The sequence below is a fragment of the Phormidium sp. FACHB-592 genome (assembly GCF_014695795.1).
GTDB lineage: Bacteria > Cyanobacteriota > Cyanobacteriia > Leptolyngbyales > Leptolyngbyaceae > Stenomitos.
In genome coordinates this window covers 173,015-230,685 of record NZ_JACJOZ010000075.1, presented here as the reverse complement: position 1 = coordinate 230,685, position 57,671 = coordinate 173,015, and the positions used below count along the sequence as shown (strand labels likewise).

46 protein-coding genes (1 of these 46 cut by a window edge) are annotated in these 57,671 nt (G+C 50.3%); 19 read left to right on the top strand and 27 right to left on the bottom strand.

The annotated features are described in order from the left end of the window. Nucleotides 1-24: 24 nt before the first annotated feature. The 3 genes from H6F86_RS22520 to H6F86_RS22510 form a co-directional block, all read right to left on the bottom strand. A complete protein-coding gene (locus H6F86_RS22520; RefSeq protein ID WP_190451440.1) occupies nucleotides 25-402 on the bottom strand; it encodes a hypothetical protein in 378 nt (125 codons plus the stop codon). A 91-nt stretch (nucleotides 403-493) separates the two neighbouring features. Next, nucleotides 494-1,903 carry an argininosuccinate lyase gene (gene argH / locus H6F86_RS22515; RefSeq protein ID WP_199305441.1) on the bottom strand — a complete coding sequence of 470 codons (1,410 nt, stop codon included), beginning with the start codon at nucleotides 1,901-1,903 and terminating at the stop codon, nucleotides 494-496. Between the two features lie 298 nt (nucleotides 1,904-2,201). Beyond that, on the bottom strand, nucleotides 2,202-2,483 hold the full coding sequence (locus tag H6F86_RS22510) for a hypothetical protein (protein ID WP_199305421.1): 282 nt from the start codon (nucleotides 2,481-2,483) through the stop codon (nucleotides 2,202-2,204). A gap of 35 nt (nucleotides 2,484-2,518) precedes the next feature. Here H6F86_RS22510 and H6F86_RS22505 point away from each other — a divergent pair, with 35 nt between their 5' ends. Both H6F86_RS22505 and codB read left to right on the top strand, forming a co-directional pair. Further along, a complete protein-coding gene (locus H6F86_RS22505) occupies nucleotides 2,519-2,656 on the top strand; it encodes a hypothetical protein (protein ID WP_190451435.1) in 138 nt (45 codons plus the stop codon). Between the two features lie 199 nt (nucleotides 2,657-2,855). Beyond that, nucleotides 2,856-4,190 carry a cytosine permease gene (codB, locus tag H6F86_RS22500; RefSeq protein WP_190451433.1) on the top strand — a complete coding sequence of 445 codons (1,335 nt, stop codon included), beginning with the start codon at nucleotides 2,856-2,858 and terminating at the stop codon, nucleotides 4,188-4,190. Nucleotides 4,191-4,466: 276 nt separating this feature from the next. Here the strand turns inward: codB and H6F86_RS22495 are convergent, their stop codons facing one another. The 4 genes from H6F86_RS22495 to H6F86_RS22480 all read right to left on the bottom strand — a co-directional run bounded on the left by H6F86_RS22495 (nucleotide 4,467) and on the right by H6F86_RS22480 (nucleotide 10,619). Continuing rightward, nucleotides 4,467-5,897, bottom strand: coding sequence for a PP2C family protein-serine/threonine phosphatase (locus H6F86_RS22495; protein WP_206756079.1), 1,431 nt, complete (start codon nucleotides 5,895-5,897; stop codon nucleotides 4,467-4,469). Nucleotides 5,898-6,163: 266 nt separating this feature from the next. Next, complete coding sequence (locus H6F86_RS22490) at nucleotides 6,164-6,580, bottom strand: hypothetical protein (RefSeq protein ID WP_190451429.1); 417 nt, start codon at nucleotides 6,578-6,580, stop codon at nucleotides 6,164-6,166. A gap of 547 nt (nucleotides 6,581-7,127) precedes the next feature. Further along, nucleotides 7,128-7,457, bottom strand: coding sequence for a heavy metal-binding domain-containing protein (locus H6F86_RS22485; RefSeq protein WP_190451428.1), 330 nt, complete (start codon nucleotides 7,455-7,457; stop codon nucleotides 7,128-7,130). Between the two features lie 153 nt (nucleotides 7,458-7,610). Then, nucleotides 7,611-10,619 (bottom strand): ATP-binding protein, encoded by a 3,009-nt coding sequence (locus H6F86_RS22480; RefSeq protein WP_190451426.1) that lies wholly within the window; start codon nucleotides 10,617-10,619, stop codon nucleotides 7,611-7,613. 422 nt (nucleotides 10,620-11,041) lie between these two features. Between H6F86_RS22480 and H6F86_RS22475 the strand changes: the two genes are divergently transcribed. After that, entirely contained in the window at nucleotides 11,042-12,151 is a 1,110-nt protein-coding gene (locus H6F86_RS22475) for a response regulator (protein WP_190451424.1), read from the top strand. A gap of 77 nt (nucleotides 12,152-12,228) precedes the next feature. Continuing rightward, a complete protein-coding gene (locus tag H6F86_RS22470; protein ID WP_347240914.1) occupies nucleotides 12,229-12,924 on the top strand; it encodes a response regulator transcription factor in 696 nt (231 codons plus the stop codon). A 131-nt stretch (nucleotides 12,925-13,055) separates the two neighbouring features. On the opposite strand, the gene H6F86_RS22465 is transcribed toward H6F86_RS22470, so the two are convergent. After that, entirely contained in the window at nucleotides 13,056-15,626 is a 2,571-nt protein-coding gene (locus H6F86_RS22465; RefSeq protein ID WP_190451423.1) for a DNA topoisomerase (ATP-hydrolyzing), read from the bottom strand. A gap of 162 nt (nucleotides 15,627-15,788) precedes the next feature. Between H6F86_RS22465 and H6F86_RS22460 the strand changes: the two genes are divergently transcribed. Together H6F86_RS22460 and H6F86_RS22455 are read left to right on the top strand one after the other, a co-directional pair. After that, nucleotides 15,789-16,187 (top strand): response regulator, encoded by a 399-nt coding sequence (locus H6F86_RS22460; RefSeq protein ID WP_190451421.1) that lies wholly within the window; start codon nucleotides 15,789-15,791, stop codon nucleotides 16,185-16,187. A gap of 6 nt (nucleotides 16,188-16,193) precedes the next feature. After that, nucleotides 16,194-16,601 (top strand): response regulator, encoded by a 408-nt coding sequence (locus tag H6F86_RS22455; RefSeq protein ID WP_190451419.1) that lies wholly within the window; start codon nucleotides 16,194-16,196, stop codon nucleotides 16,599-16,601. A 349-nt stretch (nucleotides 16,602-16,950) separates the two neighbouring features. On the opposite strand, the gene H6F86_RS22450 is transcribed toward H6F86_RS22455, so the two are convergent. After that, nucleotides 16,951-18,639 carry a hypothetical protein gene (locus tag H6F86_RS22450; protein WP_190451417.1) on the bottom strand — a complete coding sequence of 563 codons (1,689 nt, stop codon included), beginning with the start codon at nucleotides 18,637-18,639 and terminating at the stop codon, nucleotides 16,951-16,953. A 449-nt stretch (nucleotides 18,640-19,088) separates the two neighbouring features. Here H6F86_RS22450 and H6F86_RS22445 point away from each other — a divergent pair, with 449 nt between their 5' ends. The 6 genes from H6F86_RS22445 to H6F86_RS22420 all read left to right on the top strand — a co-directional run bounded on the left by H6F86_RS22445 (nucleotide 19,089) and on the right by H6F86_RS22420 (nucleotide 27,532). Then, the gene (locus tag H6F86_RS22445; protein WP_190451415.1) at nucleotides 19,089-19,343 is read left to right on the top strand and encodes a hypothetical protein; all 255 of its coding nucleotides are present in this window, start codon (nucleotides 19,089-19,091) and stop codon (nucleotides 19,341-19,343) included. Then, the gene (gene psaA, locus H6F86_RS22440) at nucleotides 19,340-21,595 is read left to right on the top strand and encodes a photosystem I core protein PsaA (RefSeq protein WP_190451413.1); all 2,256 of its coding nucleotides are present in this window, start codon (nucleotides 19,340-19,342) and stop codon (nucleotides 21,593-21,595) included. Before H6F86_RS22445 ends, psaA begins: the two co-directional genes overlap by 4 nt. A 24-nt stretch (nucleotides 21,596-21,619) precedes the next feature. Beyond that, the gene (psaB, locus tag H6F86_RS22435) at nucleotides 21,620-23,848 is read left to right on the top strand and encodes a photosystem I core protein PsaB (RefSeq protein ID WP_190451411.1); all 2,229 of its coding nucleotides are present in this window, start codon (nucleotides 21,620-21,622) and stop codon (nucleotides 23,846-23,848) included. 139 nt (nucleotides 23,849-23,987) lie between these two features. Next, a complete protein-coding gene (locus H6F86_RS22430) occupies nucleotides 23,988-24,404 on the top strand; it encodes a secondary thiamine-phosphate synthase enzyme YjbQ (protein WP_190451409.1) in 417 nt (138 codons plus the stop codon). 204 nt (nucleotides 24,405-24,608) lie between these two features. Then, nucleotides 24,609-27,191, top strand: a complete 2,583-nt coding sequence (locus H6F86_RS32385) for a hypothetical protein (RefSeq protein ID WP_242033632.1) — start codon at nucleotides 24,609-24,611, stop codon at nucleotides 27,189-27,191. Nucleotides 27,192-27,403: 212 nt separating this feature from the next. Then, on the top strand, nucleotides 27,404-27,532 hold the full coding sequence (locus H6F86_RS22420) for a photosystem I reaction center subunit VIII (protein WP_190451407.1): 129 nt from the start codon (nucleotides 27,404-27,406) through the stop codon (nucleotides 27,530-27,532). A 275-nt stretch (nucleotides 27,533-27,807) separates the two neighbouring features. Here H6F86_RS22420 and H6F86_RS22415 read toward each other — a convergent pair whose 3' ends face one another. The 6 genes from H6F86_RS22415 to H6F86_RS22390 form a co-directional block, all read right to left on the bottom strand. After that, nucleotides 27,808-27,927 (bottom strand): photosystem II reaction center protein J, encoded by a 120-nt coding sequence (locus H6F86_RS22415; protein WP_190451404.1) that lies wholly within the window; start codon nucleotides 27,925-27,927, stop codon nucleotides 27,808-27,810. Nucleotides 27,928-27,994: 67 nt separating this feature from the next. After that, nucleotides 27,995-28,114, bottom strand: a complete 120-nt coding sequence (locus H6F86_RS22410) for a photosystem II reaction center protein L (protein WP_347240956.1) — start codon at nucleotides 28,112-28,114, stop codon at nucleotides 27,995-27,997. A gap of 26 nt (nucleotides 28,115-28,140) precedes the next feature. Then, nucleotides 28,141-28,272, bottom strand: coding sequence for a cytochrome b559 subunit beta (psbF, locus tag H6F86_RS22405; RefSeq protein WP_190451400.1), 132 nt, complete (start codon nucleotides 28,270-28,272; stop codon nucleotides 28,141-28,143). 20 nt (nucleotides 28,273-28,292) lie between these two features. Next, nucleotides 28,293-28,541, bottom strand: coding sequence for a cytochrome b559 subunit alpha (psbE, locus tag H6F86_RS22400; RefSeq protein ID WP_190451398.1), 249 nt, complete (start codon nucleotides 28,539-28,541; stop codon nucleotides 28,293-28,295). 175 nt (nucleotides 28,542-28,716) lie between these two features. After that, nucleotides 28,717-29,751, bottom strand: coding sequence for a photosynthesis system II assembly factor Ycf48 (locus H6F86_RS22395; RefSeq protein ID WP_190451396.1), 1,035 nt, complete (start codon nucleotides 29,749-29,751; stop codon nucleotides 28,717-28,719). A gap of 103 nt (nucleotides 29,752-29,854) precedes the next feature. Further along, on the bottom strand, nucleotides 29,855-30,190 hold the full coding sequence (locus tag H6F86_RS22390) for a rubredoxin (RefSeq protein WP_190451394.1): 336 nt from the start codon (nucleotides 30,188-30,190) through the stop codon (nucleotides 29,855-29,857). A 289-nt stretch (nucleotides 30,191-30,479) separates the two neighbouring features. Between H6F86_RS22390 and ndhC the strand changes: the two genes are divergently transcribed. The 3 genes from ndhC to H6F86_RS22375 are packed head-to-tail and all read left to right on the top strand — an operon-like array spanning nucleotide 30,480 to nucleotide 32,141. After that, the gene (gene ndhC, locus H6F86_RS22385; protein ID WP_106259002.1) at nucleotides 30,480-30,842 is read left to right on the top strand and encodes a photosynthetic/respiratory NAD(P)H-quinone oxidoreductase subunit C; all 363 of its coding nucleotides are present in this window, start codon (nucleotides 30,480-30,482) and stop codon (nucleotides 30,840-30,842) included. A gap of 50 nt (nucleotides 30,843-30,892) precedes the next feature. Continuing rightward, entirely contained in the window at nucleotides 30,893-31,579 is a 687-nt protein-coding gene (ndhK, locus tag H6F86_RS22380; protein ID WP_206756078.1) for a photosynthetic/respiratory NAD(P)H-quinone oxidoreductase subunit K, read from the top strand. A gap of 55 nt (nucleotides 31,580-31,634) precedes the next feature. Then, entirely contained in the window at nucleotides 31,635-32,141 is a 507-nt protein-coding gene (locus H6F86_RS22375) for an NAD(P)H-quinone oxidoreductase subunit J (RefSeq protein ID WP_190451688.1), read from the top strand. Between the two features lie 64 nt (nucleotides 32,142-32,205). Here H6F86_RS22375 and H6F86_RS22370 read toward each other — a convergent pair whose 3' ends face one another. The 5 genes from H6F86_RS22370 to H6F86_RS22350 all read right to left on the bottom strand — a co-directional run bounded on the left by H6F86_RS22370 (nucleotide 32,206) and on the right by H6F86_RS22350 (nucleotide 39,553). Then, nucleotides 32,206-33,555, bottom strand: a complete 1,350-nt coding sequence (locus H6F86_RS22370) for an LCP family protein (RefSeq protein ID WP_242033631.1) — start codon at nucleotides 33,553-33,555, stop codon at nucleotides 32,206-32,208. Between the two features lie 616 nt (nucleotides 33,556-34,171). Continuing rightward, the gene (locus tag H6F86_RS22365; RefSeq protein ID WP_190451385.1) at nucleotides 34,172-34,573 is read right to left on the bottom strand and encodes a fasciclin domain-containing protein; all 402 of its coding nucleotides are present in this window, start codon (nucleotides 34,571-34,573) and stop codon (nucleotides 34,172-34,174) included. A 134-nt stretch (nucleotides 34,574-34,707) separates the two neighbouring features. Next, nucleotides 34,708-36,000 carry a CO2 hydration protein gene (locus H6F86_RS22360; protein ID WP_190451383.1) on the bottom strand — a complete coding sequence of 431 codons (1,293 nt, stop codon included), beginning with the start codon at nucleotides 35,998-36,000 and terminating at the stop codon, nucleotides 34,708-34,710. Between the two features lie 121 nt (nucleotides 36,001-36,121). Then, nucleotides 36,122-37,627: an NADH-quinone oxidoreductase subunit M gene (locus H6F86_RS22355; protein WP_190451382.1), complete on the bottom strand. Its 1,506-nt coding sequence runs from the start codon at nucleotides 37,625-37,627 to the stop codon at nucleotides 36,122-36,124. Between the two features lie 93 nt (nucleotides 37,628-37,720). Next, nucleotides 37,721-39,553 carry an NAD(P)H-quinone oxidoreductase subunit F gene (locus H6F86_RS22350; protein WP_190451380.1) on the bottom strand — a complete coding sequence of 611 codons (1,833 nt, stop codon included), beginning with the start codon at nucleotides 39,551-39,553 and terminating at the stop codon, nucleotides 37,721-37,723. A 610-nt stretch (nucleotides 39,554-40,163) separates the two neighbouring features. Between H6F86_RS22350 and H6F86_RS22345 the strand changes: the two genes are divergently transcribed. Then, the gene (locus H6F86_RS22345) at nucleotides 40,164-41,693 is read left to right on the top strand and encodes a glycosyltransferase family 39 protein (RefSeq protein WP_190451377.1); all 1,530 of its coding nucleotides are present in this window, start codon (nucleotides 40,164-40,166) and stop codon (nucleotides 41,691-41,693) included. 25 nt (nucleotides 41,694-41,718) lie between these two features. Here the strand turns inward: H6F86_RS22345 and H6F86_RS22340 are convergent, their stop codons facing one another. From H6F86_RS22340 to alaS, 5 genes are all read right to left on the bottom strand, one after another. Further along, nucleotides 41,719-43,641: a DMT family transporter gene (locus tag H6F86_RS22340; RefSeq protein WP_199305420.1), complete on the bottom strand. Its 1,923-nt coding sequence runs from the start codon at nucleotides 43,639-43,641 to the stop codon at nucleotides 41,719-41,721. Between the two features lie 476 nt (nucleotides 43,642-44,117). Continuing rightward, on the bottom strand, nucleotides 44,118-45,473 hold the full coding sequence (locus H6F86_RS22335) for an inorganic phosphate transporter (protein WP_190451375.1): 1,356 nt from the start codon (nucleotides 45,471-45,473) through the stop codon (nucleotides 44,118-44,120). Between the two features lie 108 nt (nucleotides 45,474-45,581). Beyond that, nucleotides 45,582-45,722, bottom strand: a complete 141-nt coding sequence (locus H6F86_RS22330; protein WP_242033630.1) for an AAA family ATPase — start codon at nucleotides 45,720-45,722, stop codon at nucleotides 45,582-45,584. A 24-nt stretch (nucleotides 45,723-45,746) separates the two neighbouring features. After that, nucleotides 45,747-46,346, bottom strand: a complete 600-nt coding sequence (locus tag H6F86_RS22325; protein ID WP_190451373.1) for a Uma2 family endonuclease — start codon at nucleotides 46,344-46,346, stop codon at nucleotides 45,747-45,749. Between the two features lie 41 nt (nucleotides 46,347-46,387). Beyond that, complete coding sequence (alaS, locus tag H6F86_RS22320; protein WP_190451371.1) at nucleotides 46,388-49,015, bottom strand: alanine--tRNA ligase; 2,628 nt, start codon at nucleotides 49,013-49,015, stop codon at nucleotides 46,388-46,390. Nucleotides 49,016-49,843: 828 nt separating this feature from the next. On the opposite strand from alaS, the gene H6F86_RS22315 reads away from it, so the two are divergent. Next, nucleotides 49,844-51,565 carry a TPM domain-containing protein gene (locus tag H6F86_RS22315; RefSeq protein ID WP_199305419.1) on the top strand — a complete coding sequence of 574 codons (1,722 nt, stop codon included), beginning with the start codon at nucleotides 49,844-49,846 and terminating at the stop codon, nucleotides 51,563-51,565. Between the two features lie 532 nt (nucleotides 51,566-52,097). Next, nucleotides 52,098-53,036, top strand: coding sequence for a hypothetical protein (locus H6F86_RS22310; RefSeq protein WP_190451367.1), 939 nt, complete (start codon nucleotides 52,098-52,100; stop codon nucleotides 53,034-53,036). A gap of 235 nt (nucleotides 53,037-53,271) precedes the next feature. Here H6F86_RS22310 and cphA read toward each other — a convergent pair whose 3' ends face one another. Continuing rightward, nucleotides 53,272-55,995, bottom strand: coding sequence for a cyanophycin synthetase (gene cphA, locus H6F86_RS22305; RefSeq protein WP_190451365.1), 2,724 nt, complete (start codon nucleotides 55,993-55,995; stop codon nucleotides 53,272-53,274). Nucleotides 55,996-56,303: 308 nt separating this feature from the next. Further along, complete coding sequence (locus H6F86_RS22300) at nucleotides 56,304-57,134, bottom strand: cyanophycinase (protein WP_190451682.1); 831 nt, start codon at nucleotides 57,132-57,134, stop codon at nucleotides 56,304-56,306. 445 nt (nucleotides 57,135-57,579) lie between these two features. On the opposite strand from H6F86_RS22300, the gene trmD reads away from it, so the two are divergent. Further along, nucleotides 57,580-57,671 carry the start of a tRNA (guanosine(37)-N1)-methyltransferase TrmD gene (gene trmD, locus H6F86_RS22295; protein ID WP_190451363.1) on the top strand. The gene runs 613 nt beyond the window's last position, so only the first 92 of its 705 coding nucleotides appear in the window; its start codon is at nucleotides 57,580-57,582; the stop codon falls past the right edge of the window.

Sequence of the window (57,671 nt, the reverse complement as noted above, 5' to 3'; positions counted from 1 at the left end):
CGATTTACGCCTCGCTCCTCGCTTTCACTCAACACTCAACACGATCTCCGTCTGGCTTCTGGTTCCTACACTTCCATTTTGCTGCTCTGGTCGATCGCTATGCCACCAGTTTTTCGTCGCTTCCGGTAAATTGACAGCATAGAGGGTTATGACAAGCGGCTCTTGCAAGCCCTGTCCGAGAATTTCGACGCTGTAGGACGGATGTTTTTTGGTCGATAGATCCACAATGAAGCGTTTACCAATGCGTCGCCAGCTTGGTTCTTTGCCACGCCACTGAAGACGACAGCAGGGATAGGGCAACTGTTCGCGATCGAACAAGCGACAGCAGGGACCAATCACACGGTAACTAAAGTGACAACCGGGGCTAAAAAAGACCTGCCCATGCTGAAGCGGATGAGCCATAACGATTAGCAAGCAATCGGTTGTGTTTCCAAACGGTTGTTTTCGTCAGTAGGGACGTTAGAGCTAACGTCCCTACACCATGTCACCTTTTCTACGAGAGGGCTGCTTTGGCGTTTTGCAGTGCGTGCCGAACCTGAGCAAAGCCAGTGCCCCCATAGCTATTACGGGCAGAGACAACCTGGGCAGGCTCGATCGCAGCGTAGATATCAGACTCAAACGCCGGATGGAGCGTTTTCCATTCGTCTAAGGTCAGATCTTTTAAGAGCTTGCCTTGAGCCAGGGACATTTTCACCACTTTGCCGACCAGGTTATACGCTTCTCGAAACGGCACGCCTTTGCCTGCGAGATAGTCTGCTACATCCGTCGCGTTGGAAAAGTCTTCGTTGACGGCTGCTTGTAGACGAGCTACGCGAAACTCTAGCCCTTCTTGCAGCAAAATAGTCATTGCTTCCAGGCAGCCTCGCACCGTCACAACCGCATCAAAGAGGGCTTCTTTGTCTTCCTGCAAATCTTTGTTGTAGGCGAGGGGCAAGCCCTTCATCAGCACCAGTAGACCCTGAAGATGCCCAAAAACGCGCCCCGTTTTGCCTCGCACTAGTTCGGGTACGTCAGGGTTTTTCTTCTGCGGCATGATGCTGGAACCCGTAGAGCAACTGTCTTTGAGGGTGACAAAGCCAAATTCTTCAGATGCCCATAGAATGACTTCTTCAGCAAGGCGGCTAAGATGCACCATGATGAGGCTTGCTGCACACAGAAACTCAATGGCAAAGTCACGATCGCTCACCCCATCTAAACTGTTGGCATACACGCCGCCAAAGTTAAGCAATTCAGCCGTGTAGTGGCGATCGATGGGAAAGGTCGTGCCTGCCAGCGCACCGGAACCCAGTGGTGAAATATTGACCCGCTGATAAATTTCGCCTAACCGCTCCCAGTCGCGCTGGCTCATTTCAAAGTAGGCAAGCAGATGATGAGCAAGACTAAGCGGCTGTGCACGTTGCAGATGCGTATAGCCAGGGATCAGCGTCTCGACGTGCTGCTCTGCCAGCGTAAGTAAAATTGACTGAAACGAGCGCACCCGTTGGCGAATCTGCTGGATCTGGTCGCGTAAGTAAAGGCGCGTGTCGGTGCCCACCTGATCATTGCGCGATCGTGCCGTGTGGAGTTTTTTGCCCACATCACCCACAATCTCGGTCAGGCGGCGCTCAACTGCAAAGTGTACATCCTCTGCCTCAACGCCAGGAACAAACAGCCCTTGCCGATACTCCTGCCGGATTTGCTCTAAACCATCGACCAGTTGCTCTCCCTCGGCAGCCGCAATAATGCCTGTATGAGCCAACATGCGTGCATGAGCTTGTGAGCCAATCAAATCGTACTCAATGAGTTGGATATCAAAACCAATACTGGCGTTGAACTGGGCGATCGCAGGATGGAGCGCCGACTCAAAGCGTTGGCTCCAGGTGGAGGGCTGGCTTACCGATGGTTGAGAGAGGTCTTGATTCAAAGCAGTTCTCACTAGGTTAGAGAGTTTAGATTTCTGGCTAGAGTTACAGAGTTTTTAGCTCAACGTCCGTAAACTCTGAAGGCAACTAAAATCTACTTCACTCAATATCACAAAAAGCATTCCCGAACTGTTATCAGTAGGGTTGATCCCAACGCATAACTACAAAAGCTGGGCTTGCCAAGGGCGAAGGTTTTGCAAAAATAAGCTCATGCTTAAGAAAGTGGTTAACCGTCAAGCATCAACCGTTGATCGACAGCGGCGAATCTTTTACACATCCCTGATCGTTAATGTTTAACCTTTAGCCGAAGGATGTAAACGTCTTCACAAAATAGCCAAAAATGATGCCAATGAGAAATGCCCAAACCTGACCTGTTTTGACAAAGTTGTTGAATGCTTTCTGCACATCGCCGCCCAGGTCAACTTTAATTTCCTTGTCGCCGATAGCTGCTAGGTCGATCGGCAAGTGCCAGTGAGATGGTTGTAACAGGTCAAGCAAAGACGTATGAACCCAAGCTGTATCGAGTAAATGCGTTGGATCAATAAGCCCAGTTACTACATCCGGTATCACGCAAAGAACCATTGCCGCTCTCTCCTCTTTTGAATGAATGCAAACTAATGCACACGTTTATCTTACAGACTGCAAGGATACCAGAAAAGTATTTGAGCGATCGCCCGACTCAAGCACATAAAGGCTTGCTGCAAAGCGGTTTAAAACCGAAGACAGTTGGCAATCGCCTCCAATTAGCGCACTAGAACTGCCTAACCTACAGCCCAACAGTCAAGAAGAATACTGGCGATTGCATGAAGGGATATATAAAAACGTCTTTCCTTGTCGAACGACCTGCTTATGGTTATCAAGCTGTCTTCTTTAGAAATCTGTTGTCTACTATACGACGACACTTAGCATTTCCTAGTAAGTACGTAGAATAGCGTTACGGTTTCGTAAAACCTGATGAAGACGACATCTGAGACGGGTGCAGATATAGTGGCGGTAGCAGGCGGAGCCTCAGAAGATTACCCGTTAGCGGCAGTGCCGTTGACTGCTCGTAAATCCCTGGCATCGTTAGGTCCGCTACTTATGGGTTTCACCCTTTATTCTGGCACTCTCTTTGCTGGCGGATTGGTGGGTCCTGCGTTTAAGTTTTTTCCCGATTTAGTTGTGCTAATCGTCATTGGCAACTTGATTTTGGGAACGTATGCCGCTGCACTCGGCTACATTGCTGCCAAAACGGGTCTCAGTACGGTGTTAATGGCACGCTTTAGTTTTGGCAGTGTTGGTTCTCGGTGGGTTGACTTTATCTTAGGCTTTACGCAAATCGGTTGGTATGCGTGGGGAACGGCGCTGATTGCTGATTTGTTGAACAAGCTAGCTGGGGTGCCAACGTCCTGGAATTGGCTCACTATTCTATTTTTCACCTATTTCTTCTGTTCCACTGCCTACGTCGGTTACAAGGCAATGGATTGGTTGAGCCGTATTGCAGTGCCAGCCATGCTAATTTTGATGGTTTGGTGTCTCGCGATCGCCTCTGGTCAAATCGGCGGCTGGGAAGGATTACAGGCAATTCAGCCGACTAAGGAAATGACGATCGGTGCGGCTTTGACAATTATTGTTGGCACCTTTGTTTCGGGTGGCACTCAGGCAACTAACTGGAGCCGCTTTGCTAAGAACGGCAAGGTCGCTACGATCGCTACGCTGCTTGCCTTTTTCTTTGCTAATGGCTTTCTCATTTTTAGCGGTGCGTTTTGTTCTCTGGTGTATGCTAACGTCCCTGCTATTGCTGATAGTTCCGATATTGTGCAAGTCATGGCGTATCAGGGGCTAGTGGGCTGGGGGTTGTTGCTGTTGTTCTTAAATATGTGGACGACCCAGGACAACACGATCTATGCCTTTTCAGTAGCAGGTGCCCATATGTTTCGCACCAATAAACGGACGCTGTTTGTGCTGGGTGGTGCGACGATCGCCCTCGTTTTAGCATGGGGCGGCATTTACAAAATGTTGGTAGACTACCTGATTTTACTGGGCACGTTTATTCCACCGATCGGTGGAGTGATTATGGCTGATTTTTGGTTGCAGCGCCGTAGTGAATTTCCAGCGCTTGATACTCCGCAGCCTGCCTTTAATTGGGCAGGGGTGATTGCTTATGTAGTGGCATCGGCGATCGCCTACTTCACCGGCAAAGCTAGTCTTGGCATTGCACCCATTAATGGCATCATTGCGGCAGTCATTCTATATGTGGTTTTAAGCAGGGTTCTACCGCAGCAAAACGCTCGCAGTACGGTGAGCTAGTTGGTGTTGCTTCAATGAGAGTGATCGCTTTTATAGCAAAAGGACGAGGGATGAATCGAAGCTCTTGCTCAAAGGAGGTTTCAAAGTTTAGGTCTGTCTAAGCGCTCTCTTTGACTGCTATAGCGTGCGATCGCTCTTTGAAGCAATTAAGTGGCTCTGGGAACTCAATATCAGGCGCATTCTGTTCTCTAGGCGCCAGAATAAGGTCGCTGCTGTGGAAATTTATCGTTCAGTGCAGCAACGCTAGATTGCCTAGCCCTTATCAAGCAGGCGACTTTATGGCTCGGAAGCTTTTACTTGCATGACAATTAGCGTCATATCATCAGCGTTGCGGTTCGCTGTGCCAGTAAAGATCTGCACTTCATTGAACAAGTACTCCAGAATCGCCTGGGGATGATCACAGTGTTGGCAAGCCCATTGCAGCGATCGAGTCAAATTGTCTTCATCAAACCGTTCACCACTTTGATTGGCTGCATCAGTAAAGCCATCAGTGTAATAAATCAGCGTATCGCCTGGCTGAAGCTGTACCTGGGCATCCTGATAAAGTGTATCGGCATCTAGCCCAATCAGCATTCCCAGTGTATCGAGCCGTCGAATTGTTTTGCTTGCGGCTTGCCAGAGCAAGGGCGGGTTGTGAGCCGCATTGCTGTAAGAGAGTAGCCGCGTCTGGGGATCGTACTCAGAATAGAAGAGCGTAACGAAACGATTGGAGTTTTCTAGATCGGCATACATGACGCGGTTGAGATGCTGCAAAATGCGGGCTGGCGAGTGACCATTCAGCACTTCTGCCCGTAACATACCGCGCGTCATGGTCATAATCAGCCCCGCAGGCACGCCTTTGCCCATCACATCGCCGATCGCCAAACTCCAGCGTCCCCACTCGCTGCTGCCGTCTTTTTTCGAGCGGATTTGGTCGTAGCTGGCAGGAATAAAGTCGTAAAAATCGCCGCCCACTCGATTGGCTGACTGACAGCGTGCCGCTAGCTCGATGCCTTTAATCTTGGGGCACGATCGCGGCAAGAGGCGCAGTTGAATCTCGGCTCCAATCTCAAGCTCTCGATCGAGTCGTTCCTTTTTGCGAAGTTCGACAGTCAGTTCATCGTTTTCGATTGCAACCGCGGTCTGGTCAGCAATCAGACGCACTAGCTTTTGACGGGTTTCGGTCCAGCCATACTGCGGGTCGCGGCTAAAAATGTAAAGCCGCCCACGTTCTGTATTTTTTACCAGAATAGCAGTGCCAAAAAGCTGGACATTGGCACCTAAGTAATGGCTCACTTGATGATCCAGCGAGGCGATCGCACCAGGCGTAAGGGCGATCGCTTGACCAGCAGTTGGATTTAGTGACGATGCCATCTGACGGGTCGCTGTCTCCAGAGCCTTGCGAATATCCTGACCCCAGCGGCTGTCCTGGCAATGGAGCCGCTCCAGACGTACCTGCCCGTTGGGTTTAAACAGCAGCAGCGCCCCACCATCGCTGTCTGTCACCCGACTTGCCATCAGCGGAATGAGTTCTAAAAACTGATTGAGATTGTTGAAACTCCGCAGCGCAAAGCCGAGTGAACTCAGCAAGTCTTGAATTTTGTGCTGTTCTCGATTCAGTCGTGCGACCAGTTCCTTTAAGGCAAAGACTGGCGTGATCTCAGGCGCAGCACCATCTGTCGCACCGTTAGAAGGACGTGCTGTACGACGATCGCGACGGATCTCCATAGACGGAGATGTCGCTGAAGGGGTCGGCGCATCAGTCTCAGCGTCCGATCTTGACGATGGCTGTCGAGGAAGGGGCACAGCAGTCATTAAGAGCAAGGTAAACGAAGGATTACCACGAGAAGTAGGCTGTCGCTTTGTGCAACTGATTCTAGCGACTATGTCCCCAGAATCGCCTTTGATGCCGCTAACTTTATAGGATTCATACCTAAACGCGGCTATAGTCTACCAACGTTAGCAGATAAGCTCTTAATTGATGCAGTTAACCTTTAACCTTTAGATGGCGTGGTCAGGAGCGTGACAACATCCGCATGTGCTAGCACAACATCAGGGTTTTGCTGTAAGGCTGCATCGTACTTTGTCGCAAAGTCATCACCTGACTCAGAAGGGGTAAGCAGCGTACGCACGTCAACCAGGAACGTAGCGATCGTTTCTAAAGAAATGGGCTCGTCCGCTTGCTGTAGCTCATCAATTTGCACGATGATTTGCGACAGCCGATGTAACCAGGCAAATTGATCGTGAGAGATCACTAATTGCAGTAGTTCTCCTCTAGAGACCTGTCCTTGTACTTGTTCGTAAGCAACGCGCTCTGCTTCTAGTAAAAGCTTGTGTAGGCGCAGTAATTTTAGCCGTAGTTCGCTCAACCGCTGATATTGATTGATGCGTTGTTGTAAGGGGTCAACCATTGATACGTCCTATGCTTTCGTTGCAGTGAGCCTTCTTGTGCAGTCAGCGGCGATCGCTGGCACAGGTTTGGCTTCGGTACTGATGCCGGTACTGAGAAACACAGATTAAATAGAGTCAAGTTTTTATGTAGAGGCATGGCAAGACTTTGCCTCTACTTCTGTGCCTACTACAGATTGCTAGGATGACAAGCTATTTAAGGCTCAATTCTTAGCATCCGGTACTCATCTTAAGATGATCGTAGCGAACCGTTGCCGGATTGGGGGTATCACTGCCTTCCGATTGGCTGCCCATTCATTGCAGCCGCATACTAATTGTTAGCTGGAGCCGCTATGTGCAGAACGCCATCTGGTCAACGTTGCTCCTGCTGTCAACATTAGTGTCTGCTGTGTTTACCACAGGACTGTGTTTACTTAGGGGATATGCTTACGTCTAGAGAACTGCGCGATCGACGGCTGAGATTGCAACCGCATGGGCAACGGCATCCACCTGACGATCATCCATTTGATGATCAGCCACACTGTTATCTAAGCCGCAGTACTCTACGGGTTATTGAATGTATTTAACGGCGGTACCACTTGCCACAACGATGACTAGATGCTCATCATCACTCACGCGGATGGTTTTGTAATCAACATCTACGCCAATCACGGCATTGGCACCACGTTCGCCAGCTGCTTGCGTCATTTGCCCAATCGCGGTTTCTCTTGCTTGGTCGAGCGACTGCGAGTAGTTAGTCAAGCGAACGCCAGGTAGATCCAAAATACCGGCAATCACTGCTCGAAAAAGATGAGCTTCAAGAACGGCTTCTCCACTGACTAAGCCGCGGTATTCCCCAATCACTTCCCCTTCAATGGCGGGAGTTGTGGTCACAATCATGGATGATTCCTGTGGATAAATCGGTCAGCTGTAGTTCCGTTGTCCTACTTCAGTCACCACATTATCGAATCAATGTCATCATCCGCACGTAATAAATGTCACGCCCTAAATATGACAAATGTCACGATCAAGCACTTCAGTAGGAACCTTTGCTTACTGGGTCAAGTCAACGATCGCCTCAATGCAGAAATCATCAACTAGTTGAGTGAGTGCTTGAGCAAGTTGGGCATGCGGCTCTGGAATTTGCTCAATGAGATTTAGTACCAACTTTGCATTCATCTTGACGGCTGCCTGATGAAGTTGCTCTACCCACTCATCGGGCATAACAGAAACACTCTCGGCGGTCAGCATAAAGCTTTCAGCCTGTGCTGCTAGCTGCGAACTGACGGCTGACGACTGTTGGCTATCGGCATAGATGTAACGTACGCCCAAATAGTCTGCCATTTTCTCAAACAGGATCTCAGCTCGGAACGGTTTACGTACAAAGTCGTTACACCCGTTAGCGAGGGCAACTTTGCGGTCTTCTTCAAAGACGCTACCAGTCAGGGCAATGATGATGGGAGGCACAACGTCTGCTGCTTTGCAGGCGGCAGCAATTTGCTTCGTTGCCTCGTAGCCATCGACCACGGGCATCCGAATATCCATCCAGATTAAGTGGGGTTGCCAATCTCGCCAGCGATCGATCGCCTCCTGCCCATTACTTGCTTCCTGCGCCTCAAAGCCGACCGAGGTTAGCAACTCCATCAGCAAGGCACGATTTTCGGGTCTGTCATCCACAGCCAGAATGCGATACGACGGCTGCCCTGCCGCTAAACCAATCACCTCTTGACGGCTGATCAGAGGCATTTGTCCTGCTGCTTCCGCTGTATCTGTCTGGATGGAAAAGCTAAAAATACTCCCGCTGCCCCAGGTACTACGAACCCTGATTTCGCCGCCCATAAGCTGCACAAACTTCTGGCTGATTGCTAAGCCTAATCCTGTACCTTCTTGCGATCGTCGCCCTGTTTCTGTTTGCACAAAGGGGTCAAACAAATGCTCTAAATCGTTGGACGTAATACCAGGTCCTGTGTCTTCGATCTCAAAGATGAGGGCTGAGGGCTGAGGGCTGAAAGCTGTAGCTTGCTTCCGCTCTGCGGTGGGCTGAAGGCTAAGAAGTGCTGGTTTAAGGTCGCTAACGTCTCCCCCTGCTTCCTTCATTCCTTCCCTCTCTTTCCCCTCTCCCCTCTCTCCTCTCTCCTCTCCCCTCTTCACCCGCAACGCAACGCCGCCATGCTCTGTAAACTTCACTGCATTGCCTAGCAGGTTGACGAGTACCTGACGCAGTTTGCTTTCATCTGCGCGAATGTATTGAGGCAGATCGCTGGCTAATTCAATGATGAGTTGCAGCTTCTTAGACTGGGCTTTAAGCTGAAACATTTGCTGGAGCCAGTTGAGCAAGCCGTGGAGGTCAAAATCGGTTTGATTAAGAGTTACCCTGCCTGCTTCGATTTTCGACATTTCCAGCACGTCGTTGATCAGGGTCAGTAGATGTTCGCCGCTACGGTTGATGGTATCTAGTTGTTCTGTTTGTTTGGGGTTGAGGGCACCTCCACGCATCAACAATTGAGTAAAGCCCAAGATGGCATTAAGGGGTGTGCGGAGTTCGTGGCTCATGTTGGCCAAAAAGACGCTCTTGGCACGATTGGCAGTTTCAGCCGCTTCAACGCTTCGCTGTAGGGCTTCTTCGCCACGTTTGCGGGCGGTGATATCGCGCACCATTGCCATGACTTCATGCTCCTGGCATGGAACAATGCGAACTTCTTCATGCTTCAGTTCGTCGTCTACAACCAACTCTTGCTCGTAGATTTGCAGTTCTCCAGTATTGAGGGCTTGATGCACATAATGCATTCGCTGTTCTGCCAGTGCTGGCGGTAAGGAGTTATTGACAGTTGTACCGATCGCAAGTTGGTCGGGATTGATTACCCTAAAGTGTTTACTGCGCTGGATATTCAGGTATGTTCCGTCTTGCTGAATGCGAAACAGCAGATCGGGAATGGCATTAATCAGCGCGCGATTAGTAGCTTCACTTTCGTACAGGGCTTCTTCTGCCTGCTTACGAGCGGTAATGTTACGGACAACCCACACCACAGAGTTGTTAGAAATGGGCGCAACGCTAGCAGAGAACCACATCGGCTGGGCAGCAACATCTAAGCTATATTCCACAGTGAGGTTGCTTTGGGTTTCTAAGGCTTCCGAGATATAGCGTTGATAAAGCTCTGCAAGCTTAGGAGGCAGGTTTTCGTAGATGGTGCGATCGACCTGTTCCTCGATCGGTTTAACGAGCCAACTGTGGTTGGTGGAAAAAAGTTTGAGGCAACGCCCTTCACGGTTGTAGACAAGGATGATATCGGGCATGGCGGCGAGCAGTCCTTGCAGCTCGGCTTCAGCACGCTTAGTCTGGCTAATGTCTACCAGTACGCCATCTAGAGAACTAGAGGCTTGATCAAGCTGGCAGGAAAATAGTCCCCAGAATACCGACCCGTCCTGGCGACGAAATTGGGCTTCAAAGCTGTGGATGCCGCCATGAAGGGAGATTTGTGCCAGTGCCTGCTGTTGCTCGATCGGGTCAAGATAGAAATCAGTTGAGTGCTTCTGCCCAATGATGATGGCGGCTGAGTTGTACCCTAGCATGGTAGCAAAACACTGATTGGCATCCAGAATCAGCCCGTCTTCTAACCGCACTCGAAAAATACCAACCAGGGAGTTCTCAAACAGGTTCTGAAGCTTTGCTTTGCTTTGCTGGTGAGCGATCGCTGCCTGCTGCCGTAACTGCTCTGCTTGGTCTAGCTCGGTCAACAGGATATTGATATAAGCTGGCAGGTCGGTTAATTCATCCTGTCCGTTAGCGACCTGCTTGAACTGCTTATAGTGGTTGCTGTGAGGCACCGCTCGGCTAAGGGCTGCGAGTCGTGACAGCACCAGTCGATCGACGAGCAGCAGGGTAATGACCGAGAAGAGCAGACCCACGCCAAATGTTGACCAAGCTAAAAACTGAGCGGGCTGCCCTTGCTTATAGTCAGTGCTTGGCATACTGGCTAGCAGCGTAGCAGCAATGCCATACAGAATGGCAGTAAGTGCTAGTAGGGTAATGCCGATGGTCAGTAGTATTTGTCTTCGCATCATGAACGCTTGTTACCCTCTTGCCACAAGTAAACAGCGACTTCATCTGGATATGAACGATCGCGTGGAAATGTCTGCTGGCAGACTACTCGATCACGAATCTAATTGAAGGAAAGAAATTCTTTTATTATGACTACCTGCCACAGCTTCTGGCGAGAGTTCCTGTAATGGCGATCGCGCTACCCCATGGAACTTCTACCCTTTTATTTTTGCGGCTTATGAACGTAGGGGCGATCGTGCGGACCCTTTCCAGCTAATGAAATGCTCCTAGATGCATAGCAATGGTTATAAAGACGGGCATTATGGCAAGTAGCCAGGGTTAGGGTTTTTGGGCAATAGCAGAAGTAAAGTTTGGAGCCAGACATCCCTAGCTAAAATCTGAGCAAGAGCCACGCGTCATCATTTCATCACTCCTAGTCTGAACTATGCACCCTAGCCAATCCTCAAAAGGCGACCTCCTTATTGTTGACGACACACCGGATAACCTGCGCCTACTGTCAGCAATGTTGACTGAGCAAGCCTACGATGTGCGGAGTGTTCGCAATGGTGCGGCAGCGTTAATGGGCGTGCAGGGGCAGCCGCCTGACCTGATTTTGCTCGACATCAATATGCCTGAAATGAACGGCTATGAGGTTTGTCAACGCTTAAAGGCAAATCCCAACACGCGGGATATTCCTGTCATTTTTATCAGTGCAAACAATGAAGTGTTTGATAAGGTGCAAGCCTTCTCTGTTGGCGGTGTGGACTACATCAGCAAGCCGTTTCAAGTCGAAGAAGTGCTGGTACGGGTTGAAAATCAACTGGCACTGCGTCAACTACAAGTGCAACTCCAGCAGCGCAATTACCAGTTGGAAGCGGTTGAGGCAGACCTACGCCGCGCTTTAGAGCAAGAGCAGGCACTCAACCAGCGCATCGAAGAACTGGCAACCCTGGAGGAACGCAACCGTATTGCCCGTGACATTCACGATTCGTTGGGTCATGCGCTCGTTGCCCTCAATATCCAAATGGAAACGGCGTTAGCACTGTGGCAGCAAGACCCAGACCGAGCGTTCACAACCTTAGTTGAGGCGAAGCAACTGGGTTCGGATGCGTTGCGGGCAACGCGCCAATCGGTTTCTGACATTCGTGCCGATCCATTGCAGGGGCAGTTGTTGGAAGAGGCGATCGCCGCCCTCACACAAGATTTTCAGCGCACAACTGGCGTGCAGCCAGCTTGCGAGATTGATGTCACCCAGCCCCTGTCTCATTCAGTGAGCACTGCGGTCTATCGACTGGTGCAGGAAGGGTTGACTAATATTTGCAAGCACGCCAATGCCACAGTCGTGACCATTCAACTGCAATTGATGGAGGGTGGTTTAGTAATTAGCCTGCAAGATAATGGCAAGGGCTTTCAAGCCGATGCGGCTGTTTCTGGCTTTGGTCTTCAGGGTATGCGAGAGCGTCTTCAAGCGCTAGGTGGCACATTGGAGATTACCAGTGAACCGGGAGCAGGTTGCCGTTTAACGGCTTTGCTACCGTCAAAAATTAAAAATTAACAACTAAAACCAAAAAGTTGGCAAATAGCGAGATAGTGGGAAGCAGGCTATGTTCCGACCTCTCCTTCCAGTGACCCATGTCGATGATCCGCGTCCTGTTAGTTGAAGATCAAGAAATTGTCCGCCGCGGTTTGAAGACCTTGCTTGAGATCAAACCCGATTTGCAGGTCGCTGGTGAAGCGGGCAATGGGCAACAGGCGATCGCACAACTTGCAGTGTTGCACGCTCAGGAGCAGATGCCCGATGTTATCCTAATGGATTTGCATATGCCGGTGATGGATGGCGTAACAGCAACCCGGATCATCTGCCAGCAATATTCCGGCGCGAAAATCCTGGTTTTTACGACCTTTGACGATGTGAAATATGTCGCTGAGGCGCTGCGTTGGGGAGCAAAAGGCTATCTGTTGAAAGATACACCGTCTGAGGAACTGGCAGAGGTGATCCGCTCGATCCATCGAGGCTACACACAGTTTGGACCCGGCATTCTAGAGAAAATGATTGCTGCCGGACCCACTATTGCAGTGGATCAGCAGTTGGACATCCCGCCCGGTTTAACCAATCTGACGCTTAGAGAGCGCCAAGTCTTACGTATGGTTGCGGTCGGTGCCAGCAACCGCGAAATTGCTCAAGCCCTCTTTCTCTCAGAAGGAACGGTACGCAACCACATTTCCCATATTTTGACGCGGCTGGGTTTGCGCGATCGTACGCAGGCAGCGATCGTGGCGAATGCCTTTCTTCATTGGCTAGATGTCCCCGACTCACCTAAAAGCTAACTGTAACGATCGATCTGGTACTCTAGCGGCTTTTACCCAGACCAACTCTACCTGGCACCTGCTAGCCCACACTCCACTCTAAATACAAGATGCGCTTGGAACGGCAATCGTGTCCTCAAGCTGATGGCTCATTACAGTTCTGTAATGTCTTCCTCTAGCGCTGAGAGGGGTAGTTTGGGGAGCGTCAGGCTAATAATGCGCTCGTCTGAGTCGAGTTGCAAGAGGCGATCGCCCGGGTCATCGCGCCCCTTTAATGGCACCTCACTACCAACTAGCCGTGCCATACGATGAGTGCTGGTTAGTAGCGTAGCGGCAGTATCGGGGGTCACTGCTACCATGCCAGCGAGTGCATCAGTCTTGTTAGTAAAGCGAACGGATTGTGTACCCAGATCGCCAACAGTGGAGAGACGGAGTGTGCCGATCGCCAGTCGCTTGGCGTAGCCCTGCTCGGACAGCAGCAGCAGATCGTCACCTTGATAAATGAGCGTGTAACCGACTAGCTTTTCTTGCTTCCGCAGGCGAATAGCAAGATTGCCCTGCGCGACTCGGCTCAGTAAAGGTAGTTGCTCATCATTGACGACCAACCGCAGTAACCGCCCACCTGCCGTTGCCAGCACGAGCTGATCACCGACCTCTGTCAAATTGATGTAGGCTAGCTGGTCGTCTGGCTTTAGCTTCAGCACGGTGAGTCCTCGTCCTGTTAACTCACCCAATTCTGCTAAAGGCAACCGTTTGATGCGTCCTTGCTGCGTTACTAGCAAGAGCGCTGTGTCTTCTAGCGTCTCGGGCAGCACAAAACAGCCAATAACAGAGGCAGGATCACTCTGCGCCGAGGGTGGAAGCAATGTGACTAAGGGTACTCCCCGTGACTTGCCTGCTACTTGCGGTACATCACTGATGCTGAGAGGATACGCCTTGCCGCTGCGAGTCAGTACTACTAACGTTTGTCCGGTGATCGCAAACTCCGTTTGGGCAACAAAATCATCGCTTTCGTCTAATACCTGCGTTGGTTTGTCTACTGCTTTTTGCTGGCTACGCTGAAAGACCTTAGGGGTAATGCGGCGAATGTAACCACGCTGGGTAAGTTCAACGACTGTTTCTTCAACTTCGGCTTCATGGGGGGGCGCATCAGTATCGAGGGGGGGGCTGTCGATCGTCAGTTGCTCACCCAACTCTAACTGTTGACTCTTACCTCCCGACTCCCGATTCCCGACTCCCGATTCCTGACTCCCGTTGGCAATAATCCTGGTGCGTCGTGGATCAGCATATTTCTTCTTCAACGAGCGCAGATCTTTTTTCAGCACCTTGAGTAGTTCGCGCCGATCGCCCAGTAAGCGTTGGAGTTCTCGCATCCGGGCAGTCAACTCGTCAAATTCGGTTTGCAGGCTTTGCCGCTCGGTGCCAATTAACCGTCGCAGCGGCATCGAGAGAATGGCATCGGCTTGGCGATCGCTCAGGTCAAGCTGTTCTCGAAACTGCATTTTGGCAGTGCTGCCATCAGGTGCGTTTCGCAGAATGTCGATCACCGTATCCAGATTGGTCAGTGCTAGCAAAAGTCCTTCCACAATGTGGAGGCGCGTTTCTGCCTGAGTCAATTCATGACGATAACGACGGGTGAGCGTCTCTTCTCGAAAGCCCAAAAACTGTTGGAGTAGTTCCCGCAGTGGCATCTGGCGAGGTTGCCCATCGGCAAGTGCCAGCATAATGGTGCCAAAGTTTGACTGTAAGGCGGTCTGACGGTAGAGATTGTTGAGAATTTTTTGGGGACTCACATCCCGCCGTAGCTCAATGACAACCCGAATGCCTTCGCGATCGCTCTCGTCGCGCAGATCCGCAATGCCTTCCAACCGTCCCTGATTGACTAGCTCTGCCATCTTTTCAATCCAGGCAGCTTTGTTTACCTGGTACGGCAGTTCGGTGACAATCAATGCCGTGCGTCGGTGTCGTCCGCGCCCAATCTGGAGTTCTTCCACCTGTGCCACACCCCGTACGGGAATGCTACCTTTGCCTGTGGCATATGCCTCCTGAATACCTTCAGTGCCAATAATTTCGCCGCCTGTCGGGAAGTCGGGTCCAGGGATCAGTTCGAAGAGCTTTGCATTTGGTAGATCGGGGTGATCAATTAGTGCCACCAACCCATCCACGATTTCTCCCAAGTTGTGGGGCGGAATGTTGGTCGCCATACCAACCGCAATGCCCGAACTACCGTTGAGCAACAGGATCGGCAGTTGGGCAGGTAGAACGGTTGGTTCCTGTTGGGAATTGTCAAAGTTGCCAACAAAATCAACAGTTGCCTCGCCAATTTCTGTCAGTAAGGCTTCGTTGCCGATCGGCGCCAGTCGGGTTTCGGTATACCGCATGGCTGCAGGAGGATCGTTGTCTACTGAGCCAAAATTGCCATGCCCACCTAAGAGCGGGTAGCGGCTCGAAAAATCCTGTACTAGACGCACCAAGGCATCGTACACTGCCTGATCGCCATGAGGATGGTACTTACCGAGTACATCCCCTACAACGCGGGCGCATTTACGATAGGGACGATCGGGGGTCAAGCCCAATTCGTGCATGGCATACAAAATCCGTCGATGCACTGGCTTTAAGCCATCGCGTACATCGGGCAGCGCGCGTCCCACAATGACGCTCATGGCATATTCCAGATAGGACTGCTGCATCTCTGTGTGCAGGGCAGTGGTAATTACAGCCATGAGCGTCGTTCCTTCAGCGTTAATTTCATAAATTTTTCTGGTGTTTGCAGCAAGCGACGCTTACGATGGGGTCACGCCCCAACGCCCCTGTGTCCATTTCACAGTAAAATCGACGCGAATTACAAAGCTGCTTCATCTGGGTCACGTTCCGAGGCAAATATAATGAGAACCGTTCTGATTGTCGAAGACGATCTGATTAACGCACGGGTATTTTCTAAGATTTTGACGAAGCGCGGCGGTTTGACTGTCAAACACACTGAGAATGTGGAAGAAGTCATGCAAATCGCCCATGCCCACGAAGCCGATATTATTTTGATGGATGTCTCGCTGTCGCGCAGTGTTTACCTGGGCAAAGCGGTGGATGGCATTAAGATTACTCAAATGCTGAAAGCTGATCCTACGACTGCGAAGTTGCCTATTATTCTGGTGACAGCACATGCGATGGAGGGCGATCGCGAAAGCTTTTTGAAGCAAAGTGGTGCCGATGCCTACATTTCTAAGCCCGTTGTGGATCATCAGGCGTTTGTCGATCAGATTGTGGCGCTGTTGCCTACCGAGTAGGAACCAATGACAAAAACTGTTTTGCTGGTTGAAGATGATATGGGCAATGTGCGTGTATTTTCGCGCTATTTGACCAAGCTGGGCGGTCTGGCAGTGACGCATACCGAAGATGCGGATGAGGTGGTAGAGATTGTCAAAGCGGGGCAGGCTGACCTGGTGCTGATGGATGTGTCGCTGTCGCATAGCTTGTATCAGGGGCGAGCTGTGGATGGCATTAGGCTGACTCAACTGCTGAAAAGCGACCCTAGCACTGCTTCTGTACCGATCATCTTGGTGACGGCGCACGCCATGATTGGCGACAGAGAGAACTCGCTTCAACAAAGCGGCGCCGATGGCTATATTTCTAAACCCGTGGTGGATTACCGAGCCTTTATCGACCAGGTGATGGCGCTGCTGCAAAAGAGTGAGGAGTAGCTGAGACAAGCCCTTGACCTTAGAAAATTGATTGTGAAGCGATGCTCTGCGTTTGCTCTATTAAGAACGGCATCCCAAGTGCTTATCTCTGATCGATCGCCCAGGGTTTGCACGATCGTTCATCACGCGATCGTCTCTTGCATCATCAAGTTGCAAACAGACGCACCAAACAAGCTCAGTGCCTCCAATTCACAGCAGCCTTGACTTTCAGACTACCGCAAATCATTTCATCTGTGCATACGCCAAAAGGTAGCGTGCGAATAGAGTCTACCTGTTTACTGCCTACTTAACAAGTACGTTGGTACTATTTTAGCAAAGATGGTGCGGGTGCGATCGTATTGGGTACGTCTCATGGATTCGCGTCAATAATTTCTGGCAGAGTCGGTGCTAAGGGATCTGGGACAGCAACACTGGGCATTGAGTTTGGTTCAGTGCTTGGCAATTCAGTGCTCGGCAATTCAGGGTCAGGAGGCGCGATCGCCTTACGCTGCTGTGGCAGATAGCGGCTGAGTTGCTGCTGTACTTGCCGCAACCGTTTTTGCCCACTTGAAGGTTCGGCTGCTGACGGGAGGCTCGTGTTGTCTGTCGGGATCGGTTGGACAGTTGGAATGGACTCCGTTTCAGCCTCTGGCGAGCGTTCTGATGATACGGCTGGAGGAGCGATCGTGTCCTGCCTTTCTGCTGCCTCTGTCGGAGTAGTCGGTTCTAGTGGTGTTGGCGTTAGCTCCGGGCTGGCATCGCTGGATGGTTCTGAGGGCGGAAGGAGTGGGGCGGGCGGACTGGAGCGATCAGAGGGTTCTAGATTTGGTAGTGGTGGTAATGGAGTCTCCAATGGTGATGGCGTTGGTTCTGGGGTCGATTCTGGTTCTTGAAGGGGTTTTAAGGTTGGCTCTGGCGCTGATTCTGGCTCTGGCTCTGGAGTTGGTTCTGGCGCTAATTCTGGAGTTAGTTCTGGCGATTCTGGCGGCAATGCCGGAGTTGGTTCTTGAAGGGGTTCTAGGTCAATTGCAGGTGGAATGTAATTGGGGTCAACAATGCCACGCACTTCGGCAGCAGACAGTTCTCCACGCACTAACTTAGACAGGGTATCGTCACCATTAGGTTGGTAATCCACCAGGCGCACTGTATTGTTAAACACGTTTGGCACTGGGTTGCCTTTATCATCCAAATACTCAAGCTGTACCCAGTTCTTACCAGGCTTAAAGCCTTTGAGATACAGCGGTTGCCAGCGATCGATTACAAAGCTGTCTCCATTCACCGTGCAGCGAATTCGCCAGTCGACAATGTCGTCTGTTGCATCTGCCTGAGCAACTAGATGGAGGGGCGCATTTGTCAGGTAAAAATCTAGCAAAATCGGTTCTGCGCCGTAGCTTCCCTGTGGTCGGCTGTAAGTTAGCAGTGGTAAGGCAGGGTTTGGGCTGTTGTCCTGAGTTTTGGTAAAAACGTGAAAGGTCGTTTGGACGAAAGCACCGTCGTTTTTAAAGCTTTCGTGCCAGGGACGAGAGGCAAACGCTCGGATGGTATGGGTTCCAGGCTCTAGATTGTCAAAGATGAGGGGTTGGCTGGTATCGTACACTGCCTGGTAGCCGCGATTGTCTAGCAGCACGTGCAGATGCGGACCTAAACCGAAGGTCTCATTCTTAAAGATGGGCAAATCTTTGACGAGGAAACGGACAGAAACAGTGTTGTCGGACAGTACTTCGTTTTGGCGCGGGCTAATAAACGAAACCTGGGGCTGGTAATTATCCAACGCCTGCCGCAACTCCTGTAGGGCACTTGGTGGTGAAGCTTCTGCAATTTTCCCTGTTGTCTTGATGGTCGTTGGAGTAGCTTCTGGCGCGCGTGATCGTCCCCAAAAAGCAGCATGCGCCTTATCAATGCTTCCCCCGCTTGCCATTAAGACTGCGATCGATACGAATGCAAACATAACTTTGGCGACGGTCTGCCAGCGCTTCATTCCCAACACAGAATCCACTCCTAAAAGCTGCCCATAGGGAACTATAGCGGAAAAGACCAGACCGTCCCTGCAAAGTTTCATCGCCCTTAAAGGGAGTGCGTAGTTTGGCTACGCGAACATAAGGTTGAGTGACAGAAGCCAAGCTAATGAAGTGATTGCTTACAAACATTACCTAAACCTGAGCTTTTAGCAGAGAAGGAAACGTTGCAGAGCTAACAGAAAGAGCCGTAAGGCAACAAGGTTAGTAATCAATGAAGCGACTGACCCAATGCACAGATGAGATCTAAGCGAACCAACTCAATCCAGATCTATATAGTGAGTGTGCAATCTTTGTCTCGCTTCTGAAGGGCGATCCCACGATTTATCACTAAAGTTTTCTGATTGTTGAGTTTCGTGAACACAATTGCCGTATCGCTTGACTTTTTCGCACAGCTCAGATTCTGAAGCCCATTTGCAGTCGCAGTCGAAGGAGTTTGAATTATTGTTAATTGCGTCTGATTTCGGCGTAACACGGGTCCTATAATGGCACGATGAGAACCCTTACCAGTCTAGTTGTGTTGTCGGAGCGAACCACCCTGGTTCTGATGGCAATGCGTGCCCCGTTCTTTGAACTGCGATCGCTGATTGCAGCCTCATGTCATCCAGTGCATTTAGGATTCACATCTTGTTTTCCGATCGGTGCTGATGGCTCCTCACCAGAGCAGGATGCTGTTTTCAAGCGTCAGGGCAGCTTCTGGCAGGGGGGATTCCTCGTTCCTTGTCTAGAGAGAGGAGAGTCTCAATGACAATTACTCCACGGGAGCGCGAAGCGAAGGTCAAGGTTACGGTTGATAAGGACCCAGTGCCGACTTCTTTTCAGAAGTGGTCAGAGCCTGGTCATTTCGATCGCACCCTGGCTAGAGGTCCCAAAACCACAACTTGGATTTGGAATCTCCACGCCAACGCTCATGATTTTGATAGCCATACTAGTGACTTAGAAGACGTTTCTCGTAAAATTTTCAGTGCTCACTTCGGGCATCTTGCCGTTGTGTTCATCTGGCTTAGCGGTATGTATTTCCATGGCGCTAAGTTTTCAAACTACGAGGCTTGGTTGAGCAACCCAACTGGCATTAAACCCAGTGCACAAGTGGTTTGGCCAATTTTCGGACAAGAAATTTTGAATGCAGATGTGGGCGGTGGTTTCCACGGCATCCAAATTACATCTGGCTTTTTCTACCTGTGGCGAGCCTCTGGCTTCACCAACAGCTTCCAGCTCTATGTCACCGCGATTGGCGGTCTGGTCATGGCAGGTCTGATGCTGTTTGCAGGCTGGTTCCACTACCACAAGCGGGCACCCAAACTGGAATGGTTCCAGAATGTGGAGTCGATGCTGAACCACCACCTATCTGGGTTGTTTGGTCTCGGTTCACTGGGTTGGGCGGGTCATCAGATCCACGTCTCGCTTCCCATCAACAAGCTACTGGATGCAGGGGTAGCTCCAAAAGACATTCCCTTGCCCCATGAGTTCATCTTGAACTCGAAGCTGATGGCGGATTTATATCCCAGTTTTGCAAAGGGCTTAACTCCGTTCTTTACCCTCAATTGGGCAGAATATTCTGACTTTCTGACCTTTAAGGGTGGCTTGAACCCAGTGACAGGTGGTTTGTGGCTGTCAGATACAGCTCACCATCATCTGGCGATCGCGGTTCTGTTCATCATCGCTGGGCATCAATACCGCACCAACTGGGGTATTGGACACAGCATTAAGGAAATTTTGGAAGCGCACAAAGGTCCCTTTACTGGCGAAGGTCATAAAGGTCTGTATGAAGTGCTGACAACTTCCTGGCATGCGCAATTGGCAATCAATCTGGCAATGGTTGGCTCTCTGAGCATTATCGTTGCTCAGCATATGTACTCCATGCCGCCATACCCTTACATGGCAACGGACTACGCGACGCAGTTGTCTCTGTTTACGCATCACATGTGGCTCGGTGGTTTCTTCATCGTTGGTGGAGCAGCTCACGGTGCCATCTTCATGGTGCGCGACTACGACCCCGTGGTGAATCAGAACAACCTGCTCGATCGTGTGATTCGCCATCGGGATGCAATTATTTCGCACCTGAACTGGGTTTGTATCTTCTTGGGCTTCCACAGCTTCGGTCTGTATGTGCATAACGACACGATGCGGGCTTTAGGTCGTCCTCAAGATATGTTCTCGGATACAGCGATCCAACTTCAGCCTGTGTTCGCGCAGTGGGTACAAAACCTACATACGCTGGCTCCAGGTACAACCGCTCCAAATGCGCTGGCTCCCGCTAGTTTTGTGTTTGGCGGTCAAACGGTAGCAGTTGCTGGCAAGGTGGCGATCGCGCCGATTGCTCTCGGCACGGCAGACTTCTTGGTACACCATATCCATGCGTTTACCATTCACGTCACAGTGCTGATTCTGCTTAAAGGTGTGCTGTATGCCCGTAGCTCGCGTCTGATTCCAGATAAAGCAAACTTGGGCTTCCGCTTCCCTTGCGACGGTCCTGGACGGGGCGGCACCTGCCAGGTTTCTGGTTGGGATCATGTCTTCCTTGGTCTGTTCTGGATGTACAACTCACTGTCGATCGTGATTTTCCACTTCAGTTGGAAGATGCAGTCAGATGTGTGGGGGACGGTTAATCCAGATGGCACGGTGGCTAATATTACAGGCGGTAACTTTGCTCAGAGTGCAATCACCATTAATGGTTGGCTGCGGGACTTCCTCTGGGCACAAGCAACGCAGGTGATTACCTCCTACGGTTCAGCGCTTTCGGCTTACGGCTTACTCTTCCTGGGTGCACACTTTGTTTGGGCATTCAGCTTGATGTTCCTGTTTAGCGGTCGTGGCTACTGGCAGGAGTTAATTGAATCGATTGTTTGGGCGCACAACAAGCTGAAGGTTGCCCCGGCAATTCAGCCCCGCGCATTGAGCATCATTCAGGGTCGGGCTGTAGGGGTAGCACACTATCTCCTTGGAGGAATTGTCACAACGTGGGCATTCTTCCTGGCTCGTACACTGGCACTTGGATAAGCGCGAGGAGAACGAAGTAGAACTATGGCGACTAAATTTCCCAAATTTAGCCAAGACCTCGCTCAAGACCCGACCACTCGTCGGATTTGGTACGGGATCGCTACTGCCCACGACTTTGAAAGTCATGACGGGATGACAGAAGAGAATCTTTACCAAAAGATTTTCGCCTCTCACTTCGGTCACCTGGCAATCATCTTCCTGTGGACATCTAGTCTCCTATTCCACGTAGCGTGGCAAGGCAACTTTGAACAGTGGATCAAAGATCCGTTGAACATCCGTCCCATCGCTCATGCGATTTGGGACCCTCAATTCGGTCAACCAGCGGTAGATGCGTTCACCCAAGGTGGGGTAAATTACCCGGTTGATATTGCCTACTCTGGTGTTTACCAGTGGTGGTACACGATCGGGATGCGGACGAACGGTGAACTCTATAACGGGTGTATCTTTCTCCTCCTCCTGTCTGGTGTCTTTCTGTTTGCAGGCTGGTTGCATTTGCAACCCAAGTTCCGCCCTTCGCTGGCTTGGTTTAAGAATGCAGAATCACGGCTGAACCATCACCTCGCGGGTCTGTTTGGCGTTAGCTCACTCGCATGGGCTGGTCACTTGATCCACGTAGCGATTCCTGAAGCTCGTGGGCAGCACGTTGGTTGGGATAACTTCTTGTCTACACCGCCGCATCCGGCTGGTTTAGCTCCCTTCTTCAGCGGCAACTGGGGCGTATATGCTGAAAACCCTGACACTCCTGGGCACGTCTTTAGCACGTCTCAAGGTGCTGGTACAGCGATTCTGACCTTCCTGGGTGGTTTCCATCCACAGACTGAATCGCTTTGGTTGACAGATATGGCACATCACCATCTGGCGATCGCAGTCCTGTTTATTGTTGCTGGTCACATGTACCGCACCAACTTTGGTATCGGTCACAGCATCAAGGACATGCTGGACAGCAAGAAAGGGCTGTTGTCATCTGGTAGTGAAGGTCAGTTCAATCTGCCTCACCAGGGGCTGTACGAAACCTACAACAACTCGTTGCATTTCCAGTTGGGCATCCACCTGGCTGCATTGGGTGTTGTTACCTCCCTGGTCGCACAGCATATGTATGCGTTGCCACCTTATGCCTTCATGGCAAAGGACTTCACGACGCAGGCAGCGCTGTATACCCATCACCAGTACATTGCTGGGTTCCTGATGGTCGGTGCCTTTGCTCACGGAGCCATCTTCTGGGTACGGGATTACGATCCAGACCAGAATAAGGGCAATGTGTTGGATCGAGTTCTACAGCACAAAGAAGCCATCATCTCTCACCTGAGCTGGGTTTCGCTGTTCCTCGGTTTCCATACCTTGGGTCTGTACGTTCACAACGATGTGGTCGTTGCCTTCGGTACGCCTGAAAAGCAGATCTTGATTGAGCCTGTGTTTGCACAGTTCATTCAGGCATCGCATGGAAAAGTGCTTTACGGCATGGATGCGCTGCTGTCGAATCCCGATAGTATTGCAACGACTGCCTGGCCCAACTACGGTAACGTTTGGCTCCCAGGCTGGTTAGATGCTATCAACAGTGGTACAAACTCCTTGTTCCTCACCATTGGTCCTGGCGATTTCTTGGTTCACCATGCGATCGCTCTGGGTCTGCACACCACCACTCTGATTTTGGTCAAGGGTGCGTTGGATGCACGCGGTTCTAAGCTGATGCCGGACAAAAAAGACTTCGGCTATGCCTTCCCTTGCGATGGTCCTGGACGGGGCGGTACCTGCGACATCTCAGCGTGGGATTCGTTCTACCTGGCGATGTTTTGGATGCTGAATACGCTTGGCTGGGTAACGTTCTACTGGCACTGGAAGCATCTCGCTGTCTGGTCTGGAAACGTGTCTCAGTTCAACGAAAGCTCGACCTATCTTATGGGCTGGCTACGCGATTACCTCTGGCTGTACTCCGGTGCGACCATCAATGGTTACAACCCGTACGGCATGAATAACCTATCCGTTTGGTCCTGGATGTTCCTCTTTGGGCATCTGGTCTGGGCAACGGGCTTCATGTTCCTGATCTCCTGGAGAGGGTACTGGCAAGAGCTGATCGAAACGTTGGTTTGGGCACATGAGCGTACCCCACTGGCGAACCTGGTTCGCTGGAAGGACAAGCCTGTTGCACTTTCCATCGTTCAAGGACGTGTGGTTGGTTTAGCTCACTTTACGGTCGGCTACATTCTTACCTACGCTGCCTTCTTGATCTCTGCCACAGCTGCTAAATTTGGCTAGCGCACTTCAAGCAACGCTAGGGCTGTAAAGCACCCTATTTAAGTCCCTCGCTGTTATGGCGGGGGACTTTTGCTTAAGCAGAATCCCTTCACCCTAAGGCGAAGCGGAAGCAAGCTACCCTCCTTACTTCTTACCTCCCATGCGCCAACACCAGCAGGTACTCAAGCTTCAAACGACGGGCAAATCACTTTGCAGAGTGACTCAGAAAATACAGGCGATCGTTGCTGAATCGCAAATTCAAACCGGGCTTTGCACCCTTTTTCTTCGTCACACATCGGCTAGCTTGTTAATTCAAGAAAACGCTGACCCTGATGTCTTAAAAGACTTAGAAAATTTCTTTGCCAAACTGGTGCCAGAGTGGGAAAACTACATCCATAGCACCGAAGGACCCGACGATATGCCTGCTCATATTCGTACAGCGCTAACCAAGACATCAGAGCAAATTCCGATCGCTAACGGTCGTCTGGTTCTGGGCATCTGGCAAGGCATTTACCTATGGGAGCATCGTCAGCATGGTCAGACCCGTGAATTAGTTATTCACCTGATCGGCGGTTAAGCAGAGACTTATGGGCTGGTCATAGAGAAGAGATTAAAAACCAGTTTTAACTAGGATGTGAAAGTTTTGGATCAGTCCACTATATTTAGGTATCGTCTAAAGATTTAAACGGGAGTAGAATAACTCCCAAACGCTAGAGCTAGCGTTTTATAGAGATGGTTTGGGCGGTGGTTGAGTTTAGCAGAGCTTTGGCGCGGGTGTGAGATGGAACACTGGGAATTTTTGTTGCAGAAAGAGGGCGATCGCTCCTGGCTTCCTCTGGATTCACCCGACGTTGAGATCCTGGAGGGACGCTATCGCATTGTGGCTCGTTCCAGTCATATCAACGCGGCGATCGAAACTCGCATCGTACATATTGCTACAGAAGCAGTACCTCCAACACGGCGCGTGCAAAAACGCTTGTGCCAAACCAACCAGGAGGGTTTAACGGTAGTCATCCCTTTCACTCGCCTTGAGCCAGGTTTGTGGGAGTTGCAATGTTCTCCTAAAGATCTGCTGACCGACTTAATGGCAGGCGCTCAAACACATGCTGTAACGCTGCAAGTAGTAGCACACGATGTGGAAGAAGATTGGGATCCTGATTGGACATCCCCTGCTGCTCTAACAACGGTCACTATGCCCTCTGCTGTTGGTGATGCAAAGACGCAAATAGGCAATGTTACAGCAGAGAACGTTCCTGTAGCCTCTACTGATCTCACCGACGATGCTCTAGTGGAACCAGCGATCGCGTCGTCTCTACAATCGGAGTCCGCTATTAACCCATTGTCCGCAACAAACGATCGCCAGGTACCGCTGCCACCAGAAGTATCTGAAATTCTTGGTGCTTCGATGGAGCGGCTGTTTCAGATTGCCGAGCAACTCTCTGAGCAGTTGGTTGATGATGTGCTTCAGGACTTTGATCTCGCCACGCTCACGTCTACCTCCTCATCTATAGACGTTGCTAATCCTGTAGAGCCTGCTCATGCGGGAGAGAGTACGCTTTACAACGGTGAAGATGTTACTACTCCTGTATCAAACTCCGCGGCTACTTGGACCAGCGACTCTGTGCCGTCTTCTCAGTCGGATGATGTGGCATCACAGTCCTTACCAACATATACACCAACGCAGTACACACTCGCAGCTGGCGAAGCTTTTTCGCTAACGCTTGATGAATCAACTTTTGTGGCAACGCGAGGAGAAGAAATCACCGTGTCTGGACAGGTGGCGATCGTGCCGCAGTCAGCTATCCAGCTATCACCGGCTGAAACACGCTCCTCCGTGCCAGTTGCGGAACCAGATGATTTAGCTGCAGTTGTTGATCCGTGGGCTAGTGAAGCCTCGCCTACCTTTGCTGGTGCAACCGCGCAAGTCTTACAGCTTTGTTTGCGCGATCCTCAGAGCCTTCAGGTTTTAGTTAGCGATCGCCAGATGCTCCCTTCTGCTAGCTACCCATTGCCCTTTACGTTCACATTCTCGCTGCCCGATACGTTTGCAACGCATTTGGTGTTGGGAGAGGTGCTGTTGTGTGGTGCGCTGCCAGATCAACCAGAAGCATCGATCGTGCTACTTACCCAGGCGTTTTCCATTACCGTTGACCCTACTGCACTGGTGGGCGAACTGGCAAAACTACATGAAGCACTGACGACTGAAATTGACGATGAAGAGCGAATTGATCTACCGCTGGAACTGTCTTCCCGGTTAAAAGAGCAAGCATCCCCACCCTTAGATTTATCTTTCTTAGATTTGGCTGTCATTGAACCGACAGACGAGCGATCGCCACGTTTTCCCTCGCTAGCAGGTCAGCCCCTACCGCCTCAGCTTTACCGACCCACCCCAGAGCAAGCAAATGCTAGACCGCTCGATTTGCCTGCCTTTAAGCTTGCCAATCAGCCTTCAGAACCGCAAGCACCGACGGCTGAGACTATTACACCAACCCCCTCCACCTCCGACGCAAGCGTAACAGCCGCTGAAACAAATGCTGTTGACGTGCCCGAAACTGCTCCAATTCTTGCAGACGAGCATGAAGCTACCCCTGAAGCTTTAGACAGCGCCAAAAATGATGCGCTACCAGCGGAAGAAGCTCCTATTGAGGCACCCGATCGTGCCGACATTAACAGCACTGACAAAACGCTAGATCTGCCGTCACCTACTCACATGGCGTTTCAATCGCTCAAGCTTCAAGATCGATTTTTAACGCGGCTTACATCCCTTGCTTCTGATACTGAGCTGTCTGCACTGCTTAAAGCCAACCTGGCACCCGGTAGCCTGTCGCCGAACGCCATAACTGTGCCAGCAGTTGCTGAAGCTCGATCGCTAACGGACGAAATCGTTGTTGATGATGAGCCACTGCCAAATGAGCGCCGTCGCAGCAACCTCCAGCCGACGATGCCACCGATGCAACCTACGACAGACCAACAGCCCAACCCACTCATTCTGCCAGCAGAGGAGTCTGTGCCAACGCCAACGTTAGAAGTTGTCACTGGAGAATTAGTCTCTGGCAAGCCGATCAATATCCGCGTTAAGCTGCCCAACCTGTTGCCTAGAATTTACGTTAAGCTTTGGGTCACTGATCGCCAGACCCGTTCATTGCTGGATGGTCCTCGTTGGCTGGTCGATTTTCTACCTAATGGCTTGGGCGATCTTGAAGCAATGACCCCCTTGACCGTACCGTTCGGCAGTGTCGAAATTCGCTTAGAGGCGATCGCGGTTGAGATGCATACCCAACGCGAAAGTCATAAAGTCACGGTCGATCGTCTGGTAGTACCACCAGATCTGCCCAGCGTCTCGCTGGAAGATTTTAACGAATAGTAGCGGGTCAAAATAGGCTAAACGTACAGTGAACACTCTGGAATTTGCTTAGGGTTAAGTGAGAAGCTTTTTAACTGTCCAGAATTCTTAACAGATGCAAGTGATGAACCGTATACCCTCGCTTGTTAAGAATGGTTAGAAGTGCAAAACTTGTTCCTCTTTCGCAGTAAAGTCAGTTCTGGAACCATCTAAATCTAGATAGGAAACTTGTTATGACAGGTTCATACGCTGCTTCTTTTTTGCCCTGGATTCTCATTCCAGTAGTCACCTGGCTGCTGCCTGCCGTCGTGTTTGGTCTTCTCTTTCTCTATATTGAGCGTGAAGACGCAAGCGGTATCTAAGAGACTCTTGGTTCAGGTTTAAACTCGTACCAATTTAATTGAAAATTGGACACACCTTAGCGTAGGGCATGGCTATGCTGTGCCCTATGTAGTCATTGACTTACAGCAGCCATGCTTTACATTTGTACGAAAAATGCCTGTCCAATCAACTGGACAGGCATTTTTTGTAGGGCAGCTTTTTGAAACTCAAAGCGCTCATTGTCTAGCAGCAGCAGGTCTAGCAAAAGAGGCAGAACCTTAAAGCCTTAAGTCAAAACCTGCACCAAGCCCTGTCCCTAGAGAGAGGAACCAAGACCAGCGTAAGCACCATAAAAGAAAATACCAAGGACAACAAGAATACCCGTCCCCGCCACTGTTGCCACAATCCACAAAGGAATTTTTCCAGAACTAGACACGACACTAACCTCTTAAGAAGAAAACTCAACAAACTGATGCAAAGCGTTGCTCCAAACCAAGGAGCAGCTAGTTGAAGAAGTAGCTAGAAAAAAGAATGCCAAGTGTAAAAATCATCAGCAAGCCCAGATAAAGCGAAGTACGGTTTAACTCAACTGGCTGCTTGTTTGGATTCGTGTTACCTCTAATTGCCATGATATTGCCCCTTGTTGTGTCTATCGTTGTGTAAACTGCATCGCAGCGATCGCGCCCAAGAAGAAAACAGAAGGCACAGCCAGCGTATGTACAGCTAACCAGCGCACTGTAAAAATAGGATACGTAACGGGTTCGTTTGTTCTGCTAGTCATAACTGTGAGCAATCCTTAAACTATTTAGCGAGAAATTCTTCGATCTCTTGTTTTGCATCAAACCGATCTTTGATGATGGGTGCTGATTGCACTTGTGTGGGGTAGTACTCGTTTGGACGCGGTGTGCCAAACGCATCGTAAGCTAAACCTGTTTGTACAAACAGCCAACCAGCAATAAACAACGCTGGAATGGTGATGCTATGAATCACCCAATAACGAACACTTGTAATAATGTCGCCAAAAGGGCGCTCTCCAGTAGTACCAGCCATTTAGATTCCTCCAGTAATGATCATAAAACGCTTACTTTCTCTTCATCATACGAAACCACTGAACCACTCACAAGCAACTTTGCAAGATTGAGCCAGAAAACAGTTAAAGAGTCCAAATATGAGCGGCTAAAGGCTGTAACTTAGCGCTACTGCTAACCCATAATTAGCCTGCCAATCATGCTGTCGCTTCTGAGGGGCTATATCGAAGCAACGTTCCCTTTTGACCGATGATAAAACCCCGATCGGCACTGAGAAACAGGATTTTGTACAGGTTAGATGGAACGTTTTCGATCGATCGATCCTTCTCCCACGTCTCGCCGCTGTCAACGCTCCGTAAAAGATTACCACTCCCCCCCGAAACCCAAATCTCATTAGGAGTGCGGAAAGCAAGGTCTAGTAGTCCCCAACTGGTAGAAAATTCTGGGCTGATTGGTTTCTCCCACTCATCAGGGGCATCAGGAGCTTGAAACTGAATCTGCCCGCCTCGTGCAATCATCCAGAGCCGTCCATCAGGTGTAAAGCCCATGCTCTGAAGCCGTCGAGAACTGTTGCGATCGTGCGGCTCCCAAATGGCTTGACCCGGTTGCCAGAGTGAATAAAAGTTTCCGCGCGAAGAGACAGCAACATACTTACCATCAGGCGCACGCGAAATGTTACGAATAACACCAACGGCTGTTTCAACCATTGCCTTCCAGTTTTTACCACCATCAGCCGTGCGATAAATGGCTCCAATGTCCGTCGTCATCTCTGCCGCCTTAGCACCGAGCGCCAGAACTGTATTTGGAGAGCCAGGTAGCTTTGCACTGAGGGGCACCCTGGACCAGGATTTTCCACCATCTGTTGTGTGCAGTAAAAGAGAGGGTTGTCCTGCAATCCAACCCTCATCGCCCGAAAAGCTGACCGAGTTGAGGCGATATGCCTGATCTAACTCCAGGGTGCGAGGTTCCCAGGTCTTGCCACCGTCGGTTGTTTCCATCAATGTCGAGCTAGTGCCTGTCAGCCAACCATGTTTGGCATCAACAAAGCTCAAATCCAGCAAGTTTGCTTCAGTAGGGACGGAAACTTGCTGCCATGGAGTGCCGCTAATGGATGGTAGATAACCACCGCAGCTTGAACACAGTATCGCGATCGCAAACAGCCCAACGATGCGACCTAAAACCGCCTGCCTTAAAACAAATCGCTGGGCGATCGCCCGCCTCAAAAATGCCATAACTAAACGCATTGCACTCAAATCTCTACTCAATATCGATCAAGCGGTTTTTCTAATCTGTTGAGACTGTACCTATTGGGCTTGCTCTGAAACGCTTCCCTTTTCACTGCAACCCATACAGGCTGAGAAAAAAGAGAAAGCCCAATGCCAGAGCACCAAAGATCAAAATGTTCTTTTGCCCAGGTGTCAGCGTATTGACCCCAAACCCATAGCCCAGGTTTTCTTTGAACCCAGATGGTGAGCCAACCTCACCAATATTTGAAAACCGCGATTTTGGTGCCCCACAAACAGGACAACGCCAGCTAGACGGAACTGCCTCAAAAGGAGTGGTTGCAGAAACCTGACGGCGCTCGTCCCCCTTTAGTGGTTCATAGATGTAGCCACACGCTTGACATTCATAGCGGTCTAACGCCGTTGGTTCAGCCGTTTCGGTACTCATTGCTTTCGCATTCAAGGGTTAGGGTGGCAAGGAGAAATCGAAGTTACAGAATTCTGAGAGTTCTGTAAATGATTATGACATGACTGGGAATCAGTGCATCCTGACATCACAAAAGTCAAGACGACTGAGAATGATCTAACCTTCCTCCCCTAGTTCACCTTCCTCCCCTAGTTCTCTATAGACTTCGGTGGGGCTTTTCGATACATCTTATGGACACCAACCCTATAATATGAAGGCAGGTAACAAACCGCTAGCGTCGTTGTTTACACAGCCTGAGGGGTCGTGATTTATGTTTGTCCTCAGTGGTTATGAGTATCTGCTTGGCTTTTTGCTGGTGTGCAGCCTGGTGCCGCTGCTCGCATTGACAGCCTCCAAGCTGGTTCGCCCCAGTCGTCGTGGACCAGAGCGTCGTACGACTTATGAATCCGGTATGGAGCCGATCGGAGGCGCTTGGATTCAATTCAACATTCGTTACTATATGTTCGCGTTGGTTTACGTCATTTTTGATGTAGAAACTGTGTTTTTATACCCGTGGGCGGTAGCGTTCAACCAGTTGGGCTTGTTGGCTTTTATTGAAGCGCTCATCTTTGTTGGCATCCTCATCATTGGTCTTGTCTACGCTTGGCGTAAAGGAGCACTGGAATGGTCTTAGATCCGAGAACGGCAGCAAAAGGCGCTGTTGTTGGGCAGTCTGAGTTGATTATGAATCCGATCGAGCGACCGAACGTCACTCATGATCTGTCTGAAAACGTTGTATTAACAACCGTTGATGACCTCTACAATTGGGCGCGGCTGTCTAGTTTGTGGCCGATGCTCTATGGCACAGCGTGTTGCTTTATTGAATTTGCTGCCTTGATTGGCTCTCGCTTTGACTTTGACCGCTTTGGTCTGGTGCCACGCTCGAGTCCTCGTCAAGCAGACCTCATCATTACCGCAGGAACGATCACTATGAAGATGGCTCCTGCGTTAGTACGCCTTTATGAGCAGATGCCAGATCCTAAGTACGTGATCGCTATGGGCGCTTGTACGATTACGGGTGGAATGTTTAGCGTCGATTCCCCAACGGCTGTACGCGGTGTTGACAAGCTGATTCCAGTCGATGTGTATCTTCCCGGTTGCCCACCGCGACCCGAGGCAATCATTGATGCCATCATTAAACTGCGGAAGAAGATTGCAAACGAGTCGATTCAAGAACGTGGCGACTTGCGGCAAACCCACCGTTATTACAGCACTACCCATACGATGAAAGCGGTAGACCCGATTCTCACAGGGCAGTATATCCAGTCAGGTACACGCGAAATGCCGCCTAGAGAGCTGGCAGAAGCGATGGGGCTACCAGTACCACCAGCGCTCAAAGCAGCCGAAAAGGAGGGTCTCGATCGTGCCTGAAGAAGAATCCAAGCCAACCTCTGAAACTGCGCCGCAGGCAGATACTAACGCTGAAATTGTCCCAGCTGAAACCGCAGCCGTTGATTCTGTGGGGACAATCTCAAAGTGGCTCACGCAAAACGGTTTTGAGCACGATTCTCTGGGTGCGGATGCCTCTGGTGTAGAGATGCTGAAGGTGGAACCAGAGTTTTTGATTCCCTTTTCTACGGCGCTGTATGCCTATGGCTTCAACTATTTGCAGTGTCAGGGTGCTTACGATGCGGGTCCGGGCGATCAATTGGTGAGTTTTTACCATCTCATCAAGCTGCGCGATCGCGCCGATCGTCCAGAGGAAGTGCGTATTAAAGTGTTCTTGCCACGTGAAAATCCCCGTGTGCCATCTGTTTACTGGATCTGGAAAACAGCAGACTGGCAAGAGCGTGAATCATACGATATGTACGGCATTATCTATGAAGGGCACCCAAACCTGAAGCGCATTCTGATGCCAGAAGATTGGGTGGGCTGGCCGCTTCGCAAAGATTATATTTCGCCTGATTTTTACGAATTGCAGGATGCCTATTAAAGACTGCACCTTCCCAGAACCCTTGTTTAGCCCAGTTTAAACAAGGGTTCATTTTTGTTTGTGCTTATTGCTGCGACGATCGCGACTGTATGCGTGTCCAGTCTTGACCAATCTGGATCGTGACATCAGAATCAAGCTCACCTGTGTTTTCGATGCGAACTTCACCAAACCCAAGCGATCGACGAACTGCTTCAGCACCTGCAAAGTCACCCTGTTGCGCGACAATACGAGTCACTTGCAGCGGTTCGCGGCTGGGTTTTGTCACGCTGACATTGCCATAGCCTGCTTGCTCTAGCTTTTTGGAGACAGCCGGAGCTGCATTGAGCTGGCGCGTACTATCCTGGATGACGATTCTTGCAGCGTCGGCAAGTGGTGCGGTTGAGTCTGTACCAAAGTTGAAATGCTGTGCCATCAACGTTTGAATGCGCTGCGGACTGGGTAGCCAATAGCTGACACCGTTGTACTCATTAGGCTGGCTAAAGTTACCTGGCACCATGAGCATTTGCATTTGAGAGCGGTTGGTACGAGCAGCAAACCCAACCAACGCGACCAACTCTTCTACGCTCAAATTAGTATCAATATGGGTTTGGATGGTTGATAAGATTTGAGGCAAGCGTGCCAGGGTCGCTGGACTCAGCGCTTGCTCTATCAGCGCACGCATGACTAATTGCTGCCGCTGAATGCGACCAATGTCGCCATATTCGTCATAGCGAAAGCGCAACAGTTGCAGTGCCTGATCACCATTAAGATGCTGTTTGCCTGCTTTAAGGTTGACGTAAAGGTGTTGGCTTTCATCCTTATACTTCATGTCTTTGGGTACATAAACCGTTACGCCGCCCAGTGCATCAACTAATGCCTGCACACCCTGGACATTGATCGACACATAACGATCGACCCCTACACCTCCCAATAGTTCACTGGTTGCTCTAGCACTTAGCGCTGGACCACCGTTTGCATTTGCTTCATTGATTTTGGCGACACCGTAACCTGGAATTTCGGTACGGGTATCTCTTGGAATGGAAAGTGCTACTAACTTTTTTGCTTCGGGATTGAACCGGAGCAGGAGCATCGTATCGGTCAAGCCATCAAATGAGTTGACGAGTGCGTGGTAACGTAATTTTTTAAGGTGCTCCGGCGGTTCCTGAACGTCGCTCGTCAGCACTTTAAGCCCCAATACCAAAATATTGACGGGGCGAGTAAGCTCCGGCAACTGTAAGCGATTATTTTTCGAGATACGATCGCCCTTTGAGAAAACAGACGCTTGTTCTGGACTCAACTCACGCTGCATTAACGGAGTGCTAGCAAAGGACATTGCCAAAATTGCGCCTGCTGTCGCTGATACTAATGCCACTCCCGCCAGCCCAGCCACCAACCAAAGCCACCGCAGCTTCTTCTGTTTTGGAATTTTCCTCAAAACTGCCTTTGGTTTCCTCACTGAATGCAGAGGACGCTGATTTGAACCGTTCACTTCTTCCTTTTACCCCACACAACGATAAAGACTGCTGAAACGGTGGCAACTTTTCAACAGTGAACTAAACCGTTTTGAGCAGCGCACTTTTTTGAAAAGGCACTTTAGGGACTTTAAAACGTGAGTAGTTGAACTGTTCGCTCTCTCTGCCAGGTGTCTACCGCTTTCTACGCACCCCTAGCAGCAGCATGGTAGCAATAATTTCCGCAGTCTGCTGCAAAAGTTCAATAATCATATGCGAAACTTCTGCAATGGAAAAAGAAACGCTCATAGCAAAAGGATGAAGGATAAATAAAAGCCCTTGCTTCAAGGAAGTTTCATGTTTGTGCCTGTCCTAACGTTCTCTTCGACTGCCATATCACAAGTAAAAGATAGAGACAGCCTTGATTCGGTGCCTAGGTTCCATATATAAAAACCAACCCCAGCGCAAAGCACTAAGGTTGGCGAATAGGAGAAGCAGCTAGTGGCAATAACAATGGAGCTGATGTCGCTCCGTTTCTTTGAATGTGAGCAGTTGAAGTATGGCAGCGATCGTGTTGAAGAGACTCGATCGTGCTCTACATCAGCCCATTAAAATCACCGTATCAATGACATGAATGACGCCATTATCAGCTTCAATATCAGCAGCAACCACTGTGGCATTTTTGACTTCAAACCCATCGGTCGTATTAATGCGAATAGGTGAACCTTCAACCGACGTGAGCGAATCCACAGTTTGCAAGTCAGCCTGCATCAATTTTCCCGAAACCACGTGATAGGTCAGGATGCGGGAAAGCTGAGGAATGTTCTGTACCAACGTCTGCACGGTTCCGGGCGGCAGTTTGGCAAACGCCTCATCATTTGGTGCAAACACGGTAAAAGGACCAGGGCTGCGTAATACATCGACTAATCCAGCCGCCTGTACTGCTGTGACAAGCGTTTTGAAAGAACCAGCATTGACGGCAATATCAACGATGTCGGGCATGGGGATGAGTGGGGAGTAGGGAGTAGGGAGTGGAAAAGGCTGGAGGGGAAAGGGGAAAGGGGAAAGGCTAAAGAGCTGACCGCTGACTGCTGACCGCTGACCGCTAAACCAACTCCTCTCCCCTTACTCTTCTCCTATCGATAGGTCTGCTGCTGAATGTCGCGTAGCCGTGCCTCTGGACGTTTGAAGCGATCGAGTTGTGCTTCAAAGAACGCTCGATTTGCCTGGAGATGCTTGGGGTTGGGGTCATCGAGGGGATAGAGAAGGGCAGTTCGCAATGCCTGGATGACGGCTGAGGTGACACAGTACATCGATCGCTGGAAGCTGATTCCTAACTGGATCAACATATCGTCTTCGCCACGGCAGTATTGGCGGTAGTAATCCACCAGATACGGTGGTAAAAAGTGCAGCATATCCTGCATCAACAGCGTTGGCGGAATGCCTGCTGTCCCGACTGGAAACACATCAGCGTAGAGAATGCCAAAGTGAAAGTCCTTCTGCTCGCCGGGCACTTGTTTTGCCTGGGCATTGTAAGACTTTGTGCCTCGGAACGGCGAGGTACGGTAGAACACGGCTTCCACATAGGGTAAGGCTGCTTCGTAGAGCCACATAAAGCCTTTTGACTTAGGAATAATTTCGTAGCACTCACCCCGGATATAAACGTGGTGGTAAATGGGACGACCCGCGATCGCAAAGATGCCATTCACCAAAAAATTCATTGCCTCTGGGACGCTGGTAATTTTGCCCTCGTCGTAGAGATCTGACATTTCAAAAAAGACGGGAGCCATCACTTCCCAAAACAGCCCCAAGTTGGCGTAGTACGACATCTGCCGACACTGTTCTAAGAACAAATCGGGAAACAGTTTGTACAAGCCCAACATAGCGGGATTGCCTTTGAAATATGCTCGAATCGCGCGATCGGCATTCGCCTTGTATTCTTCGCTATCCAGATATGGATCGAACTGTCCGCCCATACCCCGATGCCAGAGCATCGATCGCATACATTCTTCGGCAAACTCCATATTGATGCGATCATGCCAGAGGTGATGGAGCAGCCGAGGCATTTTGATGGTTTCCCCTTTCTCCATAAACGCCAGCAGTTCGGGATGTGCTGTCGCTTGCCCCCGCCAAACCCGCAAATCAGCATCATCGCCCGCGTAGTGGTTGTGCAGCTCCAGATATTCTTTCGGAAGGAAGTACTTGAAAAACGGCAGTGGATTCAGAAACTCCCGCTCCGCAATATAGAGTAAATCGCGCCAATAGAAATCCATCGGCACTGCATACGCCTTGTACAACCCGATGATTTGCATTAGGTTCTCCGGCGTATCTGGCAGCATTGCGCCACCCGCTTCTAGGCGATGCACAATGTCAGCGAATTCATGCTGAGAGGGCGGAAGGAGAGTTTTGGTAAGGGTTGCAGTGGTCATGATGGGAAAGTTTTGAGTTGTGGGATGAGGAGGAAGGGGGAGCAGCGGGGATGGGGGATGCAGGGTGATGGGGGAGAAGCCGTGGCGACCAAACTTTTAGCCTTTAACCTTTCCTCGCTCCCTACTCCTTACTCTCTATGAACTGCTCGCTATCCATTGCTATTTGCTGATCGCTACTGATGGGCAATGTTGCGACCAGCGCCTTCGTTGTCGGTTCGCTCCAACGTAATAGCCAGGTTGGTTGCACGCCTAAGAAAAAGATCAATGCTGCCAGCACTAGAGCAGGTGTTTGTTCTGTCCAGGTCACGTTGGGGTAGTATGCCGTCGCGTTGTCTAATTTGCCAAAGCAGGTGCGGTTGAGCAGAATGACAAAGTAAACGGCGGTCAAACCACTGGCTATGATGCAAAGCAGTGTAGGTATGGGGAAGACTGGGAAGCTTCCCTGAAAAACCAGGAATTCTGCTATAAAACCGACTAGACCCGGAATACCAGCACTTGCCATTCCGCTAAGAATGAGCAGGGCGCTGGTCAGAGGCAAGCCGCGAATGGGGTTCAGCAGACCATTGAGTTTAGCCAATTCACGGGTGCCCACTTTCGCTTCAATAATGCCAACCAGGTAGAACAAGATTGCCAGAATTAAGCCGTGGCTAACCATTTGACCAACGGCTCCCAGCAGGCTTAGAGGGGTACCTGCGGCACAGGCGACCAGAACGTAGCCCATATGACCGATCGAGCTATACGCCACCATCCGCTTCATATCTTTTTGAGAAATTGCGGTCAAGGAGCCATACAGCACGGTAACTACACCTACGATCGCCAAGCCCGGTGCCACGATCGCCCAGGTTTCGGGAAACAACTGCAAACCAAACCGGATGATGCCGTAGGTTCCTAGCTTTGCCAGAATGCCACCCAGCAGAATCGCGACGGGCGGTGACGCTTCGACATAGGCATCGGGCAACCATGTGTGGAGTGGAATCAAAGGTGTTTTGATTGCAAAGCCAATCAGCAGAATCGTGAGCAGAATAAGCTGGGCTTTGAGCGGCAAAACTTGCGTATCGATCGCTGCGTAGTCAAAGCTCGGCGCTCCACTGAGCCAGGTTAAACCCAAGAAGCCGACCAAAATTAACACGCCTGAAACGGCTGTATAAAGGAGAAATTTCATCGCCGCGTAGTCGCGCTTGGAACCACCCCAAATGGCAATCATCAAGTAAAGCGGAATCAATTCAACTTCATAGAACAGCACAAAGAGGAGCAAATTCTGAGCCAAAAATGCGCCTGCAATGCCACCACCGACCAGGAGAGCTAACCCATAGAATAAGCGCGATCGCTCCATTTGCTGGCTGCTACCGAAAATCACAATCCAGATCAGCAAGCTATTGAGCGCCAGCAACGGTATCGACAACCCATCGACCCCAAGCCGATACGTCAAGCCCAGTGGCTCTAACCAGGAAAGCGCTTCCTGCATTTGAAGCCCTGCATTGCCGATGTCGAACCGAGTCAGCACCAGGATTGTCCAGAGAAGGTTAAGGCTCGCGATCGCCAACGCCACTAACCGCGATCGCTGTTCGGGACAAAAGCCGATGAGAATGGCACCGGCAACGGGTAGCCAGATGAGAGTACTAAGCATAGGAGGGTAAGGAGTGAGAAGTTTTGAGTTTTGAGTTTTAAGTTGATTTCGGCTATCGACTACTGACTAAACTTTTAGCCCTTCTTCTGACTCCTACGACGACCACATAACGAGACAGCCAACCAGAACGGCACCGACCACAATCGTTAATGCATAGGACTGTCCCCGACCTGATGTGCTGTACTTCAAACCTTCACCACCAAACAGTGTGGCAATGCCCAGGAAGTTAATGAACCCATCGACCAGGTAGCGATCGAACCAGGAGGTCAGCCGCGATACGAGATCGACCCCAAGTACAATGCTCATGCGGTAGATCTGAGCCGTGTAGAAGTCATAGGAAAGCAAGTCTTGAAGGGGCTTCCAGGGAAATTGAACTGGTTTCGGCACCGCACTTCCTAAATAGACAACGGCACCAAGACTGCATCCAAAAACACTTGACCACAGTAGTAGCAATGCCACGTCTTTGTTTAAATCTGTCCAGACTGGTAGTAACGATAAGGCTTGCAGCACGAGTGGCGTATGCAACACAACACCGAGTAGCACCATCATTGGCAGTGCCATCGTCCAGGAGATTTCGGGCGATCGCTGTGCCATTGGGTGTGCCTGTCCGCCAAAAATGCGGCTAAATACCCGTGTGAGGCTAAAGGCTGTGAGACTATTCACCAGCAGCACCAACCCAACCAACCACGGTTGCGTTGCCCATAACCCATCTGCCAGTTTCAGCAATGCCCAAAAGCTGCCGAAGGGCGGCAAAGCAATCAAGCCAGCCGTACCAACCAAAAATGCCAAACCTGAGACTGGACGACGCGACCAAAGTCCTCCTAGTTGGGTAATATCTTGCGTAATGCTGTTCCAGATAATCCCACCAAGGCTCATGACCAGCAGCGCGATCGCCACAGCATGAGTGAGCACCAACAGCAACGCTGCCTCGCTTTGCCCCGTGCCAACTGCAATAAACACCAACCCCATATAAGCACTGACTGAGTAAGACAGAGTGCGCTTGAGGTCAATTTGGGCGATCGCAATCAACGAACCACCAACAGCGGTAATGCCACCAATCCAAACCAGTGTAGCCATAACGACGGGTGACAATGCCAGCACAGGTTCTAGCTTGATCAGCACCCAGGCTCCCGTTGCAACCACCACTGAGTTACGCAAAATCGTACTGGGTAGCGGACCCTCCATCGCCTCATCGAGCCAGAGGTGCAGCGGAAATTGAGCGCATTTGCCCATTGGTCCCGCAATTAACGCCAACCCAACCAGCGTGATGACAGTTGGATCAACCGCCGCCGTCTGTGCCCATACAGCTAGCTCTGTAAAATCCCAGGTGCCTGCCAGTGGTAGCAGCGCTACCACACCCATGAGCAGAAACAAATCGCCTACGCGCTTTGTGAGAAAGGCATCACGTGCACCCGTCACCACTAGCGACTGGTTAAACCATACCCCCACCAGCAAGTAGGTTCCCAGCGTCAAAATCTCCAGGATAATGTAGCTGAAGAACAGTGAATTGCACAATGCCAGCGCACATAAACCCGCTTCAAATAGTGCCAGCAGCGAGAAAAACCGTGCCCAGCCCCAGTCCATCTCCATATAGCCAATGGCATAGATTTGCGCCAGCAAATTCAAGCCAGTCACTAGAACCATCGCACCAATGTTGAGGGACGATGCCTCCAGCGGTAGCGTTAAATCGAGATTGGCAACATTAAGCCAGGGAAAGAAAAATTGCTGTGGCGGCTGATGCCACGTTGCTGGTAGCGCTATCAGCGAATGTAGAAAGGCTAAAAACGTCATCACCACATTGGTGTAACCGGCAGGGCGTGGTCCCGTGCGACGGGCGATCGACGGAAACCAAAGGACAGATAGGGCAGCACCAGCTAAGGCGTAGCAAGGCACCAACCAGATACTCTGGAGGAGGAGGAGGTCCATAAAATGACTTCAAGTGTTCAAAAAAACTGAGCGACGAGAGAGGAACGTTCGCTACGGCTGGCTGAACCAACTGAACGCTCTAGAAGCAACCTTTACTAACGCGCTGAACTGTCCTAAAACGCCCACTAAGACTTTTAAATCTAAGGAACGCAAGCTACAGGCAAGGATGAGGACAATTTGAGCGCACATCGTGTCTTGATTGCTCTCATCCAAATCATATGGCATTAAGACATTCTTAAAAAGGGTTGATTGTTATGTCGTACATAGATCTATGTCTATGTATCGCGATCAACGAGCTCTGCTCTGTCTATAGCTAGAGAAAGGGACAGGAAAGACCTAAATTAAGAAGAGGCTACTTGGCTATTGCCGTTTCCCTAACACGCCAGGTTATAGAAAGAGTCGCATTTATAGTGTTGTCCATCTGTTCAAAAAATAGCGTTCGGTGACGCAGGTTTAGCTTTCAGCTTGCCTCCATATTGGTTGTTTGCTAGCGTTTTCATTTACGGTGTTCTTGGCAGCTTTGTTTGGCGATTGAGCCGCCTTCGTTCTCGTAGCGTGAAGTCAATTGATACAAGACTGGAAAAACTCCCGAGCACAGTTAAAGTGGCTCATGGCAATGGTGCTGGCGTTAGGCATCTTTTTTCGGTGTACTCACCTTGACCAAAAGGTCTATTGGCGCGATGAGGCGTTTACCTCTCTCAGAGTTTCTGGCTTTACAGTAGCGGATGTCCGTCAACAGCTTTTTGATGGGCATGAAATTGGAAAAGCTGATTTGCAACTTTATCAGCAGCTTAATGCCGCAAAAAGCTGGCTGGATACAGTGCAGTCGCTTGTTGTAGAAGACTCACAACACCCGCCACTGTATTATTTGCTAGCTAGAGGATGGATGCAGTGCTTTGGCAGTTCTGTAACAGCAATCAGGAGCTTGTCTGCGTTATTGGGGTTGTTGGTATTGCCCAGCCTTTACTGGCTGTGCCTGGAGTTGTTTGAGTCAGCGCTCATAAGTGGCTTGGCGATCGCACTGGTTGCCGTTTCTCCCTTCCATATCCTGTTTGCTCAGGAGGCGAGGGAGTTCGTACTATGGACGGTCACGACGCTACTTTCTAGTGCGACGTTGCTGCGAGCCATGCGGGTGCAAAAGCGTTTGTGGTGGTACCTCTATCCCGTTGTCACTGTGCTGGGGCTCTACACCTTTCCTCTTTCAGGTCTGGTGTTGCTAGGGCACGGACTTTACGTTGCGGTACTGGAAGGATGGCGTTTGAGCAAAGCGATGATCGCCTTCTTGTTAGCTGCTCTGGCAGGGCTATTCGCTTTTTTGCCCTGGCTACTGGTCATGCTGAATCAGGCGGCTAAGATTCATGCCACAACCGGCTGGGCAACTGTGAAGACGAATCCCTTTCTGCGGCTTTTGGAGACCGCTTTCAATACTAGCCGCCTCTTTCTGGATGTCGATTTTGGTTGGTACAATCCCTTCACCTACATCATTCCACCCCTAATCGGTCTGCTGGGCTATGCGCTGTACGCGTTCTGTCGGCAAGCGCCGCTACGGGTCAAGCTTTTTATCCTGACGTTGGCTGGGGCGAATGCTTTCACGCTGATGCTGCTGGATTTATTGCTAGGTGGTTTGCGATCGACGGTGCCTCGCTATCTGATTCCTTACAACCTGGGCATTCAGCTTGCGGTTGCTTATGTGCTGGCAGCAAAAATGTCCCACCCTCATAAACGATCGCAGCAGTGGCAACAAGTGACGATCGTCCTGGTAGCGCTTGGTATCATCTCAGGTGCCAGCAGTTGGTCAGCCGAAAGCTGGTGGCATAAATATGACAATGCTTATCTGCCACCGATCTCGCGTATGGTAAACCAGGCACCGCAACCCCTACTCCTCAGCGATAATGTCAGCGATCGCTCAGTAGGCAATCTCCTTTCCCTTAGCCATCGCCTTAGTGATCATGTCAGGCTGCGGCTAGCGACCGAAGCGGCAACACTGGAGCCGCCCGATATTAGACACCAGGTTTTTCTGCTACGACCAAGCGATACTCTCGTATCGAAACTGCAACAGGGTAAAACTTACCAACTCACGCAGGTTTACAGATTGATTCAGTTTTGGCGGCGCGATCGTCTTCCCGACTCAAAGGCTTAGGCAACCCGTGCAAGCAACTACTTCGCTACTTTACCGCTGCCTGACGTTGGCTCCGCATCCGCTCAAAGCTAAGAGCACCTACACCAAGCGTCACGAGAAAAATACCAAAGAGCTGCATCCCTAGTAGCGGGTTGTTGATCAACACAAACGCCAGCAAGGCTGTAACAACGGGACCGCTAGAAGCCACGATCGATGCTAGCGCCGCGCCCATATAGCGCACACCAAAATTATTGGTTAAGTAGCCAACCAGTGTCAAAGCGCCCAAGATGATGCCCCCCACCAAAAATCCAGCAGGCTTATCGACTTGAACGCCCAGGTTCAGCGGCAACGTCAGGATAACGCTTGACAACACAAAAATAGTTGAGAACTGAATAAGTGTGACTGGGATGGGATGTAGCTTTTTGAAGCCAAGCTGCATACACACTAAATAAAACGCAAACGCTATACCAGACGCGATCGCGGTCAATGCACCGCCACCAGATACAGTGCCACTTGTTGATGTCAGACCAGGTAGAGCGGTAAAAATCACGCCCAGCAAAATTGTGAACATCACAATCCAACGTAGGCGCGTTGGACGATCGCCAAACAGAAACCACGCCAACGGGACCGTCACAATGGGATACATGAACAAAATTGTTACTGCTGGACCGGCACCAATCTTGCCAATTGCCATGTAAATAAATACTTGAGATAAGAATAAAAAGACGCCGCTGCCAATCACGGTAAAGAGCGGGCGGCGATCGGGCGCTGACAAAAACTTCTTCAGATCTCGCCAGACAGGGGGGTACAAAAACATGGCTACAGGCACCATCAGCGGCAGCACTACCAGCATCCGCAGCCACAAAATGAGCAATGAATTGCCTAGATTGAGCTGAAGAAAACCGCCCAAATCAAACAGACCAAGCACCCTCGCTGGATGCAGCGTGAATACCTTCGCTACCGGCTCCCAGCTTCCACTGCCAATGATCCGCACTACCACATTGTGGATTGACAGTGCTGCTGTCGATAGGAGTACCAGCAACAACCCTAGCTGAAAGTTAGAAAGTTCCTTTTTCGATCGAGCGGGCAGTGGCAACGGTGCACCCGGTGCTTCTAATGGAATTGGGCGAGCGCTCGGTGGCTCATACTGCTGACTAGGCGCTGGGTAAGCTGGACTTGGTGGCACCGTTGGTGCATACGACGGCTGAGTTTGCGCTATGCCATCATTTGCCACAGGTGCGGCATAATGTCCCTCTTTCGCGTAGCCATTTTCTCTGGGGTAGCCGTTTCCATAGTATGGCTGCGGCGGTGCGGCAGGAGGGCGACTAGCCTCCACCTGAAGCTGTTCACGCAGGCGATCGATCAGCGCTTCTAAAATTGCCTCGCCTTGCTGCTCCAGCCCCTGCATGCGGTTCAGTTGCTGCGATAGCGAACTTTGATAGCTGTTGAGGTCTTGCTGTAAAGCCTTAAAGGTCGTGCTAAAAGTAGCATCCAGAGAAGCTAAGAGACGCTGAGCATGATCACTATGACCATTGACAGCAGTCAAAGGCAAGCCCGCTGCTGGAGCCGTCGATGCCTGAGGTGTACTGGCGAGCTGATTGAGCCGCTGGATCATCAGCGCTTGCAAATGGCTTGCTAACACCTGAGCTAACTGCTTTGCCCAAAGCTGCTGCTGTGCGATTTGCTGCTGCGAGAGCGCTTCTAGTTGGCGTGATTGCAGCGTTTGATAGTAGGCTTGCAGCTTATCAATGTCTGTTAAGAGCCGCGTTTTTTCGGCTTGCAGGCGGGCAACATCCCGTGAAAGCTGACCAATCACCCCTTGCTGGAGCGCTATAAGATCCTGGGCAACGGCTTGCAAAACAGTATTTACTGCCCGAGCGTTTTCCGCCTCAGTTGTTGACTGGTCATCAAATAGTTTCGATTGTGACGTGCGCCCTTCAGACATTGGAGAATCGCCCAGTTGCCCCATGAATGGTTTCCTCTAACCTGCCAATCCTAACTGCGAGTACTTGTCGATCAGCATCTTAATGATCAGAATGCCCCTTTTGACTGTCAAACTCCTAAAGCATCTGCAATTCATTCGTTCTCACGGTACTCCCCATTGAGGAAAACAATGACTCAAACAGGAAAAAATTTAAACGTGGTGAGGATGTGTGTTGTAAGGATGAACAAGAACGATCGTCGGCAGACTCATTGACGCTTAACGCTTGAGTGATTGTTTCCATCAAAGGGGCTTTCGGTGACAACTAGCACTGCCATCAATCCTTTCAGCGAGCTTGCAGAGAATATGTTCCAGGCGTAACTTAACACAGCGTTAAGTCCAGTCTTTTGAATAAGGGACGCGATCGCAGCTAAACGCTAGAGGTGGCTGAACGGAGATGCGATCTCTGATTAAGCATAGATCCAATTAAGGATAGACCCAAATCCGAACGATCGCTGCTTAATTTAATGAAATGGCAGCAACCAACGGCTGAGGCTAAAGATGAGTGCACCTAGCCCAGCAGCAACAGGAACTGTGACGACCCAGGCAAGCCCGATCGAGCTTAAGGTCTGCAACCGAATCGACTTCATTCCCTGTACCAAACCAATTCCTACGACTCCACCCACTAGCGCGTGAGAGGTTGACACGGGCAAACCCAATCGCGATGCCAACAAAATGGTCGTTGCTGTGGCAAGTTCGGCACAGAAGCCGCCGCTAGGCTGGAGCGGAATAATACCTTCCCCGATCGTTGCAATTACCTTCTTGCCCCACACCGCCAACCCTGCAACAATGCCTGCACCTCCCAGCACCAGAATCCACAGCGGCACCTGAAAGTTCTCTAAAGGAACTGTACCTGTTTGAACGATGTAGACGATCGCTGCCAGCGGAGCCACGGCATTCCCTACATCATTCGACCCGTGAGCAAACGCAACAAAGCAGGCGCTTAGCAGTTGGAAGCGAGCAAAGAGGGATTCAGTTAGTAACGGGTGAGGAGTGCAGGTCGAGGAAGGGAGTTTTGAGTTTTGTTCGCGAAGCGACTCCGAAGGAGTAATTTTGAGTTCTAAGTTTTGAGTTGAGTTCTCTTTACTTTCCTGCTCCCCTGCTTCCCCTATCGCTTCTACTCCTAGCTCCTCCAACTGCTGCCAGCTTAAAAAGGTTAGACCGATTGTCGCGATCGCCCCAATTGCTAGCGAGATCGTATGGGATGGAAGCGGTAACGCGACGGCGAACTTTTCCACAACAGTGGGTAGAACAATCACACCAAAGGCACTGAGTAACGCAGCACTCAACCAGGGAATCCATTCTCTAAGCTGCGCGATCGCGTCCGGTTGGTCAAGAATCCAGCGTTTGATTTGGCTATAAAAGAGGGCTGCGATCGCGCCACTGATAATAGGCGTTACAACCCAAGTGAGTGAGATGATGCCAATCGATCGCCAATCGACGGCTTGAGAACCAATTGCAACGCAAGCAAACCCAGCGATCGCGCCGACCACTGCATGGGATGAAGAAACAGGCAGCCCCTTTAAAGTCGCAAGATTCAGCCATAGACTGCAAGTAAGCAAAACAGATACCATGCCCACTAGCAAAAGCTGTGGCGACTGCGCGAACAACGCTGGATTCACAATCTTCGTTGCCAGTGTTGCCGATACATCTCGCCCAAACAACACTGCTCCCGCAAATTCTAGAATGCCTGCAATGACCAACGCTTGTCGCAACGTGACTGCCTTTGAGCCAACGGAAGTGCCCATTGAGTTGGCAACGTCATTGGCTCCCAAGTTCCAGGCAAGGTAGAACGCGAGCAGGCTGGTAAAAATTAGCATGAGCGATCGTTCTTAATGCTTCTTTGACTTCTACGCTTGGGAATCGCGCTTGGTGGAAGGATTGACTGGTACGCTTTCAACCCCTTGTCGCTTGTGAAAGCCTCGACCTCAAAGCCGAAGAAACTCTAAAGCTTTGATCGCCTTTAATTTTCCACTAGCATTAGTGCCAATCAATACAGTAAGTGGGTCAATGGGAGGTTCTGCGTAACGAAAACTTTTCCAGTTTTCCAAGATGAGTTTCTTGAGCATGATCCCACTTCAAAAATTAATCGTTTAACGTTGAATCCCCTTAAGAAATTCGTTTCTGGCTTCCAGTCGAGATGGCATCAGCACACAGCGCACTAGCAAATCAATATTTAACTTCGGCAAAAATTCACTGCGAGAAATGGCTTCGTAATCCTGCTCACGCCACCGGTAAAGAGAGAGGCTATTGTCTTCCCAAAACCAGACTTCAGAGATTTCCAACCGCTTGTATTTCGCTAATTTCTTGATATTTCCGCTGGTGATAATGACTTCGATCGCAAGATCAGGATGCTCTTTACTTCCCTTCCCACCGATGTAATAGGATTCATCTGGCTCAAACGAAACTTTTTGCCCTTCTACTTCACGAGTTGCACTGCCAACAGGTACAAATTCAATGCCCATCTCGAAGAAATAAACTTCCAACAGAATCGAGATTGCTTTTTTGAGTAATTCGTGAGGTTCGCCGATCGTCATAAGTTCAATAAACCCATCCAGATAGGTTAGCCGCACTCCAGGCACTTCTTCCATCAGGGTTTGAATCGCCTTGAACTCTTGCCAGCTATGCCAACCGGGCAAGAGAAGCCGTTGCTCTTGGGTTGAAGACGGTTTTTCCAGGATTTGTGGTGTCATGACAGCTATAGAATGCCTGGGGAATATAGTGAGCGACTAACCTAACTCAGTCCAGAGCGTAACTGGTTCTTCGCTTCTTCGAGTGCTTCAGGTAACTTGCTGGCATCACGTCCGCCTGCTTGGGCGAGGTTGGGTCGTCCGCCGCCGCCGCCGCCTGTGAGCTTGGCGATCGCGCCCACTAGTTTCCCAGCCTGTAAGCCTTTTTGAATGACAGCAGGGCTGAACGCAGCGACGAGACTGACCTTATCGGGTTCGGGCACAGAGCCAAGCACAACTGCACCGTTGGTCAGCTTTTGCTGAAGCTGTTCCGCAGCCGTTTTAAGCGATTCAGGGTCAACGCCATCGAGTTGCGCGATCAGAATGTGGAACTCACCCACGGCTTCGGCTTGTGCCAGCAGGCTATCGGCTTTGGCAAGAGCAAGCTGACCTTTGACGGTTTCGAGTTGCTTTTGAGTAGTTTTGAGTTCGGTTTGCAGGGTAGTGATGCGATCGCTAATCTCTTCAGGCTTAACCTTAAAGCGATCGCTCAAGTCGCGCACAACGGCATCGCGTACATTCAGATACTCCAGCACGGCAGGTCCCGCAATAGCTTCAATGCGACGAACGCCGGCTGCTACGCCTGTTTCGGAGACGATTTTGAACAGACCGATTTCAGCCGTGTTGCTCACATGAGTGCCGCCGCACAGTTCCATTGATACGCCTGCTACGTCCAGTACGCGGACTTCGCTGCCGTATTTTTCACCAAACATGGCGATCGCGCCTTTCGCTTTTGCTTCTGCGATCGGTAGGATTGATGTTTGAGCATGATGCGCTTCGGCAACCCAGGTGTTGACCTGATCTTCAACCTGTTGGATTTCGTCGGGTGTAAGCGGACGAGGGCAGTGGAAGTCGAAGCGGAGACGATCGAAGGACACCAACGAACCCGCTTGAGAAATGTTGTCGTCTACCAGCTTTTTTAGCGCCGATTGTAAGAGGTGGGTAGCGGTGTGATGTGCCTGAGCGCGACGACGGCAGGCAAGATCAATTTGCGCCGTGACGGCATCGCCTGTATGCAGGGTGCCCCGCTCGATGCGACCGTAATGGACGAAGAAGGCAGATTCTTTTTGCACATCCTCAATCCGCACCAGGACATCATCACCAGAAAGATAGCCGCGATCGCCAATCTGCCCACCCGACTCAGCATAAAAGGGCGTTTTATCCAGCACGACCTGTACATCGGTGCCAGCCTCAACGGTTTGTCTGGGCTTGCCATTGACCATTAAGACCTGCACTGCTGCGTCAGTTGCTGGTTGGGTATAGCCCAAAAACTCGGTTTGCTCAATATGGTCTGCCAGATGATCTAGTGTGCCTAGAGCAGTGAGGTCGATCGTTTCATGCGCTAGTTGCGAGCGCCGCCGTTGTTGCTCCATCTCAGCTTCAAAGCCTTTGGCATCAACGGTCAACCCCTTCTCAGCCGCAATCTCTTCGGTTAGCTCTAGTGGAAAGCCGAAGGTGTCATAAAGCGTGAAGGCATCGTTGCCAGAAATTTGTCCACCCGCGCCCATTTGCTCAATGACCTCTGCCAGGAGCTTCTCACCCCGATCGAGCGTTTTCAAGAAGCTGATTTCTTCTCGTTGTAGGGCGACTTTAATGGTTCGCTCCATAGCGCGCACGCTGGGATAAGCAGACTCAGACAGCGCGATCGCGGCTTCGGCAACCTTGGGTGTAAACTCACCATCAATGCCAATCAACCGACCGTAGCGAATGACGCGCCGAATCAACCGCCGCAGCACATAACCTCTGCCTTCGTTGGATGCCACGATGCCATCGGCAATCATGTGCACCACAGCACGGACGTGATCGCCGATGACTTTCAGCGCAATCTGAGTTGTTGCGTCAGCAGTGGCATAGTCGAGCTTAGCGATCGCCGCTGCCTTCTGAATAATGGGAAAAATCAGATCGGTTTCGTAGTTGTTGGGCGCTTTCTGGAGGATTTGCGCCATCCGTTCCAGTCCCAAGCCTGTATCAATGTTTTTGTTTGCCAGCGGTGTCAGATTACCTGCTGCATCCCGGTTGTACTGCATGAACACCAGGTTGTAGAACTCGATAAACCGAGTGTCGTCTTCCAGATCGATGTGTTCATCACCTTTTTCGGGGTAAAAGTCGTAGTAAATTTCAGAACACGGACCACATGGACCCGTCGGACCCGACACCCAAAAGTTATCTTTCTCGCCCATGCGCTGAATCCGGTGCGCTGGAATGCCAATCTCATCTCGCCAGATGGCAAAGGCTTCGTCATCGTCCTCAAAGACACTCACGACCAAACGTTCAGGCGGTAAGCCGTAGACTTGAGTAGACAGTTCCCACGCCCACGCGATCGCCTGCGACTTGAAGTAGTCGCCAAAGCTGAAGTTGCCCAACATCTCAAAGAAGGTATGGTGCCGTGCGGTGCGTCCTACGTTCTCAATGTCGTTGGTGCGAATGCATTTCTGCGAGGTGGTGGCGCGAGGAAACTCAGCCGGACGCTGCCCCAGAAAGATGGGCTTAAACGGCAACATCCCGGCGATTGTCAGCAGCACCGTCGGGTCTTCTGGCACCAGAGAAGCACTGGGCAATATCTTGTGCCCTTTGTCTGCGTAGAAGTCGAGGAAGGTTTGCCGAATTTGAGCGCCGCTGAAGGGAGTAGCCATGAGACGTGGTGGGATCTGCTAAGAAATTATTCGCTGATCTTAATGATGCCGCATGATTCTGTCATTTCACCTGACATCCCAACAAAGTGCCCTGACAAAGTGAAGCGGAAGCTGTAACTCAACTGCTGAGAAACAGGAGAGCGGGTTTATACGCAGGCAGAACGCTGGATTGTCTAAACGTGCTTAACGGTAACTTCACCGTTAGTAACCACAGCTTTACCGTTAGTAACCATAGCTTCATCATTACTAACGATTGCTCTAGCGTAAGTAACGACAACTTGTGCGTAAGTAACGATTGCTTGTGCAGAAGTTACCACCGCTTGAGCGTAAGTCACGATTGCTTGAACGTAGGTAACAAACGCTTGAGCATAAGTAACGATCGCTTCTTCGTTAGTAATGACAGCTTGAACGGAAGTGGCGACAGCTTAAGCAGAAGCAATAATCGCTATCCTCGTACAAGGTTAGTGCGCAAGCAAGACGCAGCTTAATCTCCTCAATTGAGATTTTAGATCGCGAAGTTTCAGCCTAATTACTTAAATTAAGAAGTTTAGCCTGCGAACGTCTTTACTAATGCCCCAAATAAGGTATGTAGGCAGTTATACGCCACAAATACAGATATTCTCAATATTTAAGGTTCATCTGAGCCAGCAATTAATCCGTAATTTTGAAATCGTTTGATGAAGATCACCTTGAAAAGTAAAAATTTCTGATCGATCCTCACACTAACGAATCAATAAACCTATGTTAAGACAAGCGTTCTGCTCAAGCGCTTTGACCTTAGTTCTGATAAATATTGCACCGATTTGCTTAGCTATTCCAATAGAATCGGTGCCTAATCCTAAACGTATCTATGGCGGTTGGGTTACTGATATGGCAGATATGCTTACTCCTGAAACGGAAGCAAAACTGAATCGCCAGATTTCAGCACTAGAAGCAAAAAACAGTAGTGAAATTGCTGTAGTTACGGTGCCAGATGTTTCTCCCTCCGTAAACCCAAAAGCTTTTGCAACTGAGTTGTTCAATGCTTGGGGTATCGGCAAAAAAAAGCAAGATAATGGTGTATTATTCCTGGTTTCTAAGGGCGATCGCCGCACTGAAATTATTACTGGAAGAGGACTTACCACATTACTTCCAGATAGCCAGATAAGTGCAATCCTACAGCAGGATGTTACCCCGAAATTTAAACGACGCCAGTTTGACGCAGGGGTTTTGGCGGGTACAAAAACTCTTATCGTTCAAGTCAACCGTTATCGCTCCTCTAATCCTTCTAAGAAGGTAACGCCCCCATTGCCAGCAGTTCCTTCTCCTTCAAGGAGTAACCAACAGCCTGCCCAAAGGCAAGATGCTGCTCCTCGTATCACAGCGCAACCTGTTCAACCTCTTCTAACACTGCCAAACTCAAGCGGAAGCAAAAGCACCCAAACTCGTTCTATTGGGTTACAACCGCTGCAATCTGAAACGATCGCGCACCCAAACGACTCTGCCAATTTGCTCATGGCAATTCTTAGCGGATTAGGAGGAGGAACTATAGCTGTGGGCAGCATTCTGCTTTACCGCCGCCTCAATCAAGTGTTGTTGATACCAGAAGGCGAATCGCGGGTTGAAAAAGCGGCGATTACAGGACGGGAACGCTTCCACTGTGCAACCTGCAAACAACGGATGGAGCAGTTGACAGCAGGTGAACTGTCGCTCTTTTTAAGTGAGCCTCAGCAAATGGCTCAGCAACTTGGTAGCGTGATTTATGACGGATGGCGGTGTAAGCCTTGTCAAACATCACTGTATGGTAGAGGATTTCATTTGCGATCGCTTGTAATGGATGCAGAACAATTTAGCCACTGTTCAATATGTGATGAACTAACCGCCAATCACAGTTCAGAGATACTAAAACAGCCAACCTGGAATCAAGAAGGAAAAAGCTTGATTACTCATAATTGCCGCTGTTGCTTAAATCAGTGGCAAACTGAGGAATCCATACCGTGTTTGCCATTGCCTAAGAATGCTGTGAAAATTGACCCAATTGGGCGCTCCAGGGTTAACAACTTTCATCTTTTTCAGCAGGCTGAATCAGAACGTCCGACTCACTGTTCAAGATGTCGCTATCCAATGGAGCGGGTCAGTTCTGGTCAGCTTCAGCATCTTTTGCAAGAGTCAGAGCGCGTTGCCGAACGTTTAGGAAGCGTGTCGTTTTCAGGCTGGCAATGCCGAACCTGTTATCCCGAAACAGATACTTCTAATATTCATGTGCGAGCGTACATTTTATCGAGTCACTATCAGATCTGCCCGAATTGCCATGAATTAACTGTTGAGGAAACTTCCAGAACGACACAGTCTGCCACGTCCCACCATGCGGGTCAGCGCCAGATAACTAAGCGGTGTCACTGTTGCTCGTTTGTGGATGAGCGATGGATATCTATTCCTAGACTCGCTACGGTTAGTTCCAGTTCGTCCTCAAGCAGCAGTTGGAGTTCCACTGATAGTTCAAGCAGCAGTACCAGCAGCGATTTTGGCGGTGGCAGCAGTAGTGGTAGTGGTTCAGGTAACAGTTGGTAGTAAAGTTTCCTGGGTGTGCCTAATAAGGGAAGACAAAGTAACTAAAGTTGCGTCTCTCTGACTGATTCATAAGCGATTCATAAGCCGCATAGCAACCCGTCTGACGGAGAGGATCTTAGTGTGGTTGCAAAGGTGGCTTATAACCGCTCAGCCGATACCGTTAGGTAGTAGTTCAAATGAATGAATTAAAATACCTTGACCAAAGGTCGACATAGAACTTATGGTCACTCAGCTCTTCAAAATTATATCTGCTGACGAATATCAGCTACTGGAAGTCCTTGCGGTAGGGTGACCACTGTCTATACCTACTTTCTTACACTGACTACAATCACCTGTCCTTTGGCTACGATCGCCCAAACCTCTGATACCTGAAGCTTTAGATCTATCAAACGATCAGATGGTGCTGGCAAAACAACGATCGCACTATGGCAAGACTCAATCGGCTAGTATAGTTTTATTTGTTGCCACCAGTTCGATCGCTTAAAGCCGTGACCGAACTTTCCCGAACCTTATAATGCTTGGAAATACATAAGTGGCTGCACTTACAGAAGCTGGGCTGATTACTAGGTCTAAAGCCTCATTCGGCTTAAAGATTAACTTTGATGAGAGGGAGGGAGATCCTTCTCGCGTTTTTGTCGCTATGGCTGAGCTTATCAAAGTTTGCCAAGACATAGACAGAAGACTGGTCAGTTCTATTCAAGTAGATGTTGAACCTATCTTGCTTTTGGAGGATATCCAAAAAGGCTCTCTTATTGCTTGGATTAGAAGTACCTTTAAGTTCCCTCAGAATACTCCCAGTTTGGGCTTAGATTCTCATAAGCTTGAAGAATATCTGGGTGAAAGCAAGTTTGCTCTTATAGATTTTACAAGAAATAAAGCTGCATTAACTGATGTCGGCTTAACAGAAGTTCAGATGAAAATTTTTGGTATTCTATCAAAAAAGAAGCCAACACCTGAATTGCCTATTTACACACCTGTTCCGAAAAAAGACTTGCTTTTCGGCATTCAGAAAATGCAGTCAGCTGTTGCGTATTTAACAGAAGGTAAAGATGGTGTTGAATATATCGGTAGAGATAATAGTAAAACACCTTTTAATCTTGGTTTAGACATTACTCCAGGAGTCATTGAGGATATATTGACCAAAGAGACTCTTGCTAATGAGATCACAATGTTATTAAAAGTTAAAAAGCCTGATTATCTTGGCTCCTCCCAATGGGAGTTTAAGGATGAAAAAGGCTCAATTGATGTGAAAATTAATGACTTTGAATGGTTAGAAAGATTTAGAAATAGAGAGTTTGTCCTTGCTCCTGGAGATTCAGTATTAGCGATAGTAGGAGTTGTTTCGAAATATGATGTAGATAATAATCTAATCTCTACCAGGCATACATTATTAAAAGTTCTTGAGCTAAGAGCTGCAAACTTATCTAATGAACCGAAGCAAGGGAGATTAGATTCTTTTGAAGAGTATTAAAGGGTTAGCAATTACTTCTTGCCTGCGAATGAGATGCTAGTTTGTCTGCTTGAAGCTTTCCAGAGAATGATTTTCTGACGCGATTTTCTATAGGTAGCTCTGTGCAGTACTCCAGCATGATCTGCCCATCAAGCTGAAATGCAGATATTCGGGAAAACAGCGATCGACCCTCTAAGGGAGCGTTAGTTAAATTCTATGCTCCCTCACCACAGCTATGGCTCCTTCATACCAAGTGCTAGCGACTAAAGTTGACGTATTCTACAGATCCTTCAGGGTTAGCTTCTGAAACTGCTTGCGATTGACCATTCTCCGCTGACTTCACAGCTACAGGTGATGGCGAGGGTTTTTCCTCCGGGCGACGAGCGTTAATCAGGCTAATGGCGCGAGTGACGCTTTCGGGTAGGATGACGACCAACCCATTAAGCGAAGCAGCATCCAGAGCAGTGTGAATGGCAGTCACTTCGTCGAGAATAGTTTCGTACCGAGCATCTGGTTTTACTTGCACAATCCCTTCAGTAATCAAGCTGGCGGCATCTCCGCGTGGTCGACCCCGTGTGTCGTCATCTTCTTTGATGATGATGCGATCGAACATCTGTGCCGACAGCTTACCCAGAGTCACAAAGTCTTCGTCGCGGCGATCGCCCGGACCACCGACCACACCAATACGCTCACCAGGCCAGTTTTTCACAAAGCCGCCCAAGGCTTCGTAGCTGTGGGCGTTGTGAGCATAATCGACCAGCGCATGGTACCGACCGAGGTTGACCAGATTCATCCGTCCCGGTGTTTGCTCAGTCGAAGCCTGGAAGGTCATCAGCGCTTCACGAATGTCCTCAATACGGACACCCTGGGCGAAGGCTGCCAAACTTGCTGCTAGCGCATTGGCAATCATGAACGGCGCTCGCCCTGCCAAAGTCAAGGGCACATTCACCGCCTGCTCAATCCGCAGCGTCCAATCGCCTTTAAGAATGGACAAATAGCCATTTTCGTAAACAGCCGCCAGCCCCCCTTGCTGGGTGTGCGATCGAATCAGCGGACTATCAGGGTTCATGGAGAAGTAAGCGATTTGACCCTTAACCCGATCTGCCATCGCAGCAACCAGGGGATCATCCGCATTCAGCACCACGTAGCCGCCTGGGATCACCGTTTCAGCGACGACGCCTTTGACCTGTGCCATTTGTTCGATCGAGTTAATGTCGCCAAGACCCAGGTGATCGGCAGCGACATTTAGCACTACGCCGACATCACACGCTGTAAACGCCAGTCCAGAGCGGAGAATGCCACCTCTGGCGCTTTCAAGTACAGCGACTTCCACCGTTGGATCTTGCAAAATCAGTTGAGCGCTTTGGGGTCCCGTGTTGTCGCCAGGTTCCACCAAATAATCGCCAATGTAGGTGCCGTCGGTCGTGGTGTAGCCTACAACTTGCCCTGTTTGCTTGAAGATGTGAGCCGTCAAGCGCGTTGTAGTCGTCTTCCCATTTGTGCCTGTAAGCGCAATGATCGGCACACGACTGGGTGCACCGGGCGGAAACAGCATACTTAACACTGGCTCAGCCACGTTGCGGGGAATCCCTCGACTGGGGCTAACGTGCATCCGGAACCCAGGAGCGGCGTTGACTTCGACAATCACACCATCCACTTCGCGTAGGGGACGTGAAATATCGGGTGTGACGACATCGATTCCTGCAATATCTAGTCCGATAATTTTGGCAACGCGCTGTGCCAGCCAGATGTTTTCGGGGTGCATATCGTCGGTGCGATCAACCGCAATGCCGCCCGTGCTCAAATTAGCAGTCGCTCGCAGATAGAAAATTTCGCCCTCTGGCAGCACTGTCTCAAGGTCGTAGCCCTGTTGCTCTAATAGCTGCCAGGTCGTGCGATCGACCTCCAGTTTCGTCAAGACGTTTTCGTGCCCTTCACCCCGAAGCGGATCTTCATTCGTTTGGTCAATGAGTGCTTTGATCGTTGAGGAACCATCACCCACTACATGCGCTGGCACCCGTTCCGCTACTGCAACCACCTTACCGTTGATAACCAGTACACGGTGATCTCGTCCCTGATAAAAGCGCTCGACGATCACTTCCCTAGAAACTTCTTTGGCAGCGTCATAGGCGGCTTCTGCCTGTTCCCAGGACATGATGTTAATGGTGATCCCACGTCCATGATTGCCATCCAAAGGCTTGATCACGATCGGGTAGCCGCCGACATCCGCGATCGCCCCCTCCAGTTCATCCAAGTAGCCAATGACCGTACCGCGCGGCACTGGTACACCTGCTTCGCGCAAAATTTGCTTGGTGCCTTCTTTATCCGAGGCAAGCTCAACCGCCAGAATGCCCGTGCGATTGCTTAACGTTGCCTGAATCCGCTTCTGATGTACGCCATAGCCAAACTGAATCATGGCGCGGGCGCTCAGTTGCACCCAGGGAATGCCGCGCGCCTCTGCTTCTTTGATCAGCGTTTCGGTGCTGGGTCCCAGTGACGCTTCAGCCTGGAGCGATCGCAAGTCTTGCAAATCTTGCGCTAGCTCCTCTTGAGGGTAGTGTCCCGTTTCGATGATGCTTTGGCAAAGACGCACAGCCGCCCTGGCAGCATAGCGCCCCGCCTGTTCATCCTGATATTCAAAGACAACCTGATACGTGCCCAGGTCAGCCGTTTCGCGGGTGCGACCAAAGCCCACCACCATGCCTGCTAGCTCTTGTAGCTCCAAAGCCACATGTTCAACGATGTGCCCCATCATGGTGCCTTCACGGACACGGCTTAGAAAGCCACCCCGGCAACCTGGCGAACAAAAGTGCTCGACCAAACTAGGCAATGCCTCTGTCAGTCCTTCATAGAAGCCAGGAATTACATTGGAGGGCTTATCTGCAAGATCCTCCAGATCCAGACGCATGACAACGAGTTTTGGACGGCGAATGCTCCAATAGTTGGGACCGCGTAGCGTCTGTACTTTGAGTATTTTCATGACACTGATTCTTTAGGAGGAACGCCAAGGCTGGGCAACAAAATATCAGCTTTTAACTTTTGTTATCGCTAAAAAGACAACCAAAAGGAGCACTCTCTCAGTTTCAAACTCTTAAAACCCCTCAGACTGTTCACTGTAAACATTTCTAAGTCGAAAAGGTGGTTTGCCTCGTCCAGAATGTCCATGCTGTCAGGGATTACAAACTAAAGGCTAATGGTTGAAAAAGATACGTTCGTTGATTGCTTGTTTATAAAAGAACGCTTTAGCCTCACAGTACACCTTCTGTAAATTGAAGCCAGAGTCGCAGACTATTCCTGAGCCATACGATAGGCAGCAAACGATGGCACTCGTTTACGGAGGTCGTAGCGATCGCTGTGGCTCAAGATGTGTAAGCGCAGGTTGCCAATGCTAAGAGGGTCAGTCGCACCAACCTTTTCCTGATTAGTGTAGGACAGTTCTGCTGGGTCGAGAATGGTCACAGTACCTTTGCCAATCACTTGCAGCGTGCCATCGCCCTCAAACAGCGTGCAGGTATCTTCATCAATGCCGATACCCAGGCGATCGGGATACGCAGCGATCGCGCTCATCAAGCGAGCCATACGGTTGCGGTTGTGAAAGTGTTGATCCACGATGACTTCGGGAATAATGCCTAGCCCCGTTGTCATATCAACGAGCGATCGATTGGGCGATTCCCCGCTGCCTCCCCCAGCAATCATATAGTGACCCATGACCGCTGCGCCTGCACTGGTGCCCGCCAGCGTGATTTCGCCTTTCTGCGCGCGTTGCTGTACTGTCCTCATGAGTGGCGTATCAGCCAGTAACCCACATAAGCGTAACTGGTCGCCCCCAGTCATAAAAACACCCGTGCAGTTTTCGACATAGCTCTGCATCAGGGCATCGTTACACTGTTCGCGATCGCGTATATCCAGCACCTCTATCCCTTTAGCGCCCATCTCGCCAAAAATAGTGAGGTAGCGTTCGCCAATAATGGCAGGTTCACGAGACGCAGATGGAATAATAGCAATACGAGCCTCTGCCGCCCCCGAGCGACCAAAGAAGTTGTGCAGAATCTCCTTCCCGTGAATTTTATCCTCTGCCCCTCCAATCACCATAATGGCAGTTTTCGTAGACTGGGGCATATTCTCTCCAAGGGGCTGAAAATCGACTTGTGACGCTACAACGTCAAATGTACTGGGAACGGGGGCAGTGGGAAACCAGCGCTCCCATAGTTTCATCACTGAGGTGTGGACGCTGCTATTGTTCATGTTGCCGCCTGACCGCTCATTGTCCTCATAATAGTGTTTGCTTGGCAAAAGCGATTAGACGGACTTGGATAAAGACGTTAGATACGATCGCGTAGTCCCTGCTTAACCTGCGCTTGCGGCATCAGGTTCTCCTAGGCATCATACGCTAGAGAATTGTAATGCTAGAGAGTTGTGACATAGGCTAACAGTGGGGATCGCTAGGCAACGCCGCCAAAGCTGTTACTAAGGTTAGACGTGGCTCTACGATCGCTCAAGCGTGTTAGGCTGTCGAGTGCTTTTAGTCTACAGTTCAACGCTCACAGTTTAAAGTTCAACCGGAATGCGCTTCGATCTTGTCACCTTGTTTCCCGACTTTTTTACCTCTCCTCTTGGTTCGGGCTTGCTAGGCAAAGCGCTGACCAGACAGATTGC

Bases quoted from the DNA above. Each gene is read 5' to 3' on its own strand.
- H6F86_RS22520 (WP_190451440.1), bottom strand. From the start codon at position 402: ATGGCTCATCCGCTTCAGCATGGGCAGGTCTTTTTTAGCCCCGGTTGT.
- H6F86_RS22505 (WP_190451435.1), top strand. From the start codon at position 2,519: ATGCACACGTTTATCTTACAGACTGCAAGGATACCAGAAAAGTATTTG.
- H6F86_RS22495 (WP_206756079.1), bottom strand. From the start codon at position 5,897: ATGGAGATCCGTCGCGATCGTCGTACAGCACGTCCTTCTAACGGTGCG.
- psaB (WP_190451411.1), top strand. From the start codon at position 21,620: ATGGCGACTAAATTTCCCAAATTTAGCCAAGACCTCGCTCAAGACCCG.
- H6F86_RS22455 (WP_190451419.1), top strand. From the start codon at position 16,194: ATGACAAAAACTGTTTTGCTGGTTGAAGATGATATGGGCAATGTGCGT.
- H6F86_RS22480 (WP_190451426.1), bottom strand. From the start codon at position 10,619: ATGATGCGAAGACAAATACTACTGACCATCGGCATTACCCTACTAGCA.
- H6F86_RS22450 (WP_190451417.1), bottom strand. From the start codon at position 18,639: ATGAAACTTTGCAGGGACGGTCTGGTCTTTTCCGCTATAGTTCCCTAT.
- H6F86_RS22510 (WP_199305421.1), bottom strand. From the start codon at position 2,483: ATGGTTCTTTGCGTGATACCGGATGTAGTAACTGGGCTTATTGATCCA.
- H6F86_RS22390 (WP_190451394.1), bottom strand. From the start codon at position 30,190: ATGAGTACCGAAACGGCTGAACCAACGGCGTTAGACCGCTATGAATGT.
- ndhC (WP_106259002.1), top strand. From the start codon at position 30,480: ATGTTTGTCCTCAGTGGTTATGAGTATCTGCTTGGCTTTTTGCTGGTG.
- H6F86_RS22430 (WP_190451409.1), top strand. From the start codon at position 23,988: ATGCGCCAACACCAGCAGGTACTCAAGCTTCAAACGACGGGCAAATCA.
- H6F86_RS22420 (WP_190451407.1), top strand. From the start codon at position 27,404: ATGACAGGTTCATACGCTGCTTCTTTTTTGCCCTGGATTCTCATTCCA.
- psaA (WP_190451413.1), top strand. From the start codon at position 19,340: ATGACAATTACTCCACGGGAGCGCGAAGCGAAGGTCAAGGTTACGGTT.
- H6F86_RS22300 (WP_190451682.1), bottom strand. From the start codon at position 57,134: ATGCCCCAGTCTACGAAAACTGCCATTATGGTGATTGGAGGGGCAGAG.
- cphA (WP_190451365.1), bottom strand. From the start codon at position 55,995: ATGAAAATACTCAAAGTACAGACGCTACGCGGTCCCAACTATTGGAGC.
- H6F86_RS22470 (WP_347240914.1), top strand. From the start codon at position 12,229: ATGTCGATGATCCGCGTCCTGTTAGTTGAAGATCAAGAAATTGTCCGC.
- H6F86_RS22445 (WP_190451415.1), top strand. From the start codon at position 19,089: ATGAGAACCCTTACCAGTCTAGTTGTGTTGTCGGAGCGAACCACCCTG.
- psbF (WP_190451400.1), bottom strand. From the start codon at position 28,272: ATGACTAGCAGAACAAACGAACCCGTTACGTATCCTATTTTTACAGTG.
- alaS (WP_190451371.1), bottom strand. From the start codon at position 49,015: ATGGCTACTCCCTTCAGCGGCGCTCAAATTCGGCAAACCTTCCTCGAC.
- H6F86_RS22360 (WP_190451383.1), bottom strand. From the start codon at position 36,000: ATGACCACTGCAACCCTTACCAAAACTCTCCTTCCGCCCTCTCAGCAT.
- H6F86_RS22465 (WP_190451423.1), bottom strand. From the start codon at position 15,626: ATGGCTGTAATTACCACTGCCCTGCACACAGAGATGCAGCAGTCCTAT.
- H6F86_RS22475 (WP_190451424.1), top strand. From the start codon at position 11,042: ATGCACCCTAGCCAATCCTCAAAAGGCGACCTCCTTATTGTTGACGAC.
- ndhK (WP_206756078.1), top strand. From the start codon at position 30,893: ATGAATCCGATCGAGCGACCGAACGTCACTCATGATCTGTCTGAAAAC.
- H6F86_RS22345 (WP_190451377.1), top strand. From the start codon at position 40,164: ATGGCAATGGTGCTGGCGTTAGGCATCTTTTTTCGGTGTACTCACCTT.
- H6F86_RS22485 (WP_190451428.1), bottom strand. From the start codon at position 7,457: ATGATTGTGACCACAACTCCCGCCATTGAAGGGGAAGTGATTGGGGAA.
- H6F86_RS22330 (WP_242033630.1), bottom strand. From the start codon at position 45,722: ATGCTCAAGAAACTCATCTTGGAAAACTGGAAAAGTTTTCGTTACGCA.
- H6F86_RS22325 (WP_190451373.1), bottom strand. From the start codon at position 46,346: ATGACACCACAAATCCTGGAAAAACCGTCTTCAACCCAAGAGCAACGG.
- H6F86_RS22460 (WP_190451421.1), top strand. From the start codon at position 15,789: ATGAGAACCGTTCTGATTGTCGAAGACGATCTGATTAACGCACGGGTA.
- H6F86_RS22365 (WP_190451385.1), bottom strand. From the start codon at position 34,573: ATGCCCGACATCGTTGATATTGCCGTCAATGCTGGTTCTTTCAAAACG.
- H6F86_RS32385 (WP_242033632.1), top strand. From the start codon at position 24,609: ATGGAACACTGGGAATTTTTGTTGCAGAAAGAGGGCGATCGCTCCTGG.
- H6F86_RS22395 (WP_190451396.1), bottom strand. From the start codon at position 29,751: ATGGCATTTTTGAGGCGGGCGATCGCCCAGCGATTTGTTTTAAGGCAG.
- H6F86_RS22335 (WP_190451375.1), bottom strand. From the start codon at position 45,473: ATGCTAATTTTTACCAGCCTGCTCGCGTTCTACCTTGCCTGGAACTTG.
- H6F86_RS22350 (WP_190451380.1), bottom strand. From the start codon at position 39,553: ATGGACCTCCTCCTCCTCCAGAGTATCTGGTTGGTGCCTTGCTACGCC.
- H6F86_RS22490 (WP_190451429.1), bottom strand. From the start codon at position 6,580: ATGGTTGACCCCTTACAACAACGCATCAATCAATATCAGCGGTTGAGC.
- H6F86_RS22355 (WP_190451382.1), bottom strand. From the start codon at position 37,627: ATGCTTAGTACTCTCATCTGGCTACCCGTTGCCGGTGCCATTCTCATC.
- codB (WP_190451433.1), top strand. From the start codon at position 2,856: ATGAAGACGACATCTGAGACGGGTGCAGATATAGTGGCGGTAGCAGGC.
- H6F86_RS22340 (WP_199305420.1), bottom strand. From the start codon at position 43,641: ATGGGGCAACTGGGCGATTCTCCAATGTCTGAAGGGCGCACGTCACAA.
- psbE (WP_190451398.1), bottom strand. From the start codon at position 28,541: ATGGCTGGTACTACTGGAGAGCGCCCTTTTGGCGACATTATTACAAGT.